Here is a 57,422-nt window from a genome sequence, read left to right as displayed (position 1 = left end):
GATCACGAAAACGCAAGAATAACGTCTTGCTTGCAGGGGCAATGCGCTCGGGAAAGTCATTGTCGGCCATATAGTAGCCCAACTCATGGACGGAGTTACCACGACGATTCACAAAGCGTCACACAAGGGCCATCAGGTTGTCGCAGAAATGATAATCTCGCGGACTAGTCATCGCCCCATATCAAACTGGGGGCTTATATGTTTCGTCTAACTCTTACATCTTCCATCGCCATGGCGCTCTGCACCGGCACGGCCTGGTCTCAGGTTCTGCCGCAGGAGCAAAGTGAGTATTTTACAGCAGGCAGGGACCTGATCGCCGAGCGCGTGGCACTGCAGCCGAACACGAACAAGGCTAGGAATGTCATCCTCTTCGTCGCCGACGGCATGGGCGTGGGCACCAATTATGGCATCCGCCTTTACAAGGGCCAACAGGAAGGCGGGCTGGGTGAGGAATACAACCTGCCCCATGACCTGTTCCCGCATTCATCGCTGATCAAGACCTACAACATTAACGCCCAGACCCCGGACTCTGCACCGACCGCCGGCGCGTTCAACACCGGCGTCAAGCAGGTCTTCAATACCATCAATATGACCGAAGACGTTCTGGTTGATCAATGCGGCACCGGCACGCCCTTGACGACCTTCGCCGAGATGGTGTCCGAAGAGGGTAAGTCGGTCGGCGTCATCTCGACCGCGCGTGTCACTCACGCCACCCCCGCCGCCGCCTATGCCAAGACGCAAAGCCGTAACTGGGAGGCCGAAGCTCCCGAGGGTTGCAGCGACATCGCCACTCAGATGATTGACGCGGTCGAGGCCGGCACCGTCGACTTCGTCATGGGCGGCGGCGCCCGGGCCTTCGCTCCCGAGGGGGCAGATATCGGCAATGGCCTGATCGGAAGTCGATCAGACGACGTGGACCTGATCGCCCGGGCCCGTGATCTGGACGTTTCGGTCGCCACCAGCATGGAAGAGGCAAACGCCATCGATCTGACGATCGATGCGCCGGTAATTGGTCTCTTTGCCGGCAGCCATATGGCCTATGAACATGACCGCCCAGAAAGTGAGTTGTCGCTGGCCGACATGACCGGCAAGGCCATCGAATACCTGGGCAAGAACGAGGATGGCTTCTATCTGGAGGTCGAGGCTGGCCGCGTCGATCACGCCAACCATGACGGCAACGCGCACCGCACCTTCACCGACGGCGTGGCCTTCGTCGAGGCGATCCAGACCGCCATCGACACGACCGACCCGGAAGAAACGCTGATCATCGTTACCGCCGATCACGAACATGCCATCGTCTTCAATGGATATTGCGGCCGCGGCACGCCGATCACCGGGCTTTGCCATGACATCGCTTCGGGTCAGGTCGCGCATTCGGACGAGTTGGTGATGGGCAGCGACAACAAGCCATTCACCGTCGTTACCTTCGGCAACGGCCCCGGCTCGATCCTGATCGAGCAGGAAGACGGCACATTCAGCGGTTCCCGTCCCGATCTTACGCAGGAAGAGGTGCTGGACCCTGACTACCTGCAGCAGGCACTTATCCCTGCCTCGTCGGAAAGCCATTCGGGTGTAGATGTGGCACTGTGGGCGCAGGGCCCCTGGGCGCATTTGTTCGGTGGCACGATGGATCAGGAAGCCATCTTCCACGTGATGAATCACGCAGTCTTCGGCCAGACTGAGTAACGACCAATCACATGAACACGAAAGGTCCGGGGAACCTGGACCTTTCGCATGGCTGCAACACAGGCAAGACCGGCAACTACTATGCGACCTGTATCAGCTGAACGGAGAATGACGATGCAACGACGCAATTTTCTTGCCCTCGCCCTGGCCGCGCCCACCCTGACAACCCGCGCTTTTGCAGATGAGCCGCAGGTCCGGCTGCGCGAGCTCTATAACAAGGACATGAGCTTCACCGAGTTCGCCACCTCGAACGAGGGCAAGCGCGTCGCCATCGAGGGGTTTATGGCACCCCCGCTGAAGGCCGAAAGTAACTTTTATGTGCTAACGAACCGCCCGATGGCCGTCTGCCCTTTCTGCTCGTCCGAAGCCGAATGGCCGAACGATATCCTGGCCGTCTATGCCCAGCGCATCGTCGACGTGATTCCCTTCAACGTCAAGATCGTCACCCGCGGGACACTTGAACTGGGCACCCATACGGACCCCGAACTGGGCTTCGTCAGCCGCGTCCGCATCGTCGATGCCGTGCAAGTGCGCGCCTGACCTCATGACTCTTGGCCTGAGCATCTCTGGATTGCGCGTCTCGGCCCCCTCAGGGCGCATCCTTCTGGACGTGGAGGCGCTGGACTTCGCACCCGGCACCTGCATCGGTCTGCGCGGCCCCTCGGGCGCTGGCAAATCGACCTTTCTCTTAACGATTGCCGGCCTGATCGAAGCCATGTCAGGCCGTGTCACCTGGGGCGATGATGATTTGCTGGCCATGTCAGCCCCTGCCCGTGCCCGATTTCGCCGCCAGAGGATGGGGCTGATTTTCCAGGACTTCCTGCTATTCGAGGAACTGTCGGCCGCCGCTAACGCCGCCCTGCCCGGCGCCTATGCCAGCCGCACCCGCCAGCGCGGCATCCGCGGCCGTGCCGATGTGCTGCTGCAAAAGCTCGGCATCACCCACGGAGCGCGCACCGTGGACAGCTTTTCGGGCGGCGAGCGTCAGCGCGTCGCAGTAGCCCGCGCGCTGGCCGGCGATCCGGCTATCATCCTGGCGGATGAGCCCACCGCCAGTCTTGATCGCACAGCGGCGGACCGGCTGACAGACGATCTTCTAGGGTTGGTGCGCGAGGAAGGAAAGACCCTGATAGCCGTCAGCCACGATCCGGCGCTCCATGCGTGCATGGATCGTGTCATCGACATTGTGGACGGGCGTATCAGTCAGGACAGGGCCGCCGCATGAGCCCGCTTGCCCCCCTGTTCCGCGCCGTCGAATGGATGCCGGTCCTTTGGCAGGATATCGCTGTGCTATTCGCACTTCTGTTGCCCGCGTTAATTGTCGGCGCGTTTGTGCTGGCCGGATTTCGCCCCTACATGCTGGTCCGGGCGATGCTGTGGCGCTTCCGCTGGACGAACCTGATCTTCATGTCGCTAATCGCCGTTTCCATCGGCATCGGGGTTGCACTGATCGCGCAGGAACGCGGGCTGCGTCAAGGCACGGCCCGCGCCGCCGATCCGTTTGATCTGATCGTCGCCGCACCGGGCAGCGAGATCACGATGCTGTTTGCCGCTGTCTATCTGCGCCCTTCGGACGTGCCCCTGCTCTCCGGCGAGGTCTATGACCACGTAGCCAGCGCCGAGAATGTGTCGCTGGCCGCACCGATCGCCTTTGGCGACAGCTACAACTCGCATCCCATCGTTGGCTCAACCGCCGAGTTCGTCACCCATATGTCGCCGCAATTGGCTGAGGGCCGGCTCTTCGACAATTATTGGGGCGCTGTCGTCGGCGCCCGCGTCGATCTGTCAGTCGGTGACGTTTTCGAGCCAGCGCACGGCGTGGGCGATGCCGCCGAACATGATGCCCATGGTGGCGCAGAATACCGGGTTGTGGGCCGGATGCAGCCCACGGGCTCCCCTTGGGACCGGGCCATTGTCGTGCCCGTCGAATCCGTATGGGAGATCCACGTCCTGCCCACCGGCCACGCGCCTGACAACGCGGATCAGCTTGGCCCGCCCTTCGATCCCGGCTATTTTCCCGGCACGCCTGCGATCCTCGTCTCGGCCGAGCAGCTTTACGCCAATTATGCCCTGCGCGCCGAGTTCACGACCGCCGAGACAATGGCTTTCTTCCCCGGCTCGATCCTTGCCAGCCTGCATTCTGTGATGGGCGACGTGCGACAGGTCATGAGTCTCATGGCCATTGTCACGCAGATCCTGGTCACCATCGGCATGATGGTCGGGTTGGTCACGCTGACACGGCTCTTTGCGCGCCGCTTAGCCCTCCTGCGTGCGCTTGGCGCTCCGGCGCGGTTCGTCTTTGCCATCGTCTGGTCCTATACTGCCACGCTGATCTTCCTTGGCGCGGCGGCGGGGATCGCTGTGGGCTTTGTCGCCGCCGCGGTCATCTCACGAATCGTGACCGCTCGCACCGACATACTGGTGAACGCAACCCTCTCTTGGTCCGAATTCCAACTTGTCGCGGCCTTTGTCAGCGTCACCGTCCTTCTGGCGCTGATCCCTGCCGCCATCGCCCTCTCACGACCTGTCGTGGCCGATCTACGTAACTAATCCCAAAAGGTATCCCGATGCTCCGCACCACCCTGCTGACCCTGATCATACTGTCGGCGCCCGCGCTGGCGCATGACGATCATCGCCATGACCAAGACGAACACGAACATGTTGCCGAGGCTGCCGGTATCCGAGCTGTCCATGCTTGGGTGAACGCGACCGCCGCCTCCGAGGCGATGGTCTATCTGGACCTGGAAAACACCTCAGACGAGCCAGTGACCCTGACCAGCGCCAGCACAGATATCGCGTCGTCTGCCCGCATCGTGGGCCTGTCGAACAGTGGTGGCAAACTGCGGTTCGAACCAATCCAGCAGATGCCAATCGCGCCGGGAACCAGGATGACATTCGCCCCGAATGAGTTGGCCATCCAGTTGAAAGGTCTGACGCAGCGACTCGAGGAACATGACACGTTCCCGGTGACACTGAATCTGGCCGGCCCGCAACTGGAAATCGTAGTCGAAGTGCATTCCGCCACGGCGATACAGCACAGCCACATGGGCCATCAACACTAGCCGATGGACGAGATTTGGTGGTTCCGATACCGTGGTGTTGTCCTGATTGAAGCGCATAACGTGTGAGCTTCTCTCGAAACCGAGCACAAGGTGATATGGCAGGCCGAAATGCGAGTGAGACGATGACGGGTATGATGGGCTATGGTCATAATGCGAAGAAGCTGGCGGAACAGTATGAAAGCATCACGTTCTTCGACATACACCGAGATGTCCTTCACTTATTTCCTCAATCTCCCTTTCGTGTCCTTGACGTTGGTGCCGGGTCTGGTCGCGATGCAGCTGCACTTGCCGCTGACGGGAATACAGTTGTAGCCGTCGAACCTACAGCCGAGTTACGACAGGAAGGGATGCGAATTCACGCGGGAAAAGCGATCAACTGGGTTGATGACCAACTTCCGCATCTTACGAACATTCATGCGCATCACGCGCCCTTTGACCTTATTCTCTTGACGGCGGTCTGGATGCACCTGAACGAAGCTGAGCGATACGACAGCATGGCATCGATAGCCGGTTTGCTCAAGCCAGGCGGAAGAGTCAGCATGTCCCTGCGACATGGTCCGGTGCCACATGGCCGAAAAATGTTCGCGGTTTCGGCGGCGGAAACCACGTTGTTGGCAAGCTCTTTCGGTCTCCGTTCCGTCCTCAATGTTGAGCGCGAGGACATGCTCGGTCGAAATGATGTTCGATGGAGCTTCATGGTTCTTGAGAATACCACCTACTTAGGCTCCACCCCTATAAATTTTAGATCCAGAAGATCATGATTGCGGCCAGGATGATGGCGTTCAGGAAGGATATCACCGCATCGCTCGAATCGTGTCGCGACATATGTGAAGCGTCAGAAAACAGTCTGGGGACTGTTTTCTGACGAACGGTTGAATACGCCGCATCTGTTGCGTGCTCAGTCAGAAATATTGCTTGTCTCTTTTGCTCATGACCAGTGTGAATCACTCAACACGCTGTCAACGGCGGCGTAAAAACCGGCCATTGGGCGGCGCAAAATCAGGCCAGTTTGCGCGCGTTGCCGAACAGCGGGAGGGCGTAGCCCGAGCGCTGTTCGGCAACGCGCGTATCGCCTTTTTGTCAGGGGTTTCGGCTGGTCTTTCGGGCGCGGCTTTGCGCCAGCCGATAGCTCTGGCCATTCATTTCGAGAATGCTGACGTGGTGGGTCAGCCTGTCGAGAAGCGCGCCGGTGAGGCGTTCGGAGCCGAATGTCTCGGTCCATTCGTCAAAAGGCAGATTGCTGGTGATCATCCCCGGATCGGTGCGAGCACGATCACCACCTCGCGGCTGATCGCTCTCGATCGCCAGGCAGGCTGGGCCCGCACCTACAGCCGTTGGTATCGGCTTGGTGAGCCTTTCTCCGAATTTGAAGCCAATGTCGCGCGGGACCTCAAGATCTCGGAGGCCCGGAAGGGGTTGGTGAGCTTTGAACTCGCGGGTTTCGTCGCGGTCGACGACGACAATCTGGTCGATCGCCTGATGGCCGCGTTCATCGCCCGTGTGCAAAACCATCCGCGGCGCCGAGAAACTCTCCTCCACGATCCGGATCTTCTCCGCATCCGTCCATCGACGGCGCCGGCCGGTATCCGTGACCGAAAGGACTTCCACTCGGGACATGAAGCTATGGTCTGCCATAGCTTCAGGGTCTTAAACGAAATCCAATCACTTGCTCAGGCGGCGCTCACCGGAGGCATACAATCCAGTGACCTACAGGACGGGAATTTCTGGGGGTGGTGGGGGCGTTATTTCGACATGGGTGAACAAGTTTGGAAAGAGGCGCTCGCGGTAGGCAAGGGGAAAACCGATGCGAAGCATGCCCCTGTGACCGCTGGATTTCAGAAAGCCCGATTTCAGGAGTTCCGAAATATCGTTACGTGCTGCGCGCTCTTTTACGCCAACGATGCCCGGCACGTCGCCCCGGCTGATCTCTCCATAGCGCAACACGTGCTCTACCAAGATTTTTGATCGGACCTGTCCCGGCATCAGATCGTCAAGCAATGCCGAATAGCGCGACCGAAGGTCGCGGAGATCCAGCATGGCATTCGTAAACCGGATCTGGTCCAGCATGATGGAAAGAAACCATGCTGTGAATTGCTGTAAAGTGGCCAATGAAAGATTGCCACGACCATCAAGGTCACCACGACGTGGCTGGTCCGCCCCATCCATCCTCTGCATATATTCACCCGGCTCGTGTAACCCCCGTGCCAACCCCCGACTGATTGACCACAGCCCATGGCCTCCGATCTCGGCTTTCTGGATCATGGCGTGGGTCATCAGGCGGCTGACACGCCCATTCCCATCGAGAAATGGATGGATATAGTTCAACCGGTGATGGGCGGCAGGAATCGAAAGGAGCCGTCCGATTCGTCCCCGCGTCAACCCCCAGTAGCGTGTCTCGAAATGGCGCATAAAATCATCGATTCTGCTGGCCGACGGTGGTAGGTGGCGTCCGACTGCTACTTCTTGTCCCTCCAATCGAAACTGACCAGGCACAACGGGCTCCCTGCGTCCTGCATGTTCGACGAAGCGAAATTCTTCGGGCATCTCCATATAGAACCGTCGATGTATCTCCCTGAGGAAATCAACGGAAAAGGGAACTTGCAGGCGATCTGCGCGTGCTTCCATGTCGATCCATTCCTGAACGCGGACATGGGCTGCAGCTTCTTCGGCCAAGGGGCGGTTCTCGATTTCCTCGATACGACCTGCGAGTGCTGCCTCGATATCTGCGGGCCGTGTGTTGTGGCCTTCAATCAGGTTCGAGTAGTAAGCGTTCATTACCCGCATCATCGCACGAAGTTCTGCTGCGCTATCCGGATGAAGCAACCGACCGATCTCTTGTGCCTCTGACTGGATGGTCAGCATGAGGTCACCCAAGGCGACCGGGATGTTTTCTTCGATGCCGCAAGGTTCAATGCGTGCCGGAGTTTCGACCATTTCGTGCCGGTTCCAAAGTTTAAATTTCTTATTTTATTATAGCTTTTTACCGCCACATAAACAAGAGACGTGCCGGTTCCGCGTGCCGGTTGGCAGGTTGGTGTCTTTTCATCCTTTCGCGAGTTCACCATGGCGATCATGGCAGATGATCTGGATCGGACCGTTCGGCCACCCAGAGAGTCAGCACCGACAAGCCGGATGCCTGTTGATCCGACGTCTGCCTTGCAGCCGCTCGACATCTCGTTCCGATCGCTCCAATTTCGTTGTCCATGTTTTCGATCCGCTCTTTGCAATATGATTCTATAATGAGACCACTTGCTGGACCGTCTACACCCTACGTAGCATGGTCGAGCGCTGCTTCAACAAGCTCAAAAACACTCGCAGGCTCGCCACGCGTTTCGACAAGACCGCCAGCAGTTTCCTGGGCTTTGTCGACATCGCAAGCATCAGGCTATGGCTACGACATTTGTCAACATGACCCAAAATCCTACGAAGATGTGGCTTGAAGCAGCCCGTTCTCTTCAATTAGGTGCCCATCACTCCGCGCCTTCTCGATACCTTCGACAATCCGTCGTCGAAGAACATCACTGGTCGCCTTAAAGCCTAGACCACGTGATATCTCAGTAACGAGTTGCTCGGACGTTGCACCGAAATTTGCTTCCACAAGTGCTAATGCACCTACAACTATTTCCTCGAGCGAAACAGCTTCCGGTTTGCGCACGCCGGCCGATGTGGCACTGGATCGGTTCCTCAGCACTGGTTGTCGCCCCTCGATCGAAACGAAATCTCCCGAGCGTTTGATGGATCCCTTCCGCTCAGCCAAATCGACAGCAGCTGCGATGGCATCGCGAATACGGCCTCCCGCGCGCTTCAACCCCCAAGCTTCTCGTATCCTGGTTACCACCTCGTCGAAACACACGGGCCCTTCGATCTCCACTACTTTCTCGACATACTCTATCAGAATACCGCGCGGAACTTCGTGTAACTCAACAGAAACATGGTCATCACGCTCGAGAACTGCCTCTTGGTAGAGATTCACAGCCCCTTGCTCTGGGGTAAGTTCATGTGCCTCTCCGGCTTCCATTCCCACAAGGGTAATATCCCCCATATCCTCGTAAGTGAATGTAACTACGGGTTTTTGACGCTTCGCCTCCCGTGTCTCATCTTCCGCCTTCGCAGCCTCGATGGCCTCGATTACCCGGGATAGTTCCTGTTGAGGGCGTTGGAACCAATCGGTGCTCCAGATCCTGTGGATCAGCCATCCATGGCTTTCAAGGACAGATTGGCGCAGGCGATCCCGATCCCTGGCCGATAGTGCGTCGTGATAGGACGCCCCGTCGCATTCGATACCCAGGAGATAGCGCCCTGGGCGTTGCGGGTCCGAAACGGCAAGATCAATGAAGAAACCGGCAAGTCCGACCTGCCGGTGAACCTGGTAGCCCTTCTCATGCAACGCGTTGGCAACCTGTTCCTCAAAGACGCTGTCATGATCTCGTCCTGTTGCCTCCGCCATGGTTAAACGCCCGGTTCGAGCAAATTGCAGAAACATCCGGAAGGCGAACACACCCTTGCGAGACTGTGCAAAATCCGGATCGATATCCTCATCGGTCAGCGATGCAAAAACCTCGCATCGCTGCTTCGCGCGGCTGATAAGCACGTTAAGCCGCCGTTCGCCGCCCTCCGAGCCCAACGGACCAAACCGCATGGGCACCCGGCCACCAGGAACCGTTGGGCCATAGCCTACCGAGATGAAAATCACATCCCGTTCATCGCCCTGCACGTTTTCGAGATTCTTGACGAAGAAGGGCTCCGCAGGATGCGCGAGGAAGAAACCTTCGGTTTCCGGTTGGGCGCGCCGAAGGAGTTCGAGTTCGTCGAGGATAGCTCGTCGCTGCGCCACCGAGAACGCGGCTACGCCGAGCGAAAGTTCAGGGAATTCGAGTGCGTGTTGAATGATCGCACGCGCGACGACCCGAGCTTCAATGATGTTGCATCTTTTTCCGCCTGTATCGAAGATACCGTCGGGAATATGGTGGAACCTGAGCCCCATCCCCGCCTCGGCCGTGTAGGGACTTGGGACTACGAAGAGCTTACTTTCGTAAAACTGGCGATTGCTGACGGCAATCAGGGACTGATGGCGACTACGATAGTGCCACCGCAACATTCGCATCGGCAATCCGCGGGCCGTAAAGAGGCCTAGAATACTCTCGATGTCCGCAACACGGCCACCATCATCTTCATCGTCATCCCCTCCCCCCGTCATTCGCGCGAAGAACGAAGTAGGTGGTAGCTGACGCGGATCTCCCACAACCACGACCTGCCGTGCCCGTGCCACTGCGCCAAGCGCATCGACAGGCTGAATTTGACTCGCCTCATCCATCACCAGGAGATCGAACTCCATGACTCCAGGCGCCAGAAATTGTGCCACAGAAAGCGGACTCATCATGAACACAGGCTTCAATGCCTGAAGTGCGGGACCTGCCCTCTCAACCAGCTTCCGTATCGGCATATGTCCGCGACGCTTCTGGAGCTCATTCCGCAAAACACCGAGTGGACCAATCGCGCCCCCGTCACGCGGAGGCATCTGGTTATGATGTGATTTCACGGTTTCATCTGCCGATACGCGGATACGCAAGAGATCAAGTTCTGAGAATTCGGCGACTTTTTTCGAGTGAAGCGTTCCGTCAAACCGAGCGATCTCCGGTTCAATTCGGGCCAATTCCGCATAGAGCGCCTCATAATAAGCCATCTCGAAGGCCGAGATGACTCTATCTGGCGCAAGCCTTCCATCCGACAATCGATCAACAATATCTCTGCAACCGAGTGCTCGCCCCTTTTGTGCACGATCGCGGTAGGCAGTCCATTGAAACAAGCTCTCCCCTGCCTCACTCCAATCGAAAAGACGTTCGGTGACACGAGCCAGTGGAATTTCTTCTGACGCTTTGCCAAAAGCTTTCGTCAAATCCAATTGAAGATCAGCTGCGATGCTGTCGATATCATTCCCGATCTCTTCAGCTTTTTCTTCGATTTCTGCCGCGAGCGCTGCTGTTTCTTTTCTCTCCACAAGGCGACCGGCAAGATTGAGAATGTCGACATTCTCCGACACCCATTGCGTTGCATTCCGCAGTTCTGACCAGTCAGATTTTATGCCTGTCCAGAGTGCGCCAAAGGCATCACCAGCAAACACGGCTAATTCGTCAATCCGGCGCGTCGTAACCTGCCCCTCATCAAGTAGATCGAGAAGTTTAAGACGTTCCCCAAGGCTGGGCGGAGATTGAACAAACATCGCTCTGGTGACGCGATCAGCCTCTGCCAATCTGTCTGCCGTTGCAGCAATATCGGCTGTTGATGTGCTTCCCACTGGCTCTCGCAACAGACGCGACAAAAGGTCGGCACACTCTTTTATACGAGATATTTTCTCGAGTTGGCCAGACAGTCTCGCCACCGCACTCCGATCAGGTTTGCGACCGATAATCTGGCGCACGTCAGAGCCTGCATCACCGAGCTTTGCCATCCACTCCACAACCGTCTCAAGTTGAGAGGTATCCGAACGCTCACCGCGCCATAATCCTCCAAACGCGGCCTGTGCAATGGCCTCATCCTTGCTTGTCTCCATAAGTGCCGCCTTGCCCTGTTGAAGGCGGTCCAGTTGAGCAAGTGTTGCATTGAGGTCTTGATCCGGGCTGGCAAGACAGGACCGGACCAGACGGTTTGCCCGGCGCCACTCACCGCTGAGCGCGCGAAGTAAACCCGTGCCATGAGAAGCGAGTGTGCTGCGTGCTGCGACAAGGTCGGTGGACCAAGCTGCATCTGCGAGTTTTCCACTTAGCTCTTCCCTGGCAGCCTGATAGTTGCGTAGTGCCGCCACCACGTCGGCCGGCACGAGAGAATCTTCTTCCCACACCGGATCAGAGAGCGCAGCCCCCGAGACGGAGGGTGCGACCGCAATACATTCGCCCACTCGGGTCAACCTGACCATGTCATCGATAGTAGCTGGGCTGGCCTCGCTCAGCTGCTCTGCGAGACTGATGGAGACTTCAATTGCGTCTGGCAATATTCGTGCCAGTTCACCGATTACCTCGAAATCTGCTTCTGTGGTCGTTGCGGAGAGCGCATCGAGCGCTCCACGCGCCTCAGCAAAATCATTCTTCCAGGCTTCGTCATGAAAGCGCCCGAAGAGTGTTTGCCTGATATTGGTGAGCGCCTCACCCGCCTCGACAACTCCAATCAGCTTTGTGCGATCACCGTTCCACTGTGGCGCTGCCAATACCTCAGGAGGAAGCGGCGCTGAATTAAGACGATGCGCGAGTTTCACCAGCGGTGGCACATCCCTCCAGCTCACGGGCACGGAGGTTTCAAGAGCTTCAGCGAGCTTCATCACCTTTGTTTCGAGCTCGGCACTTGTGCTTGAAACCCTCTTCAGGCGTGCCGTAAGTCGTTCCACCTCCATGGGCGTCACGGTTGAAAGTTCGACTCCATGCCAAAGGTGGGTCGACGGATTGCCAATCTCAAGCACGCGCTCGACGAGTTCGCGCAGGACGCTATGACGTTCGTCAAAGCCTTCCTTGTTCCAATTTTCTGGCGTATCGAGCTTGATATCGTTGGGCTGCTCTCCTGCCGCGCGCAACCGCACCAATTGTCCAATGACTTGATAGGGGCTGAGGTCCGAAACGGGATGGCGTTCATGCATTCGAGTTGCATGAGAGTTCAGTTCGTCCCGTAAATCCCGGAGACGTGCATTGAGCGATCCGATGTCACCGGTTCGCGGCGGCCCATTTTCCCACGTCCGACGGATCTCTTCGAGGACAGCTTTCTTGTTGGCCTTGTGACTATGCAATTCGAGGCAGGCGGCTCCGACGCCAGTAACGTCCAGTCTCCGTTTCACCACCTCAAGCGCCGCCATTTTCTCGGCAACAAACAATACGGTTTTCCCATCAGCTACAGCGGCCGCGATCAAATTGGCGATCGTCTGGCTTTTGCCGGTTCCCGGAGGCCCCTGAATTACCAGATTGCGGCCCTTGCGAACTTCATGGACAGCCAAGGTCTGGGAGCTATCGCTATCGAGAATATGGAGCATGTCCGAGGGCGGGATGATGTGATCTATCGAGACATCGTCTGGGATCAACTCCTCGGTGCCCTCGAAGCCATCCGCAAGCAGCCCTTTCAATAGCGGCTTTGAAACAATAGGTGCGCTGGTAGGCCAATTAGATGGATCGAGATCGCGATACATCATGAATTTGGCAAACGAGAAGAATCCGAGCACGATGACGTCACGCTCGACACCCCAACCTTCCTTACTATCAACTGCCTTTTCAACTGCATCCAGATAAAAAGGAAGATCAAAGGCGTCGCTGATCTCAACTTCGGGCAGACGAATACCGTGGAGTCGATCAAGAAAATTTTCGAGAGACAGGTTTGTTGCAAAATCCTCTGGCCGAGCTCGCAAGCGGAAGCGTTCTCCGGCGGTTCCGCGCTCCAGAGTGACCGGGATTAACAGCAAAGGGGCGTATCGGATGTTCTTTTTATCATTGGGATCGACCCACCGAAGAGCTCCAAGGGTCAGATATAAAACGTTGACGCCCTGCTCATCCTCAAGGGTGCGTGCATCGTAATAAAGATCCAAAAGACGTTTCTGCAGACCTTCAGGGGTAAATCGTGTCTGCAGTCGCGTATCTGAATGTCGGCCAGCAACGCCTCTAGAATCAACCTCGTCATCCTCCGGGAGGGCAAGATCCTTGATCACATCGGTGTCTTCGTCGTCCGACAGGGCTTTGTTTCCGTCGTCATTGCCGATAACATCGTCGGTCGTGGATGACGCCTTCCGGGACGGCATGCCGGGAACAAAGGTGAAAGCCTTGTTCTCGCCAACCAACAGTCGGAAAACCTCACCGCTTAGTTCATCGACGAGTTCGATGATCTTCGATCTCTTCCCTGATCTCGGCATATTTAGAAGGCGATTTCTGGCGGAAAGGTCTAGAAGTTCTGTCCTTGCGCGGTCTAATTTATCCGCAACCGATCCATTGCCGGAATATGAAGATTCACCAACACCGACTTTCAATTTATCCAAAACAGCCTCCGCCGATGTCGCCTTCAAAATACTTGTTCTGCACGAGTCGAAACTCACAACTTAATTTATTGCGCGATATTGCAAGCATTTCCAGACATTGTCGCCAACATTTCCACGTCGCTCTTTTAAGCCAAAGATGTCACACAGCGCTATTCACACTGGCTGAACAACGCCGGTTGAGGTTGGCACCGCCCCACCCCACCCTCCATCTGGATTTTTCTCGAATGACCATTGACGCCCTCAAGAAACCTGCGATATGGTTCCATAAGAACTTTATCCGCATGGAGTGGGCAGATGACAACGTCGGGAGAAATGGTCGCCGCTACGGCCGAACTGTTCGGCGTGAGCGCTGCGACGGTCGAAAGCATCGACCGCGCCCTGTCTGACGCCGGCTTGCGAAGAAAAGGCGGACGCGGCCGGTCGGCAGCAAAGATGTCCGGGCTGGACGTCGTGAATCTGAGCTTTGCGCTGATGCATGGAGTCGGAATGAAGGACGCTCCCGGAGTGGTGCGAAAAGTATCGCAGATGCCGCGTCAGGAAACCGATGTGCAGCGCTATGCGGATGCTTTGGGAAATCTGCCGCCCCTGTTGGAACAGGTGGAGCAATATGATCGGCATCCGGCCGAGCCTTCCGACCTGGGCAGCTTCAAAGCTGGCGCGGATCTGATTGAAGCGGAGAACTTCGGGACGGGAATCGCCGCCCTGGTAGATGCTATGGCAACTGGACAGTTCGATAATGCGGAAGATTTCGCCATCAATGTCCAGATGAATAGTGTCGGACCGACCGCGAAACTGGTCTACCGGGTTCCCGGCGAGGTTTTGCGGGTCGAATACCAGACGGTTGGCGATGATGCCGAACGTCCCGTGTTCGAGCGTAGCGTAAAACTGGACGAGGCGCTGATACGTCGGCTGGCGGAAATCATCCGTCCCGGTTGACCGGTCGTTGCCACAAGAAGAAATGGTAAGAGATCATGACCGAAGTTAGGCAAATGAAACTTCACTGCCCTCTCACCCAGTCCGGGTTCATACGCTGATCCATCCGGATCGGGCGCGAAGTTCGTCAAACTTTTCGCTCCTCAGGCTGTCGCGACAATCAACGAATCATCCGATAGAAACCGCGGCTGTTCGAGTCGTGCGGCGTGAGAATACCGGCATCTTCCATCGGTTCGTGCAAAAATTTGTGAATCCGGCATGCCGTTTTCGCATAAATACGAGACCGGCCCTGACCGGCACCTGATAACTGTCTGTCGTGGCATTGAAGGCATGGTCCACAAGACCTTCCCTCCTTTGCCTGATGGTCCGCACAAGAGTAGAAAGTAAATTCCAATTCTCACGTAAGACAATGATATTGCTATACTTCTTTCGCGAGCGCGAGCATTACGATACAGTGCAACTCGCTTAAGGACCTAAAATGAAAGGGGCGCAACGATGAAGACCTGACCCTGCAGATACGAAAACACCGGAATGTTGGTGCATCCCGGCGTGATCGTTTCGAGGCAGACCGAAGCCCGCCTATCAATGCTCTTTTTCCATAGCAGATCCCGCGACCTAACGCAAGGGATCCGCATGGGCAGCGGTTTTCCTCACCCATAGGCCCTTTTCCAGGACTGGCTGACAGGCTCACCCAACCTCGACCGTGAATCCGGCGAGGCGGGGACCGGCCCTTCATGCCCGTTTTCCGAGAAAGCGGTTCATCCGGATCAGCCCGAGGCTGTTCTGGTGCAAGCCTGCCACCGTCCGATTTCGGGCGGGGTCTAAACCTCTGTGAGAAAAAAGAAATGCTTCATATTTCTGGTGAAAACCCGGCTGGCTTTGCCATGCCGCTCCCCAGCACTGCGCACCGTTCCGTCGCGGTCACCTCCAAGGCCCATTTTTGCGGCCATGTCGTGATCGGTGACGGTTCAGGTCGCGGCGCTGTCTCCGGCTCCCCCGCCCGGATTGTGCAGGTGGAAAGCCATCTGGAACTCTGCTGGTGCCTCTGTCTCTCAATCCGCCCCGACATTGCCGATCTGCGCGAGCAAGTGGGTTTCGAATGGTTCGACGAGGACGGCGTGCGCCGCACCCACTACTTCGATCTGTTCGTGACCAGGACGGATGGAAGCCGGATCGCTTGTGCGGTCCGTCCCGCCGCCCGGGTTGGTGGCCGGTTCGGTCGGCAAATGCCACAGATCGCCTCCCAGCTGCGTGAAAGCCGCTTTGCCGATGATCTGCGTCTGCTGACCGATGCGGATCTCGATCCGGTCGAACTGCACAACGCATGGCTTCTGCACGCTATCCGCGCTGGTGATCCGGAAGCCGATACCATGGCCGCTCAGGTCCTGTCGGAAATGTCCGGCACCCCCACCCTGGCCGAACTCACTGATCGGACCGGCTTCGGAGCCGCCGGTTTCCGTGCACTGCTGCGGCTGGTTCGCAGCGGTCACCTTCACCTCCTCCGGGCTGAACGGATCACCCGGACCACCGCCGTCTACAAAGGGAACAACCTCTGATGCATATGTTCAATCTCGACTTCGACACCGACCGCCATCACTATGCTTTCGGCAAGCATGACCGCGTGACCATCGAGGGCACGGCCTACAGAACCGCGCCTTGCGGTCGAAACGAAGAAGGCTGGCTGCTGGAAATGGATGACGGTTCCGGCCGTTGCTGCAACTTCAGACATGAGGAGTTGAGCCGCCTGGGATCGATGAAGCGCATCCGGGTCGAGCATAACTTCTATGCCCCGGAGAGCGCGAAACACCGTCTTCTCACCGGAGGTGTGCTTGTCTCCGAGCTGGAGCCGAAATCTGGCGCTCGGGTGTCGAAAAAGAGCGCCTATATCGAGGCGTTCCTGGCGATGGAAAGCGAGAAGCGCATCAAGCGCACGGACGTTGTTATCAAAGCCAACGAGTTTGAGTTGCGCGGTCGAGCCATGGACTACGCGGCGCGGTTCAATGGTGGCGAAAATGTCCAGCACTCTCTGGATTTCAGCAAATGCCCTGCGCCGCGCACGCTGCGTCGCTGGCTGGCGGAATATCGGGCGATGGGCATGAGCGGCCTGATTGATGCGATGAACCGGCGCGGGAATCGCAGCCGATTCATGGGTCCCGAACAGCTGGCCATGATGATGTGCGAGGTCAATCGCTATGCCAGCGAAGACCGGCCGACCATGAAGAAGATCCATGAGAATGTCGTCGGGGCCTTCGAGGCGCGCAACGAGGAGCGCGTGGCAGAAGGCCTCCCTCCCTTCCCCATTCCGAGCTACGAGACCGTGCGCCGGGCAATCCACATGCTCGAGCCTTATGCGGTCGCGGTTGCACGTGAAGGCGTCGATGCTGCCCGCAAGAAGTTCATGCCGGTCGGCCAGGGCTTGCACCTGACCCGGCCGCTCGAACGGGTGGAAATCGACGAGAACACCATCGACATCATCTCGCTTACGGAGTCCTGGGGGCTGCTGCAGCTCCTGACTGATGAAGAGCGCAAGATTCTCGGCCTCGATGGGAGCAAGGCACGCTGGTTTGTGACCGTCGCCATCTGCGCCACGACGCGCTGCATCCTCGGCATGGCCTTCTCGCGCACTGCCAAGGAGAAAGCCTCGCTGCAGGTGCTGCAGATGATCTTGCGCGACAAGGGGAAATGGGCCGATGCCGCGGGTTCTCTCGGTTCCTGGGACATGCATGGCACCCCTGCGCTTATCGTCACCGACAATGGCCCGGCTTTCAAGTCGGAGCGCTTCCGGGTGGCTTGTGCGGATCTGGGTATCACCACGATGCGGGCTCCTGCGGGTCTGGCAGAGGTGCGTGCCCGCAATGAACGGTTCTTCTTTACCCTCAACACAGGCCTGCTGCCCCGTCTGCCAGGTCAAACCTTCGGCAGCATTCGCGAGAAGGGCGATGCCGATCCGGAAGCGCGCGCCGCGCTGACTTTCGACGACCTCGCCTTCTGCCTGGTGCGCTGGATCGTCGACATCTACCACAATACCCCTCATGCGGGGCTGGGCGGTGAGACCCCGCTTCATTGCTGGCGCCGCCTGACTCGCGAATGGGGTGTGCAGCCGCCGCCCGACAAGGATACGCATCGAGTGGTCTTCGGTGAGCGCTTGCCGCGCAAGCTGTCCAGGGAGGGGGTGACCGTGCTGGGTATGCGCTATCACTCCGAGGCACTGGCGCGCCTGATGGCCAGCAAGGAAGAGCGCAACGTCGAGGTCCGTTGGCATCCGGACGACATCGGCACGGTGACCGTCTATGCGGATAGGCAGAAATTCGAGGTCGGAACGGTCCTGCCGGACTTCGAAGGTGTCTCCGCCCGTCAGTGGGTGGCGGGCGTCCGCGAGCTGAAGGCAGCGAATGCCGAGCACAAGACTGCTGACCGTAAGGTGGTCATGGCGGCGATCAAGGCGATCGACGCGCGCAGCACGGCGGCGACCCGGCTGGCCGGCTTGCTGGTTGATGACTGGACGCCAGAGCGGATCAAGCAGGAAGAGGACCGTCTCTTCATCGGCTTCAACTGTGCCGACGACAAGCCGGCGCGGGCCGTTGCCACCGACGGTATCGGGCGCTCCATTCCCGGCCTGAAAACTCACCAGCCGGCCCCCGTTCAGTCGCTCGCTCCACCTGTCCCCGCCGGGCCGGTCCCGCCGCGCACCGAAGACCCCCATGCCGCCAACACCCCCAGTCAGACCGGTTCCGCGCATGCGGCGGATCCCTGGAAAATCACGGAGTAGCCTCATGTCCAATCTCGCTGAAAACGCCCGCATCCTCCATCAGTTGCGCAAGCTTCGTATCGACACGCCCAGGGACACCGCGTTCATCTCCCGCCTCGACCGGCTGTTGTGCCGGGACGAGGAAGGCAATCTCCAGCACGAGCCCCAGCGATTTTCCCTGGGGCGGGAGACCCGCGGTGTGATGGTCATCGATGGCGCCGGCGGCGGCAAGACCACGCTGATCGCGCGTGCCCTGGAACGGCACCCGGTCCTGACCGGGCCTGACGGGCGGCACTATCTGGAGGCCAGTGTGCCCAGCCCCGCCACCTTCAAGAGCATGGGCGGCACCTTGCTCGAACGCAGCGGCTATCCGGTGATCACCGCCAACCGCGAGGGCTGGAGCCTGTGGGAAACGCTGAGGGGTCGGCTCAAGAATCTCGGCATCACCGTTCTCTGGATCGACGAGGCCCATGACCTGTTCTGCGCCGACAAGAACCTCATTCTGCGGGCCCTCAAGGCCCTCATGCAGGGCGATGAGGCGGTCATTCCCATCCTCTCCGGAACCGAGAGACTGCATGAGATCGTCCGCTCCGACCCACAGGTCCAGCGCCGGTTCAACACGCTGATCCTGCCGCCGGTCGCGGAAGCCGCCGACGGCGCGAGCTTCCAGGGCGTGATCGGGGAATATTGCCGGATCGCCGGGCTGGAGCCGCCACTGGAGGGCGACCTGATCCCGCGCCTGTTCCATGGGGCACGCTATCGCTTCGGTCGTTGCGTCGAGACGATCATCGGCGCGATCGAGTTTGCGCTGGAAGGTGGAGCGCACCGGCTCGACATCGACCATTTCGCGGAGTTCTGGGCCATGCAAGAGGGATGCCCGCTTGGCGGCAACGTTTTTCTCGCCCGGGACTGGCCGCAAATTAATCCGGACCGTGACGAAGAAGACGATTTCGCCCTGCCCGCGCGTGCCCGTCGTCGTCGTCGGAAGTGACCATGGCCCGTCTCTTTCCCTTGCTGCCGTTTAAGGTGGATGAGACCCACTGGTCCTGGGCCGCGCGCATGGCCGCCTTCCACATCCGCGGGTCGGTCAACACCTTTCTGCGCGATCTCGGTCTCGACCCCTTTCTCGTTTCCCTTGGTCAACCCGATGAGGTGACACGCCTATGCAATCTGGCAGGGCAGGAACCGGAGACAGTGCTGCGCAATACCCCGATCCAGCATATCCGGCGGGTTTATCGGCTCGGCGATCAAACCCTGATCGACAGCCTGTGCCCGCCGCGAGACCTCCGTTTCTGCCCGGCCTGCCTGGCAGAGGATGATGCGGCTGCATGCGCGGTCGGGCAGGATACATCCATCCATCGGCGTGAACGGCTGATCTGGCGAATGAAACCGATCCGGATTTGTCCGGTCCACGCACTGTCCTTGATCCGTCGGGATCGGCCCGAGGGATCAGAAGAAACGGGCGTATTCGGCGGAAGCGTTCCTGAAACCACACCCATGCTGAAAGATATCGCGGTAAACACTGAGCCATGCCCAAAATCACCGCTGCAGAGCTATATTGCCGGTAGGATCGGAGGGCGCTCCGGCCCGGCATGGCTCGACGACCAGCCACTCGAACAGGCCATCCGCGCCACGAAGTTGCTGGGCACCGCTCTTGCCTTCGAACCGTATACGTTCATCGACGATCTTTCCAACAAGGAACGAGACGCCGCATCGGCCCTTGGTTGGCGCTTCACCTCCAGGGGAGAACACGGCATCCGCCGTGCGTTCCGTCTGTTGCAGGCTCGAGGCGCCCCCAAGGGCTTGATGACGAGGCGATCGATCCAGAACAGCTTCGGCAACCTGCTGGACGATGCGCATTATCCCGGCGGGCATGCTCCTATCCGACGCCTGCTCAAAGAGCATATCGCAAGGCTTTTCACGGCAAAATAGACCGGCGGGATCGTTCCCACCTCACCTTCCAAAAACTCAGATTTTCCATCCAGCCGCCTTCGGGCGGCTTTTTGTTTGCCGTTTTATTGGTCGCGTCGCAATATTTCTATGGCCACGAAATGCATGTAAAGTGGACAAAACTCAAAACAAGGCTTTCCTGATCATAATAAAATCAATTAGTTATATGCAACCCAGATACCCATAGTGGCCAGTATTTCGGTTGTCGGACACCGCCCTTGCGGGTCATCCGGGCTTCCCCTACATCTGTAGACAACGGCAGAAGGAAACCCATATGGCAATGGAAGCCCATGACATCGAAGCGCTCATTCGTGCGGAATTTCCCGACGCGCAAGTCACGATCACTGATCTTGCCGGAGATGGAAATCATTACGCGGCCGAGGTGATCGACGAAAGCTTCCGTGGCAAGAACCGGGTTCAGCAGCAGCGGGCGGTCTATGCCGCGTTGCAAGGCAAGATGGATGGCCCGGCCGGCGAATTGCATGCATTGGCCCTGACCACGAAGGCGCCGGAATAGGAAATGCGGTCCCTACCCCGCATATCGGACGATATTTGACATAGCCCGCCAAAGGCGGGCACGTGACCGGAAGGACAACGCAATGAGCGATGTGAACACGCAGATCCAGGATACGATCTCCTCCAATGACGTCGTATTGTTCATGAAAGGCACCAAGGAAATGCCGCAATGTGGCTTTTCCAGCCGAGTTGCAGGTGTTCTGAATTACATGGGGGTCAGCTTTCGCGATGTGAATGTGCTGGCCGATGACGGCATCCGTCAAGGCATCAAGGAATTTTCGGACTGGCCGACGATTCCGCAGCTTTACGTCAAGGGTGAGTTCGTGGGTGGCTGCGATATCATCACCGAGATGACCCTGTCGGGCGAGTTGGATCAGCTATTTGACCAAAAAGCAGTTGGTTATGACAAGGATGCTGCCGAAAAAATCCGCGAAGCCAACGCCTGATCGTCAAAATTCAACGCCAAAACAAGGGTGTCTGCGAATTTCCTTCGCGGCACCCTTTTTAGATCGTGATTATCAACAAGTTTATACGCCCAGATGATTTTGGTTTTTGACGGGGTAGCTTCGCCGGTTTAATCTTCAACGATCCAAACAAGTTCCAAGGGAGGACTTCATGACCATTCGCACAAGGGTCGCAGCACTCGCTACGGCCATGGTTTTCGGTGCGGCACCCATGACGGCGGGCGCCCAGGAATTCATTAATATACTGACTGGCGGCACCTCTGGTGTCTATTATCCGGTCGGTGGCGCGCTGTCGAAGATCTACACCGATGGCATTCCCGATGCGAAGGTTCAGGTGCAATCCACCAAGGCCAGTGTCGAGAACCTGAACCTGCTGCAACAAGGCAAGGGGGAAATCGGAATTGCGCTTGGGGATTCGGTGAAGTTCGCGGCAGAGGGCAATGCCGATGTCGGCTTCCCCGAGCCGCTGGACAAGCTGCGCGGCATCTCGGCCATGTATCCGAACTTCATACAGATCGTTGCCAGTGAGGAATCGGGCATCAAGACGCTCGAGGATCTGAAGGGAAAGGCGCTGTCGGTCGGCGCTCCGAAATCGGGGACCGAGCTGAATGCGCGGGCAATCCTGGAAGCGGCAGGCATGAGCTATGACGATCTCGGTAAGGTCGAGTACCTGCCCTTCGCGGAATCGGTCGAACTGATGAAGAACCGCCAGCTTGACGCGACACTGCAATCTGCAGGGCTGGGTGTGGCATCGCTCAAGGACCTCTCGACCTCAATCCCGATCACGGTCGTGTCGGTTCCCGAAGAGGTGGCGTCGAATCTTGGTGCGCCCTATGTCGCGGAAACGATCCCGGCCGAGACTTATGATGGGCAGGCTGAAGATGTGCCGACCGTTGCGGTGATCAACTTCCTGGTCAGCTCCGAGGCGGTCAGCGACGATCTCGCCTACCAGATGACCAAGCTGATGTATGACAATCTGGACGCTCTCAAGGCGACGCATGCGGCAACCTCCAGCATGGATGTTCAGAACGCCCTGAAAGGCATGCCGATTCCGGTGCATCCGGGCGCGCAGCGCTACTATGATGAAATTGGCGTCAAAGCTGAATAAACATCTCGATTGATTGGGCCGGAATTGTCTCCGGCCCAACTTTCGCCAGGAACAAAAACATGGCCGAATCTCAGCATCCTGCCCGCGCGGAACATGTCGACGCGGGTCTTCATGACCCACTGACCGAAAGCTTTCCTGCTGGTTTTCAGGGCAGGATACTCTATTGGATCGCGGTCGCCTTCTCGCTCTACCAGATTGCCATTGCCGCGCATATCGTGAACCTTTCCAGCCAGATACAGCGGGCGCTGCATCTCGGTTTCCTGATGCTCTTGTGTTTTCCACTGTTGGCCGCCCTCCGCAAACAAGGCCCGGTCGGGCAGATCGTCGCCTGGATCATGGCGGCATTGGGCGTGGTTGTCGCGGGATATCAATGGGTGGAATATGTGCCACTGATGATGCGTTCGGGATCGCTGAACCAAATCGATGTGGTGATCGGCATCATCGCCTTGGTTGGGACATTCGCCGCCGCATGGGTGGTGATGGGCCCTGCCCTGCCCATCGTCGCCGGGTTCTTTCTGATTTACGCACTTTTCGGCGAATACTTCCCCGGCCCCATGGTCACGCGCGGCTATGAGCTGGCCCAGGTGGTCGAACAGATGAGCTTCGGCACCGAGGGCATCTATGGCACGCCGCTCTATGTCTCGGCGACTTATATCTTCCTGTTCATCCTGTTCGGCGCTTTCCTGGAAAAGGCCGGGATGATCAAGCTGTTCACCGACGTTTCCCTGGGGATGGTCGGTCATCGGATGGGCGGCGCGGCCAAGGTGTCGGTTGTCAGCTCGGGGCTCATGGGCACGATCTCGGGATCCGGGGTGGCCAATGTCGTCACCACCGGCCAGTTCACCATTCCGCTGATGAAAAGCTTCGGTTATCGAGCCGCCTTTGCCGGAGGGGTCGAGTCCACCGCCTCGATGGGCGGACAGATCATGCCGCCGGTGATGGGTGCGGTGGCTTTCATCATGGCCGAAACCCTTGGGGTCGCCTATATCGAAGTCGTCCGCGCCGCGATCATCCCTGCCATCCTCTATTTCGCCTCGGCCTTCTGGATGGTCCATCTGGAGGCCGGCCGCCGCAATTTGCGCGGCATGGCCGAGGATGAATTGCCCTCGACCATCAAGGCATTGCGCGAGGGCTGGTACCTGATCCTGCCGCTGGCGGTTCTGGTCTACCTGCTGTTCACGGGCTATACGCCGCTTTTCGCGGGGACCGTCGGGCTTGCACTGACGATGATGCTGATCCTCGGTGCTTCGGCCGCGCTCGGCTTGCCCTCGCCATTGCTCAAGACGATCTTCTGGATCGGGCTGGGGCTGGTCGCTGCCAGCTTCCTGAAATTCGGCAACAACGCCCTATGGGCCGGGATCGCCGTGCTGCTGATCTGGAACGCGATCAGCCAAGGCGGGCGGGCGACGATCCGGCAGGTCGTGGACAGCCTTGCCGAGGGGGCCAAGACCGCCCTGCCCGTCGGCGTGGCCTGCGCTTTGGTCGGCGTGATCATCGGCACCATGACCCTGACGGGCGCCGCCAATACATTCGGCCTCTATATCGTCTCGGTCGGTCAGAACAGCCTGTTCCTGTCGCTGGTCCTGACCATGCTGACCTGCCTTGTCCTTGGCATGGGAATCCCGACCATACCGAATTACATCATCACCTCGACCATCGCCGCCCCCGCCCTGCTGGAACTGGGCGTGCCGCTGATCGTCAGCCACATGTTCGTCTTCTATTTCGGCATCATGGCCGATCTGACTCCGCCCGTGGCGCTGGCCTGCTTTGCCGCGGCTCCGATTGCGAAGGAAGGCGGCCTCAAGATCAGCTTCGAGGCACTCAAGGTCGCCGCGGCGGGTTTCGTGATTCCCTATATGGCGATCTATACCCCGGCCCTGATGCTTCAGGATGGCGGGCCTTTGGCCGGATCCATCGGCTATGCCTCTGCCGTCGCCTATATCGTGTTGAAATGCGTAATCGCGATAGGCTTGTGGGGGATTGCGGTCATCGGCTGGTTGCAGCACAATCTGGCTGTATGGGAGCGTGTTCTGGCTGCCATTGCTGCATTTACCCTGATCGCCGCGATGCCAATGACCGATGAGATCGGCTTGGCCCTCGCAGCCCTGTTCGCGCTCTTGTGGTGGAGGAAATCTCGCGCATGAACGGATGCCTTCTGGCCGGGATGATGACTATCGCCCTGAATGGCGCGGATTTCCGGTTGGAATGGACCCATTCGGTCGAGAAGGTCACCTGGCGCGAATATTGGCGGATCAAAGAGGGTGGGCTTGGCTTGACCAAGGCTGCGGTCAAGGGCTCTGGCGCCGGGATGGAGCCCGGAGAGGGAGCCGAGCTGCAAGATGATTGGTGGGTCTGGACGCCGGATCTGCCGGTTCAACCGCAACTGGTGCTTGCGGCAAGCGGCGCGACTGGTGGAGCATGGCGTATCTGCGACGGGGAGGCCTGCCGCGAAATCGGTGCGGCACCCGGCGCGCCTATCATCCTGCGCCCCTGCCCCTGAACCCGAGCCTGATCACGTCAGATCGTCGTCGTAATCACCTTCGTCATCGCGATCTCGACCGCTGCCCCGCAGCTTGGACGCAACTGCAGCGCCAATGCCAAAAGCCACCAGCAGCTTGACCATGCTGCCGGTATTGCTGTTCGCCGCGGCAGAAACCTTGCGCCGGGTACGGGCCGCCTTGCGCGCCGATTTTCTGGCACCGCCAAAGAGCGAGAACAGCTTGCTCTCGGCCATGCTCACCATACGTGCAGCTTCGCCACGCGCACGTTCGGTTGCCATATCCGTCGCAAGACCGACACGCATATCGACTTCGCGCTTCAACTCATCGCTGGTGGGCATCTGATGGCGAGGGGTTTTCGCCAGTAACAGGACAAGCAGCCCAATTACCAGAAACCCGCCACCTATGGCCAGTGAGGCAAACATGCTGCCCCATTCCAGGCCATAGGCAAGCCAGGTCCACAATGCAGCGATCAGGAACCCTGCCCCTATGGCAATTACCACGCCGGCCACGATTTTCATGGCCGAACGTCGCAGCGTGTCTCCTAGGGCGAGTTGAAGACGCCGGGTGTAATCGAACATATGCCCGGTCTCAGCGGCGCGCGAGGATCAGACCGACGAGGAAGCCGACACCGGCCGCAACCCCCAGTGATCTTGCCGGGTGACGGCGGACCAGTTCGGACAATTCGTCATAGCGTTCTTCGGCCTTGCGTTGGCCCTCTTGGTAAATCCGCCCGGCCTCCGCGCGTGCGCGGTCGGCATATTCGCGGCCTGTTTCACGGGCCGTTTCGGCAAATTCCGCACCGCGCTCGCGCAGACGCTCGGCCGCCCGGTTATTAGACAGTTCCTCCAGGGTTTCGCGTCCGTCCTCCTTGATCTTGCGGGCACCCTCTTCCAAGTCCTCCCGCGCTTCGCGGGCGGCGGCCTTGGTGTCACGCTTGATGTCTTCGGCGGTCGTGGTCCGGTTAGCCATGTGATTTCCTTTCGGTGTGTTTGTTCACCTTCGTGATCTAAACACATCAGTCAGTTCTTTGTTCCAAACCGCTGTCGGATTCGTATTGGATATCATGGAATAGAAGATGGTACCGCCTCCCCGGCTTGAACGGGGGACCTCTGGATCCACAATCACGGCGTATTGCCAATGGTTTCAATGACGTTTGAGAGGCGACCGGGCAGGATACCGCCCGGTCAAGCTACTTCGGATGTACCGTTCACTTGGGTTTATCAATCAATTCTGGCCATCCCTTTAATCGCTGATCCGAGATTCCGCGACTACCTCTAGTGGCCGCTGAACCTCGAAGGCAGTTGCGCCGCTCATCCAGACTTCCCGTTCGTCTGATTCCGTAAGGATCGAATGCCGTATCCTTGGCGACGGCAAGGTCGGCTCTGAGCCCAATGTGATCACCCGATTGAGGCGCAGCGAATGTTCGATTCGGTTTTTTTACGGGCAGTCCGCAAAAAACCGAAAACGTCGTCTATTCGACTTTTTCAGTCTTCGTAGGGCCAGCCGGTGAGTGTTAAAGACTTTCGAAATTTGTTGAGGAGCGGTCCGGTAGTCATATCTATAGCATCATTGGGTGACCAATTGCTGAATGCATTTTCGGGTAGTTCAGTACCTTTGTCAGGTCTCTTACTGCGTCGGTTTACAACCATTTTGCGTTGTTCATCTAACTCCCAACACAATATTGTGTCGCGGGTACCAAACGTGACTGGGTCTTCACCGAGATAATCGACTGATGGAATGTTTGAAGCGATCAGTGAGAGCCCCCTAAGGTCGCCCATATTGATGCTTGGTGTCATTCGCCCTGCAGCTGGTGTCGGCTTATCTATGCGGCTGGCCCGCCCCATCTGATTGGTCCGGTTTGATTGTTAGTGCATGAGCAGGCTCGGGTCTATCGATACGATGGTTTCCGGTGCCGGCGGGCGATAGCCCAGAGCACTATGCGGTCGTTTCGTGTTGTAGTGTTTTCTCCATTGTTCGATCAGGATTTGTGCTTCTCGCAAGCTGTAAAAGATCTCGCCGTCGAGCAGTTCATCCCTGAACCGGGCATTGAAGCTCTCGCAATAGCCGTTCTCCCAAGGTGAACCTGGCTCGATATAGGCCGTTCTGGCACCGACAGCCTTGATCCAGTCCTGAACAGCCTGGGCCACGAACTCGGGGCCGTTGTCGGAGCGAATGAACCCCGGCACGCCCCGCATGATGAACAGGTCGCTCAAGGCATCGATCACGTCATTCGAACTCAGCTTGCGCTTGACCCTGATCGCCAGGCATTCCCGGCTGTGTTCATCCAGGATGTTCAATGTCCGGAACACCTTGCCATCATCGGTGCGGCCATGAACGAAATCATAGGACCAGACATGATCACGATATTCCGGCCGGAGCCGGATGCATGATCCGTCGTTCAGCCAGAGCCGGCCTTTCTTCGGTTGTTTCATTGGCACTTTAAGCTTCGTCGGGCAAACAGTCCCCCGGACTGTTTCCTGATCCTCCTCAGTCTCGCCGCCACAGCCTTTCGACGCGTTTATCGTTCACCTGCCATCCAGCTTCTCTCAGCAGAGCTGCGATCCGACGATAGCCTGAGCTGCCATATTGACGGGCCAGTTCGATCATGTCTGCGACCAGCCGCTCTTCGTCGGCACGTCCTTGCGGTGGATATCTTTGGGTGGAGCGATGTTGGCCCAGCACACGACACACACGACGCTCGGAAACCTTCATCTGGCTGCGCACATGATCGATGCAGGCGCGACGGCGAGCGGGGCTCAGAAGTTTCCCTTGGCATTCGGCATGTCATTCGAACCAGTGGCATTCCATGCCTCATTCCCCCAAGATCAGCTTGTCCAACGTCAGCTCCGACACAGCCCTTCTCAGCCGTTCATTGTTCGCCTGCTCTCTCGAACCGGTGGCGTTCACAGGCTCAATTCTGAAGTCGCTTGAGTTCTTTCAGTTGGTCGCTTCCCATACCGCCATATTGCTTGCGCCAACGGTAATAGGTCTGTTCGGTAACGCGAACTTCACGGATCGCATCGACACGCGACATTCCTTGGCCGACCAAGACCTCAACTTGCCGCAACTTCGTGACAATTTCTTCGGGTTTGTGACGCTTGTTCGCCATTTCTGATCCTCCGTTTTCCTAAACATAACGGTGGACCAATCCAATGGGGGAGCATCACCGGCATCGCCTTTGGATGGATATTTGCCGACCCACCGCATCCGCACCAACAAAGCTGAAAAGGCGATCTGGACATGGAATGCCGTCACCTTCGCAAAATTTATTGATGACCAGAAACCACCTCGCCGGAAACTTGCCGTCCGTCACCGCATTACTTACCGCGGTAACCTTTACGCCAAGCGAACGAGCGATGGTCGATCGACCAATCGCGTCGCATACTTGGGCCGTGGTGATGTCGGATGCCTGAGTCATGTCCGATAGATCATCCAGTTTTTCTGGAATGTCAATATTCCAGAACAGATTCATTCCAGAATTTCTGAAAACGGACTACAAGGCCGACATGAACAGCGAACAAAAACATTCACTTGCGCACACTGGCGACATGGGCATTGTTGCATGTGCAATTCGGCTGAAAGCCGCCAGATATGCGGCAAATTTGATGCAGACCGAACTGGCGAGAAGCTTAGGGCTAAAAAGAACCACGAACATTAGCAACATGGAAAAGGCTCACACATTCCCGAACAGGGAAATTATGAGCTACTTCTTCAAAGAGCACAGAATAGACTTCAACTTCCTGATGAGCGGTCACTATTCTCAGCTACCTGGCGACGTTCAGGATCGTCTCTTCCCCGCACTCGAAGTCGCAAACAGTGAATGGGAGCAAACAGCAGATTGAGGTCATTCCCAAGCGATACGCCACTGCGCCTATTGCGAACATGACTCTGCTCATCGATTTTCTCCCCCTCACTCCACCGCAAGAACAATAAGCGAACATTTGCCGATACTGCAAGACGCGCAATCTAGTATTCCATTTTTTTTGTAATGTATATATTGATGTTCCATTTTATCTGGAATGCATCTTGGCCCATCGCAACCCGATGGAGACCATCGCCATGTCAATTCTTCCCGACGACGCCCTTGCCCGGCATCCGATCCATGATCAGGTCCGGAAGGTTCTGACCGACCCCGAGGCAGCCGCAGCCGCTGGCCCGGTCGCACGCAGGCTCGCCTGGTACATCCGATCGAATGCAGAGGGCCGCACCCTTCGGCAGTGCCATCGCCCGCCGATCGGTCACGAGGGGGCAAGGTAATGGAGGAGCGTATCGTCACCCGCCACGCTGGCCGCAGCACGCGGCAGGGACCGGAAAGCGAAGCGCCAGGCAATCCACTGCCGATCGACCTGCCGGCCGTCGAGGACCACGAGGTGCCGTCGCCGCTGCAATCCATCAAGGCCTGCGATCTGATCTACATCGCCGTGGGCATGTTCGGGACCTTCGCGGGCGGCGCGCTGGCCGCATGGTGGCTGAAATGAGTATCCCTACCCTTTCCACCTTCACCGACGATCAGCTCCGCGAGGCTTACGCCTTCCAGGTCCGCCAAGACTATTGCGGCGACATGGGGCGCACCGCAGCTGCGATGGCGTTGCTAGAACAGGATGGCACCGTCGCCGATGACGACATGATCGAACGGCTGGCGGCCGAGATCGGGCGGGCGGTTGACGAGGAGGGCCACAATGCGACGGTCTGACGTCGCCGTCCTCTGCAACAATTGCGGCGGGCCAAAGCCCGACGATCATTACCGGGCCTGCCCCGACTGTCGCGCCGAATGGCGGGCCAGGGCACGGAAGCCGGGTGGGACGGCTGAGCGGATCGATGCACTGGAAAATGCGGTCCGCCTTGCCTTGCCGTGCCTGCGTGACGACCTGCACACCATCATAGAATCCGCGAGTTTACCGGACGGCCTGGATGGCGAGGACCGCATGATACCTCGCGAGGGATCTATGCATGCTCACGAAAAACGTTTTGCCAATCCGATCATCAAGGCAATTCGGGCCGGCGAAGCCCTGATTGGCCGTCAGCGTGACAACAAGCCCGTATGGCTTGACCGCATCATCGACGGGACAAGGAGAATGTAATGACCGACACAACCGCCCTTCCCGACATCATCGCCGATCTTCGCGCACGCATCTCGCAGCTGCCAACAATCGACTCTCGCCGCGGCGACATCATGGATCAGCACCGCCGACACCGGAAAGCCGCGGTCGAACTCGGCGAGTACCTGACCGCCACCTACGGCGCCCAGGTCGCGGAGAGAGCCGAGAACAACCGTATCACCATGCGCCGGATAAGCTCGACCAGCACGAGCGGATTGCAGGGTGCCTTCAGCAATTGGATTGCCGCCGCCGAAAAGCGGTTGGCGCAGCAGCAGAGAGCGTGAACCATGAGAAACAAGCTTGGTGATTTGAACAACCACCTTTTTGCGCAGCTCGAGCGGCTGTCCGACGAGGGCATCTCGGCCGAACAGATCGATCAGGAGGTCAAACGGACTGAGGCCATCGTCTCTGTCGCGGATCAGATCGTAGGAAATGCCGACCTCCAGCTGAAAGCCGCAAAACTGTTTGCCGAGCAAGGCATATATCGGGCGTATCAATCCGCTCGGCGATGGCCGCGCCACATGGGAGCTGGATCGCACCGACGAACGGGGCACCGCGAGATCGGTTCAGGCGGCGCAGATCGCGCTGGCCGAGGCGTTCGGACGTTGGGTTGTATCGGCGGGACTTAGCGCCCCGGTCGGCGATCAAATAATTGCCGCGAAATGGAAATGGACCGATGGCAAATATAAGGGCTCTACATTTTGGGCTTGCCACGATCCGGTAGCCGATGGTCGGCCCGATGCGTGGATAAAGATCGGCGCGAGGCCACTTGGTGCTGCGTATGTGTACGTCTAGGTTGGCGAGGGGCTTGACCTTCTGAAAGACCTGAACGCGTTTCGGAGTATGCATACGTGAGCCCGCTCCACACATTCCACGCCCTGCGCCCCTTCGGCGGCTTCGACCTGATCATGGCCGACCCGCCCTGATCGTTCGACAACTACTCATCCGCGGGCGAAGCGAAGAACGCCAAGGCGCAATACGCCTGCATGTCACTCGATGACATCGCCGCCCTACCCGTCTCTGCCCTGGCGTCCGACAATTGCGTCCTGTGGCTCTGGGCCACCAACCCGCTCCTGCGCGAGGCCTTCGACATTATGGATGCCTGGGGCTTCAATCGAAAGACGGCCGGCCATTGGGTGAAAACCACAAAGCACGGCAAGCTGGCCTTCGGGACCGGATACATCCTGCGCTGTGCGGGTGAGCCGTTCCTGATCGGAACCCGCGGATCGCCGAAGACCAGCCGGTCGGTTCGCCCGGTCATCATGGGCCCGGTTCGCGAGCATAGCCGCAAGCCCGACGAGGCATTCACCGAGGCCGAGCGGCTGATGTCGGACGCCAGGCGCATCGAACTATTTAGCCGCCAGCGCCGTGAAGGCTGGGCGAACTGGGGCAATGAAGTCGAGAAGTTTCAGGAGGTGGGATGATGGCATGCCCAACCAACGACAAAACCTTTGATCCTGTTGCAGCCTATGGTTCGGAGCACTGGATCGCTGCGCGGTTCGGGCGATCCCATGACTGGCTGAAGCGGGAACGAAAGCGCCTGGAGAGTGAAGGATTCCCACCCCGCGACCCGCTCACCGGCTTCACCTTGAAGGCCGATGTCGACGCCTGGCTTGCCAAGAGACGGCGCGTTGCTGATCCTGTTCAGGTTCGGGCCCATGAAAAGCCCGACGACAAAGGGCAGAGGATCAACCTCCGCGCCTTCTGAACAGGAGTGCATATGCATGAACCGCAGAGAATAGATTATGGGACGGGAGCGATCCGCTCTTTGCCCCTCACACGGCCAGAACAAGGAACTGGCTTTACTGGAAGGCCCCCGCGAAATACCGAGAGGCCGGATATGCCGTGAAGAATGTCCGGCTGCCCGGTGAGATCGGTGACGGGCAAGATGCCGAGCGGGCTCGGCTCGCACGCGAACTGACCAGGGAAATGATTTGCTGGTTCGATGACGACTCGCCGAAGGTAGAGCCGGGAACATGGAAATGGCTGATCGGTCGGTACCTGGCCGACGAGATTTCTCCATTCCACGAGGTGAAGTCGGTTACCCAGGACAGCTACCGGTCCCGCCTTGCCAGCTGGGAAGAAGCGATCGGCCAGGGCTTCATCGCAGACGTAGACTTTGCCGAACTGAAGCGATGGCAAAAGGCAATGAAGGACAACGGTCGAAGCCAGCACTACATCAAGGCGCAGTTCACCATGCTTCGGATACTGGTCGGATATGGAAAGGCGCTGAACGTTTCTGGCTGCGCTGCAATCAAGGATGTCCTGTCCGAAATGCGGATCAAGGGGCCAAAACCCCGGACCGTTGCGCCGACATCGCAACAGGTCGAGGCGGTCATCCAGAAAGCTGACGATGCCGGTGACGCCATGTTCGCCTTGGGCGTGTCACTGCAATGGTGGCTGAGTCTTCGCGGTGTTGATGTGATTGGTCAGTGGTTGCGCCTCGGCAAGGATGATCCCCGCGACAGCGGCATCATTCGCGGAAACTTCCGGTGGGCCGACGGCCTGACCTGGGCGATGATTGATCGCGATGTGTCGGAGGTACGCAAGACGCCATCGAAAACGGAAGATGACCTTCCCGATGAGCTGGTCTTCAATCTGACACCGCTTCCTCAACTCCGCAGCCGCTTGCTGTCGATACCGAGGGAAAGTCGCGTCGGCCCCGTGATTGTGAACCCGAACACTGGACTGCCGTTCGATCGCTACAGGTGGCGAGACAAGTGGTGCGAATACCGTGATGCCGCTGGCGTGCCATCGCATATCTGGGTCCGCGACACGCGCGCCGCGGCGATCACACATGCCAGGAACGCGGGCGCAACTCCCATGTAGCTCCGCGACGCTGCGAACCATGCATCCGTGACCACGACAGACCGTTATTCCAGGTCCAGATCGGAAAGCATCAATCAGGTCATCCAGATGCGGATTGGAACGCAAAAGGAACGTTGAGAATCGATACTCTCAACTGGCCTCTCAACCACCTCTCAACCTGAATTGAGCACATTCACTTAAGTCATTGAAATTATTGGTACCGCCTCCCCGGCTTGAACGGGGGACCTCTGGATCCACAATCCAGCGCTCTAACCAACTGAGCTAAGGCGGCACGGAAGCGTTCTCTAAACCCGGTAAGCAAAGGTTGCAAGCCCGACTTGCCGGGAAATTTGCAACAGGCTACAGAAAGCTTTCTAAAGACAGGGGTCAGGACCGTGAGCATCAACAGCCAAAGCGAAATAGCCGCCAATCTGCAGGTCGGGCCGACGGATCAGGGCATGGTAAGAATCTATGTCGAAGGCGAGGGCCTCGATCTGCCGCTGGATTTCGACCCAGAGGAAGCGACCGAAATTGCCGAAGAATTGCTTGCAGCGGCCGAAGCCGCGCGGAAGATGGCAGCGAAGGGCGGCAAATCCAAGCCCCGCGGAAAACGCTGATTATTCGATGACTTGAGGCCTGGCTTCGGTCAGGCGCCCCAAAGAATGCGAGGTCGTGGTTCCGACCTGCCGCATCGGTGCAAAGGCAGTTACTTGTCCGAATGTCCAAGCGAGAGTCCGGGGTCGATCCGATCCCGGACCCGCTGCTTCAGGGCCTTGATATCGGGAAAGCCGCCATCGCGCTTGCGCTCCCATATCGTCGCGCCATCAAGCGAGATCTCGAAAATACCGCCGGAATCGTCTGGAATCAGGGTGACGCTGATAGCCGTGCCGAAGGTCGACAGGCATTCCTGCGCATACCAACCTGCCCTCAGCAACCAGTTGCAGCCGGTGCAATAGGTGATGACCAGATTTGGCATATACGTGCTCCTTTCCGTCACAGTGCCATGTCGTCGCGATGAACCAGCGCCGCGCGTCCGGGATAGCCGAGGATCGTCTCGATTTCGGCCGAGTGGTGGCCGATGATACGGCGTGCCTCGTCGGCGGTATAACGCGACAAGCCGGTCGCGAGGGCCTCTCCCGAGGGGCCGGAGATCGTCACCGGATCACCCCGCCCGAAGGTGCCGGTGATCGCGCGGACCCCGGCGGGCAGAAGGGATTTCCCGCGGCGCAGCGCATCGGCGGCACCTTGATCGATGCTCAGAACGCCCTTGGGCTTCATCGCCGCGATCCAGCGTTTGCGCGCCGTTTGCGGATCGCCATCGGGCAGGAACCAACTGGCACGAGCCCCTTCTGCCACCGCGGTCAGCGGGCGCGTGACCGAGCCTTCCGCGATCACCATGGCGCAACCACCGGCGATGGCGGTTCGGGCGGCCATCAGCTTGGTTTTCATGCCTCCCCTGGAGAGTCCCGAAACAGGATCTCCGCCCATCGCCTCGATCTCGGGGGTCAGTTGCCTGATGACCGGCAAATGCCGGGCGGTGGGATCGGTTTTCGGATTGGCAGTATACAGCCCATCCACATCCGATAGCAGCAACAACTGATCGGCCCCGCAGGTCACCGCGATCTGGGCAGCGAGCCGGTCATTGTCGCCATAGCGGATCTCGTCGGTGGCGATCGTGTCGTTCTCGTTCACGATGGGCACGACGCCAAACGACAAGAGCATCTGCATCGTCGCCCGGCTGTTCAGGTACCGCCGCCGCTCGGCACTGTCCTCCAGCGTCAGCAGGACTTGCGCGGTCGTCACCCCATGCGGGGCCAGCGCCTCTTCATAGGCCCGGGCAAGACGGATCTGGCCGACTGCCGCGGCCGCCTGCGCCTGTTCGAGCGCCAGGGCGCCCGGTGGAAGACCCAGAACCCGGCGGCCAAGCGCGATGGAGCCGGAGGAAACCAGCACCACGTCGGAGCCGCCCCGCCGCCATTCCGCCACGTCGTCGCAAAGCCCCTGCAACCAGTCGCCACGCAGTCCCTGGGGACCGACCAGCAGCGCCGAGCCGATCTTGATGACCAGCCGGCGGGCAGAGGTCAGAGAAGGGGTTAGGGTTGCCATGGTGCGTCGGACTCATCATCCGTGCTGTGTCGGGTCGGCGCGATCTCGGACCGGAGCGCGCGCAGTACCTCGGTCACGCCCTGACGCGCCACGCTGGACATCATATGCACCGGAGTCCCGAGTTCCGTCTCCAATGCGGCATGGCGTTCGGCGATGGTCTGATCGTCCAGCGCATCGATCTTGTTCAGCGCGGTGACGCGCGGCTTGGACATCAGCACCGGGGAATAGGCATCAAGCTCGGTCAGGATGGTGCGGGCATCACTCGCCACATCCTCGGATGTGCCGTCGACCAGATGCAGTAGCACCGAGCAGCGTTCGACATGGCCAAGGAAGCGGTCGCCGATCCCCCTGCCCTCGCTGGCACCCTCGATCAGTCCCGGAATATCGGCCATGACGAATTCCCGGCCATCCACCCCGACCACTCCCAGGTTGGGATGCAGCGTGGTAAAGGGATAATCGGCGATCTTGGGGCGGGCATTCGATACGGTCGCCAGGAAGGTCGATTTGCCCGCATTCGGCAACCCGACCAGCCCCGCATCCGCAATCAGCTTGAGCCGTAGCCAGATGGTCCGCTCGACCCCGGGTTGGCCGGGATTGGCCTTGCGTGGCGCCCGATTGGTCGAAGTCTTGAAATGCAGGTTACCCCAACCCCCATTGCCGCCCTTGGCGAGCAGGACGCGCTGGCCCGGCTCGGTCAGATCGGCGATGGGCGTTTCTTCGTCCTCTTCGAGGATCTCGGTGCCGACCGGAACGCGCAGCACTTTATCGTCGCCCGATCTGCCGGTCATCTGGCTGCCCATGCCGTGCTGTCCGGATTTGGCGAAGAAGTGCTGCTGATACCGGAAATCGATCAGCGTGTTCAGCCCCTCGACTGCCTCGGCCCAGACATCGCCGCCGCGCCCGCCATCACCGCCATCGGGGCCGCCATATTCGACATATTTCTCGCGCCGGAACGAGACGCAACCGGCGCCGCCGCCGCCCGAGCGGATATGAACGCGTGCCAGATCGAGAAATTTCATCGGCTTTGCTCCTTTGATGACCGCTCAGGCGGCTATGCGCTGGCCTGGAAGCGCAGCAGGTATCCATCCAGATCCTGAACCAGAAATTCGCGAGTTACAGACCAACTGTCACCCACACGATATCTTTTCTCTTCGACCGGACGGAACAGCGCCCATCCGGCCTTTTCCAGAGTGCCCGCAATCGGCTCGACCGCGTCGACGCTCATCTGGAAATTCACACCCCGACCAAGGGGAGGTTCCAGAGGACCTGTGGCCCAATCCCCGTTGAACCGGCATAGCATGATCTGCAGCGGGCCTCGTTGAAGATAGGCAAATCCCGCGTCCGGTCGGGAATAGGCAACCGAAAAGCCCAGCAAATCGCACCAGAACCGCAGGCTTTCACCGAGGTCGGTCACATCAAGTTCGGGCACCATCGCCGCAAAACCGCCCTCGGGTCTCCCGCCGTTCGAGGCGGCATTGTTGCGCTCTGCCTGATCCATGATCCACTGATGCTCCTTTTCCTGCAGGCGATACGCGGATGCGGCGTCTCACGCAAGGGATGGCAAATCGCGCTGTTCTGCTTATCTAGAGAGAAAGGAGACCTTCATGATCCATTTCGACAACAGCTATGCGCGCCTGCCAAAGGGGTTCTTCGCCCGTATCGATCCGACCCCGGTATCCGACGCGCGCCTGATTGCCCTGAATGCAGAACTGGCCGAGCGGTTGGGAGTGGATGTGGATTGGCTGCGTGGCCCCGATGGCGTGGCGATGCTGGCCGGCAATGCACTGCCTGCAGGTGCCGAGCCGATCGCACAGGCCTATGCCGGACACCAGTTCGGAGGGTTCGTACCGCAGCTTGGCGACGGCCGGGCCGTCTTGCTGGGCGAGGTGGTGGCGCCGGACGGTGTGCGCTTCGATATCCAACTCAAGGGCAGCGGCAAGACTCCGTTCTCGCGGATGGGCGATGGCCGGGCATGGTTGGGGCCCGTACTGCGTGAATATGTCGTCAGCGAATTCATGGCTGCGATGGGCGTGCCGACAACGCGGGCACTCGCAGCGGTGATGACCGGCGAAACGGTCTGGCGCGAAACCGCCCTGCCGGGAGCGTTGCTGACCCGAACTGCCTCCAGCCATATCAGGGTCGGCACGTTCCAGTATTTCGCCGTTCGGGGACGCGAGGATGCACTGGCCGCGCTGACCGATCATGTCATCGCGCGGCATTATCCCGAGGCATCGGGACCTCTGGACATGCTGGACAAGGTGGTGGAGCGGCAGGCCGAAACCATCGCGCAATGGATGGCGCTCGGCTTTATTCACGGGGTCATGAATACCGACAACATGGCAGTATCGGGCGAAACCATCGATTATGGCCCTTGTGCATTCATGGATGCATATCATCCCGATACGGTCTTTTCCTCGATAGATCAGATGGGGCGATACGCTTGGGCGCAGCAGCCGCAGGTGGCGGTCTGGAATCTTGCGCAACTGGCAACCTGCCTGATCCCGTTGATGGGCGAACGGGACGCTGCCATCGAGGCGGCAACCCGGTCGGTGCATCGTTTCGCACCCCTCTACCAAACGGCATGGCTAAGGCGGTTCGGCGAGAAATTGGGACTGAGCGACGCGGGCGAGAACATCCAGCCGCTGATCGAGCGCCTGCTAACCATCATGGCCCGGCAGCGCGCCGATTTCACACGGGTTTTCCGTGGCTTGGCAGACGGCTCGGCACGGGACGAGTTCCCGGACCCGGCACAATTTGACGAATGGGTCGAGGATTGGCGATCTTTTTGCCCGGATGACAATGTGATGGCCAAAGCCAACCCGTTGCGCATTCCGCGCAATCACCGCGTGGAAGAGGCCATCGAGTCGGCAGTCGCGAATGATCTGACCCCGTTCGAACGACTGCTAGATGCGGTGATCCACCCGCATGAGGACCGCCCGGAATGGAGCGATCTTGCCTCCCCTCCCCGTCCCGAGGAGATCGTCCGGCAGACCTTTTGCGGAACGTGAAGTTGATGTGACCCAGCCTTTGCAACGACCCGATCCCGGCATAATCTGCGGGAAGGTAAAAGGGGAACGGGGTCGTGTTGAGACTGGCCAGTTACAATCTGCACAAGTGCCGTGGCCTTGCCGGTCCACATGCGCCAGAACGCAACCTTGCCGTCATTCGCGAACTCAGGCCGGACATCATCGCCTTGCAGGAGGTTGATTTCCGTCTTGGTACGCGGCCCGAAGCCCTGCCCCGATCGTTGATCGAGCGCGAGACCGGGCTGGTCCCCGCCGATATCAACGGAACGGGCGAGAACTCCCTGGGTTGGCATGGCCAGACGATCCTGATGCGTCCCGATCTGGCCGAGGCAGCCGTTTTGCGGCGTCTTCCACTGCCGGGCCTGGAACCGCGTGGGGCCGTTGCCTTGCGTTTACCTGAATTGACGGTGATCGGCCTGCATCTGGGGCTGACGCGATCCTCTCGCCGAGCGCAGCTTGCCCGTGTCTCGGCACAGGCCGGCCGGATCGGCGGGGATCATATCGTGATGATGGGCGATTTCAACGAATGGCGCGATGATCGGGGGCTGGAAATGCTCTCGGGATTCAGGGTCGTAGCGCCGGGGCCGTCATATCCCGCACCTTTGCCGCGCCTGAAACTTGACCGTTTCGCCATCTCGCCCGGACTGGAAATCATCGCGTCAGGAGTCGGCAATGGGGCGCAGGCGCGCGACGCTTCGGACCACCTGCCAATCTGGGCAGATATCGGATTTGCATGACGATTGCTGCTTTCGGCTTGAAGCCGTGGCGGTTATGTATGCGTCAACGCTGATCAACGGAGGCACCAAATGACCGCCATCTTCGACATTTTCGCCCGCGAGATTCTCGACAGCCGCGGCAATCCGACCGTCGAGGTCGACGTGACACTGGAAGACGGCACCCTCGGCCGTGCGGCGGTGCCCTCGGGCGCTTCCACCGGAGCACATGAGGCGGTCGAACGGCGCGACGGCGACACGTCGCGCTATATGGGCAAGGGCGTGCTGGAAGCCGTCGCTGCCGTGAATGGCGAGATCGCCGAATTGCTGGTCGGCGAGGATGCCACCGAACAGCAGGCCATCGACGCGTTGATGATCGACGTGGACGGCACGCCGAACAAGGGCCGTTTGGGCGCGAATGCGATCCTGGGCGTTTCGCTGGCCGTCGCAAAGGCCGCCGCCGAAAGCTGCGCACAGCCGCTGTATCGTTATGTCGGCGGCACGGGCGCGCATATCCTGCCGGTGCCGATGATGAATATCATCAATGGCGGCGAACATGCCGACAACCCCATCGACATCCAGGAATTCATGATCATGCCTGTCAGCGCGGAGAGTATCCGCGATGCCGTGCGCATGGGATCCGAGGTGTTCCACACGCTGAAAAAAGAGCTGGCGGCGGCGGGATTGGCCACTGGTGTCGGCGACGAGGGTGGTTTCGCCCCGAACCTTTCGGGCACGCGGGACGCGCTGGATTTCATCCTCAAGGCCATCGAGAAAGCCGGCTACAAGCCCGGCGACGATATCATGCTGGCACTTGATTGCGCCTCGACCGAATATTTCAAGAACGGCAAATACGAGTTTTCCGGCGAAGGGAAATCCCTGACCCCGGCAGAGAATGTCGATTATCTCGCGGCGCTTTGCGGCGATTATCCGATCCTGTCCATCGAGGATGGCTGCGCTGAGGATGACTGGGACGGCTGGAAGCTCTTGACCGACAAGCTGGGTGACACGGTGCAATTGGTCGGCGACGACCTGTTCGTGACCAACCCCACCCGTCTGGCCGACGGTATTGCCAAGGGATGCGGCAACAGCCTGCTGGTCAAGGTCAACCAGATCGGCACCCTGTCCGAAACACTGGACGCAGTGCGCATGGCCGACCGCGCCCGCTATACCAGCGTGATGAGCCATCGTTCGGGCGAAACCGAGGATGCCACGATCGCGGATCTCGCCGTCGCCACCAATTGCGGCCAGATCAAGACCGGCAGCCTCGCGCGTTCGGACCGGCTGGCCAAATACAACCAACTGATCCGGATCGAAGAAATGCTTGGCGCGACTGCTGTCTATGCGGGGCGTTCGATCCTGCGCTGAGAAATTTTGGCCCTTGCCTCTCTGGCGAGGGCCTCGCGCCTCTCCAAATAAGGTGCGATAATTACTTGTCTTATTAATATGTTAAGGTAAAATTCTAGAAAGTGGATGGGGTGCCGATGTTTTTTCACTCCACATGTTCTCATGCCCCCTCGACAGCCGCCGATCTCCGGCTAAACTGCGGCCCGTGACTGGCGGCAGAACGACGGGATCCAATCCCTACCGCCCAACTCGGAGGAGAATATATGAAAGATTCCAATAAACTGGACCGCCGGTCCTTCCTGACGCGTGCCTCGGTCGGTGGCGCGGCTGCCGCTGCAGGATCAACACTGGCCGCCCCGGCGATTGCACAGGAATCCCCCACGATCAACTGGCGTCTGGCATCGTCCTTTCCGAAATCGCTCGACACCATTTATGGTGGCGGTGAAGAGCTTTCGACACGATTGAAGGAAGCCAGTGACGGCAAGTTCAACATCCAGGTCTTTGCCGCGGGCGAGATCGTACCCGGGCTGGACGCAATCAACGCGGCGACGGATGGCACCGTGGAATCGGCCCATTCCGTTGGTTATTACAACTGGGGCAAGGACCCGGCCTTTGCCTGTGGCGCCGATCTTCCCTTCATGTTCAGCGCGCGGGCCAAGGCCGCCTATAACTATCATGGCGGCGGGAACGAGAATTATAACGAGTTTCTGGATCAGTACAGCCTCGTCGCTTACCCTGGCGGTAATACTGGCGTGCAAATGGGTGGCTGGTATCGCAAGGAAATCAACAGCCTCGAAGATCTCAAAGGCCTCAAGATGCGGATTGCCGGGCTTGCTGGCCGGGTGGTCGAGAAACTGGGTGTGGTCCCGCAGCAGGTTGCTGGCGGCGACGTCTATCCGTCGCTCGAAAAGGGTACCATCGATGCTGCCGAATGGGTCGGCCCCTATGACGACAGCAAGCTGGGCTTCCAGAAGGTCGCGCCCTATTACTATTATCCGGGTTTCTGGGAAGGCGGACCGACGGTCAGTTTCTTCTTCAACAAGGCCAAGTTCGAGGAACTGCCCGAAAGCTACAAGTCGCTTCTGCGCACCTCCTGTCAGTCGGTGGACCAGAACATGCTGGCGAAATACGACATGAAGAACCCGGCCGCACTGAAAGAGCTGGTCGGCTCGGGTGCCGAGCTTCGATCCTTCAGCGAAGACGTGATGGTTGCAGCCTTCGAGGCCTCCAACGAGGTCTATGCCGAGCTTTCGGCGGAGAACGAGTGGTTCAAGAAACAGTATGAAGCGATGCTGCAATATCGCGATGATTGGTATCTGTATGCTCAGACGGCCGAATATACCTTCGACACGTTCATGATGATCCAACAGCGCAACGGCAAGCTGGCCGTCGGTGGCGGAGAGTAATAGCAGACAACGCCGGTGCCGAGAATTTCATATCCCGGCATCGGCTGGTTTTCGAACATCAAGAAGGGTTACGGTGCTCACCGACCCTTGAGGCAGCGCGGTTGCTATTCGATCACAAGCCGCCCTGCCCCCTCATGTGCCTGTCCGATCACAGTCGCATCCGCAAAGCCGTGATCGTTGAAGATCGCGAGAACTGCCTCGGCGCTTTCTTCGGTGCAGGACACCAGTAATCCACCACTGGTCTGCGGATCGGAAAGCAACGCCCGATCCACCTCGGCAAATCCTTCAGGCAGACTCACATCATCGCCATAGCTGCTCCAGTTGCGCCCCGACGCCCCTGTTACGAAACCGTTCAAGGCAAGTTCACGCGCGCCTGGCAGCAGCGGCACCCTGTCCCAATCCAGCCGCAATTCGCAATTCGATCCCCGCGCCATCTCCAGCATATGTCCGGCAAGACCGAAACCAGTCACATCGGTCATCGCCTGAACCCCCTGCAACCGGGCAAGATCCGGGCCGGGGGTGTTTAGTCGCGTCGTCGCAGCGATCATCTGCTTGTAACCCTGGCTCCCCAAGGCCTCTTTCTTCAGGGCAGCCGACATGACACCGACACCAAGCGGTTTGCCAAGGATCAGGACATCGCCGACCCTCGCTCCGGTATTGCGTTTGACATCGGCCGGGTCGACCAGCCCCATGGCAACCAGCCCATAGATGGCCTCGACCGAGTCGATCGTATGGCCGCCTCCGATAGGAATGCCCGCATCCCGGCAGGCCATCGCGCCGCCTTCGAGAATTCGGGCAATGGTTTCAGAAGACAGCGTGTTGATCGGCATCCCCACCAGCGACAGCGCCATGATTGGCGTGGCTCCCATCGCATAGACATCGCTGATCGCATTGGTTGCCGCGATCCGGCCGAAATCCAGCGGATCGTCAACGATGGGCATGAAGAAGTCGGTCGTCGCCACCAACGCCTGATGATCGTTCAACCGGTAGACGGCTGCGTCGTCCGAGGTTTCGATGCCGACCAGAAGCGCCTCGGGAACAGGTAGCATCGCGGTGCCGCGCAGCAGCCCCGTCAATACGCCGGGCGCGATCTTGCAGCCGCAGCCGCCTCCGTGGGAAAGCGAAGTCAGCCGGGGTTCGGATGCGGTTGGGGCGTTCATTGGCGATCCTTGGAAGAAGATGGTTTATGCCGGGGCAGCATATGGAGTGGCGGTCTGACCGGCAAGCATCACCGGTCAGATCGCGGCGCGCCAGCTTGCCAGCTTGGCGCCGAATCCGATGAAGACGATCCCGGTCACGCCTTTCAACCAGCGCTGAACCCGGTTGCTGCGTGCCAGCCCTGTCAGACGCGAAAACAGCATGACCATCGCGCCGAACCAGATCACGTTGATCGCCGAATGCACGAAGACCAGCAGGAATGCCGAGGCTGTCGGGTGAGCGCTGGCCGGGATGAACTGTGGAAACACCGCGAGATAGAACATCGAAACCTTGGGATTCAGCCCATTGGTCAGCAATCCCTCGACATAGGCGCGCCACAAGCTTCGTTTCCGCTGCGCGGGTCGCACGCTGCCGGGAGTCGCAATCTCACCCCGGATGGCCTGAAGCAAAGACTTGATCCCGATCCAGAACAGATAGGCCGCGCCCAGGTACTTGACGATCATGAAAGCTGTGGCCGATTGCAGCAGGATGATCGCAATGCCGAGGATCGACAGGGCACCATGGATATAGAAGGCGGTGAAGAAGCCGGCGATGTTGGCAAGGCCGGCCGCAGGTCCCGATGTCGGGACGGTGCGGGCGATCAGCACGCCATTCGGTCCGGGTGATGCAACCAGCAATGCGGTTGCCAGTGCGAATGCCGCGATTTCGGCCCAACCCATCACCTTGCCTCCTGTCACGATCCCGAGGGGCAAAATGAGCCGGTCGAGCGGCAGAAGCAATCCGAAAAGACAAAAGACAAAGAAAACCCGCCCCCTATCCGGGGACGGGCCAATCACATTTCCAAGGCTGATGCCTTGATTACTCGTCGCGCTTCAGCGCTGCGCCGAGGATGTCGCCAAGCGAGGCACCCGAATCCGAGCTGCCATACTGGTCGATCGCCTCTTTCTCTTCGGCGATCTCGCGCGCCTTGATCGACAGGCCGAGACGACGGGTCTTGGTGTCGACATTGGTGACGCGGGCATCGACCTTGTCGCCGACCTGGAAGCGCTCGGGGCGCTGGTCCTGACGGTCGCGGGCCAGGTCGCTGCGGCGGATGAACGACTTGACGCCGTTATATTCCACCTCGACGCCGCCATCCTCGATCGCGGTCACTTCGACGGTGACGATCGAGCCACGCTTCACGCCGTCAACGGCTTCAGCCATATGCTCGTTCTCAAGCGCCTTGATGGACAGCGAGATGCGCTCTTTCTCGACATCCACGTCCTGCACGACGGCCTTGACGACATCGCCCTTGCGGAAGTCCTGGATGGCGTCCTCGCCACGGGCATCCCAGCTGATATCCGACAGGTGAACCATGCCGTCGATATCGCCTTCGAGGCCGACGAACAGACCGAATTCGGTGATGTTCTTGACTTCGCCTTCGATGACGGTGCCCGACGGATGGGTCTCGGCAAAGACTTCCCACGGGTTGCGCATGGTCTGCTTCAGACCGAGGCTGACGCGGCGCTTGGCTTCGTCGATTTCCAGAACCATGACGTCCACCTCTTGCGAGGTCGAGACGATCTTGCCCGGATGGACGTTCTTCTTGGTCCAGCTCATTTCCGAGACATGGACCAGGCCTTCGACACCGGCTTCCAGCTCCACGAAGGCGCCGTAATCGGTGATGTTGGTCACGCGGCCATGGTGAACCGAACCGAGCGGGAACTTGTCGGCCACGGTATCCCAGGGATCGTCCTGCAACTGCTTCATGCCGAGGCTGATGCGGTGGCTTTCCTTGTTGATCTTGATGACCTGAACCTTGACGGTCTCTCCGATCGACAGGATTTCCGAGGGGTGGTTCACGCGGCGCCATGCCATGTCGGTGACATGCAGCAGACCGTCAACACCGCCCAGATCGACGAAGGCGCCGTATTCGGTGATGTTCTTGACAACACCGTCCACGCTCTGGCCTTCGGTCAGGTTGGCGATAACCTCGGCACGCTGTTCGGCGCGGCTTTCTTCCAGGATGGCGCGACGCGAGACAACGATGTTGCCACGGCGGCGATCCATTTTCAGGATCTGGAAGGGCTGCTTCAGACCCATCAGCGGGCCAGCGTCGCGCACGGGGCGGACATCGACCTGGCTGCCGGGCAGGAAGGCCACGGCACCGCCCAGATCGACCGTGAAGCCACCCTTGACGCGACCGAAGATGGCGCCTTCGACGCGCTCTTCATCGGCATAGGCTTTCTCCAGGCGATCCCAGGCTTCTTCGCGGCGGGCCTTTTCACGGCTGATCGAGGCTTCGCCACGGGCGTTCTCGACACGGTCCAGATAGACCTCGACTTCGTCGCCGACCGAGATATTGGCGTCCTCGCCGGGATTTGCGAATTCTTTCAGATCGACGCGGCCTTCCATCTTGTAGCCGACATCGATGATGGCTTGTCCCGCCTCGATGGCGATGACGCGGCCTTTGACGACACTGCCCTCATCGGGCGTGTCCATGTCGAAGCTTTCGTTGAGGAGGGCTTCGAATTCCTCCATGGTCGCTTTAGCGCACATGCGTTTTCAGTTTCCTTTACGTCTGTTTATCTGGCCTGACGGTTGGCTCCGCCGGTCTGTTAGATGCCTTTCAGTAACGACAAAGGGTCGTGGCTATGCGCCCGACCCGTATTCTTGTGGCCTGTTGTGACCATGTCGCCCGATTGACTGGGGCCCAAATAATCCTTGACGCGGCAAAGATCAACCGTAAAGCGCGCATTCGCGGGTTATGTCCGTCTGGAAATATCGCTTGCATGCCGGGATCGGGCAGGCGATATATCCACCTAAACATATCGAAGCCATGGATATGCCGATGCAAGTTCTCCGCACCTTCCTTATGCCCGCGATCCTGCTGATTGCCGCCGCATCCGCGAATGCCGAGGAAGTGGTGGTTTTCGCGGCCGCCTCGCTGAAGAACGCGCTGGACGAGGTGGCCGAAGGTTTCGCCGCGGATACAGGGCATGAGGTTACGATCTCCTATGCGGGTTCCGGGCAACTGGCCAAGCAAATCCTTGCCGGGGCTCCGGCGGATCTGTTCGTTTCGGCCAATGTCGAATGGATGGACGAGGTCGAGAAAGCCGGGCTTCTGGCCAAGGACGGACGCAAGGATATTCTGGGCAACAGGCTGGTCCTGATCGCCTCTGATCCGGAGGCATCCAAACTGGAAGAGATCGGACCAGAGACGGATCTGCCCGCATTGCTGGACGGCGGCAAGCTGGCCATGGCATTGGTGGACTCGGTTCCGGCAGGGCAATATGGCAAGGCCGCGCTGGTCCAGTTGGGGCTGTGGGGCAGGGTCGTCGAGGATGTTGCGCAAACGGATAACGTCCGGACGGCACTGGCGCTGGTTTCGACCGGCGAGGCTCCATATGGGATCGTCTATGCCAGCGACGCGCTGGCCGACGAGAATGTGACCGTGATCGGCGAGTTTCCCGCCGCCAGCCACCCCCCGATCATTTATCCCGCCGGGCTGCTTTCCGACGCCCGGGATAAGGCCGATCGTCAGTTCCATGACGCCCTTTCGGACGAGGCCGCAGCACAGGTTTTCGTCCGGCATGGCTTTACCGTGCCGGACTGATCCATGAGCGGCTGGCTATCCCCCGAGGAATGGCAGGCGGTTGCCCTGTCGTTGCGTGTCTCGACCGTGGCGGTGATGGCCAGCCTGCCTTTCGGGCTGCTGGTGGCCTATGCCCTGGCACGCTGGCGCTTTCCGGGACGTGGCCTGCTGAATGTACTCGTGCATCTGCCGCTGGTACTGCCCCCGGTGGTGACCGGCTATCTGCTGCTGCTGACCTTCGGACGGCGCGGCATGATCGGGCAATTCCTCGACCAGATCGGCATCGTGCTTGCCTTCCGCTGGACGGGTGCCGCGCTGGCAGCCGCGATCATGGGATTTCCCCTGATGGTTCGCGCCATCCGCCTCGCCATCGAGGCGGTGGACCCGAAGCTGGAACAGGCCGCCTCAACGCTCGGCGCGCCGCGCATCTGGGTCTTTGCCACGATTACCCTGCCGTTGATCCTGCCGGGGATCATGGCCGGGATGGTGCTGGGCTTCGCCAAGGCGGTGGGGGAATTCGGCGCGACGATCACCTTCGTCTCGAATATCCCCGGCCAGACCCAGACCCTGCCCTCTGCCGTCTACGCCTTCCTGCAGGTGCCGGGGGGAGAGGACTCGGCGCTGCGCCTTGTGCTGGTCGCGGTGGTGATCGCGATGGGGGCGCTGTTCCTGTCCGAATGGCTGGCGCGGGCGGTCGCCCGGCGGATCGGGGCGCGCTGATGCTATCCGTTTCGATCCGCCACCGCTTTCCCGATTTCACGCTGGACGCCGCATTCGAGGCGCCGCCCGGCGTGACCGCGCTGTTCGGACGCTCGGGCTCGGGCAAGACCAGTATCGTCAACGCCGTCGCCGGGCTGATGCGCCCCGATGGGGGCCGGATCGAGATGGACGGGCGGTTACTTTCGGACAGTGAAACCGGGCGCTTTCTGCCGCCACACCGGCGCGGTATGGGCTATGTCTTTCAAGAAGCACGGCTTTTCCCCCATCTGACGGTACGGCAGAACCTGCTTTACGGGCGCTGGTTCTCGGGCCGTCACGACCGCGCCGGTTTCGCGCGGATCGTCGAAATGCTCGGGATCGGTCACTTGCTAAGCCGACGCCCCGTGGCCCTGTCCGGGGGCGAAAGGCAGCGGGTGGCCTTGGGACGCGCGATCCTGTCCGATCCGCGCCTGCTCTTGATGGACGAGCCGCTGGCCGCGCTGGACGAGGCGCGCAAGGCCGAGATCCTGCCCTATCTGGAGCGGCTGCGGGACGAAACCGGGCTGCCGATCCTCTATGTCAGCCATGCGCCGGCCGAGATTGCCCGGCTGGCCACCAGTATTGTCCTGATCGAATCCGGTCATGTCATACGCGCGGGAACTGCCGCCGAAATCCTGTCCGATCCGGCCATCGCTCCGGTACTGGGCCTGCGCGAAACCGGCGCGATCATCACCGCCCGGATCGAGGCTCATGAAGCGGATGGGCTGACCCGGCTTGGCACCGCCACCGGGACGATCTTTTTGCCATATGTCGGGGCCGCACCGCGAGCTGTCATGCGCCTGCGAATCCTTGCGCAGGACGTCATGATTGCGCTGGACCGGCCCAAGGGGATCTCTGCGCTGAATGTGCTGCCGGCGGTTGTTCGCGATCTGACCGAAACGGATATCGGCATGCTCGTCCGGCTCGATGCAGGCGGCGAAGCCATCCTCGCGCGGATCACCCGGCGTTCGGCGAAGGCGTTGGCACTGGAGCCCGGCAAACCGGTTCACGCGGTACTCAAGGCGGTCTCGGTCGCTCCGGGGAGCATCGGAGGCGCGGAGCGTTTAGTCGGTTCACAGCCTTGACAGAAAGGATTTATCTCTGCCCGTCACTTGATCGAAATCATTTCTTCGTCCGCATCCGGCGCGCACCCATTCGGCGCGCCTCCGTCAAAAGCGCCTCGAGCACCGGGGTATGCGGCTCGCGCCAGGGTGCCACCAGGCCAACGGCATGGGTGCTGTCCTCGCCTTGCATCGGAACCACCCGCAATGCCTTTCCCTGCGCGAGGAAAATCGCGATATCCTCGGGCAGGATGGTCAGCCACCCCCCCGCCACGACATGCGAAACCAGCACCACGGTTGAAGTCGATTCGACCATTGCCAGCGGCGTCACCCCGGCGGTGGCGAGATTGCGGTTGATGATCCGTCGGTTTTGCATGTCCGAAGTCAGAAGGCAGAGCCTTTGCCCGTCGAGATCAGCCCATGCCATGCTGGTACGTTTCGCAAACTCGGTCTCCTCTCCGCAAACCAGCATGTAACGCTCGTCATACAAGGGAACCGTGCTCACCTTGCCCAAGGGTTCATTGTCGAGATAGGAGATCCCGGCATCGATATCGAGATCGTCGATCATTTGCAGGATATCGATGGAGGTGCGCGACAGGATCGTGAAACTGACATTCGGATGCATGGCCCCGAAACGGGCACTGAGCTTGGCGGCCCAGGTCAGCGCCGTGGGAATGGCCGCGATCCTCAAGCGTCCGGACAGCCCGTGCCGAGTCGCCCGCATTTCCTCACGCAACTGCCTGGTATCACCGACGATCCGGCGCGCCCATATCAGCGCGCTCTGCCCTTCGGGGGTCAAGCCGCCATAGCGCGAGCCGCGAAAGATCAGCAAAACCCCAAGCTGCTCCTCGAGTTGCTTGATCCCGGCCGAGAGCGTCGGCTGAGTGATCCCCAGACTGGCGGCGGCACGTCCGAAATGACCCTCCTTGGTCACCGCCAGAAACATCTCGAGCTTGTCGATCACCTTGGCCCCCTTTCACGCGTTTCATCAAGCGTGATCGGCGGAGCCGGGTCAAGCGATGGACCGGTCACTGCGCGGTTTCAGTGCTTGCCGACGTGTCTTCCCATGTGTCCTTGCGGCCCAACATCCTGCGCATCAGCACGAAGAAGAGCGGAGCAAAGAGGATACCCATCGCCGTTGCCGCCAGTGTTCCACCCATCACAGTCGCACCGATCGCGTTGCGGCCATTCGCACCCGCACCGGTGGATAGCACCAGCGGCAGAACCCCGAGCGAGAAGGCTATCGAAGTCATGATAATCGGGCGGAAACGTTGGCGAGCGGCTTCGACCACGGCGTTGTAAAGCGGCACCCCGGCCTGCGACTGCTCTCGCGCGAATTCCACGATCAGGATGGCGTTCTTGCCGGTCAGGCCGATCACCGTCAGCAAGCCGACCTGGAAGAATACCCCATTGTCGAACTTGCCCAGATAGGCCCCGACCAGCGCGCCGAGAACACCGATGGGCATGACCAGGATCACCGCCAGCGGGATCGCCCAGCTTTCGTAAAGCGCGGCAAGGCACAGGAACACCGCCGCCAGAGACAGCGCGTAAAGCAATGTCGTCTGGTCGCCGGATTCGCGTTCCTCGAGCGACAAACCTGTCCAGGAAATATTGAAGCCCGCCGGAAGCTGGCCCGTCAGCCGTTCCATTTCGGCCATCGCATCGCCCGAGCTGACACCTGGTACCGGGCTGCCCTGGATTTGCATCGATGGCATCCCGTTATAACGGCTCAGCCCCTGCGGACCGAAGGTCCATTCTCCTTCTGCAAAATTCGAGAATGGCACCAGCCCGCCGGTCGCATTGCGCACCCGCCATTTGTCGAAATCGCTTGGCACGGAACGGGCATCTGCCTCGCCCTGGACATAGACCTTCTTGATCCGTCCACGGTCGATGAAGTCATTCACGTAATTCCCGGTCCAGGCGATCTGCATCAGGTTGGCGACATCGGTGGCCGTCACCCCCATCGCACCTGCCTTGCGCCAATCGACATTCAGCCGATACTGGGCCGCATCCTCCAGCCCCGAAGGGCGGACCTGCGCGATCATCGGGCTTTCGGTCGCCATGCCGATCAACTGGTTGCGCGCTTCAAGCAACTGTTCATGCGATTGCCCGCCCCGCGCCTGCAGGTAGAAATCGAAGCCCGAGACATTACCCAGTTCGATCACTGCGGGCGGCACGACCGGGAAAACCATCGCGTCGCGGATCTGGCTCAGTGCCCCAAAGGCGCGGCCCGCGATGGCCTGCACCGATTGCTCTGGCGATGGTCGTTCGTCCCAATCCTTCAGCCGCACGAATGCCATGCCGACATTCTGCCCGGATCCGGCAAAGCTGAAACCCGCCACACCGAACATCGAATCGACGGATTCGGCCTCTTCGTTGAGGAAGTAATTCTCGACCTGATCGATAACCGCCTCGGTCCGTTCGACGGTGGCACCGGTCGGGCCCTGGATCAGCACGAACATGATGCCCTGATCCTCATCGGGCAGGAAACCTTCCGGCGTGCGAATAAACAGGAGCGCCATGACCGTTCCGAGCCCGATATAGACCAGCAAAGTCCGCAGCGGACGGCGCACGATCCAGCCCACCGCACCGGTATAACCGCGCGATGTGCGGTCGAAACCGCGATTGAACAAGCCGAAGAAGCCGCGCTTCTCGCCATGCTGGGCCGGTCGCAGCAACGACGCGCAGAGCGCCGGCGTCAAGGTCAACGCGACGACAACCGATAGTGCCATGGCGGACACGATGGTGATCGCGAATTGCTGATAGATCACCCCGGTCGAACCGCCGAAAAAGGCCATCGGCACAAACACCGCCGACAACACCAGCGCAATCCCGATCAGGGCGCCGGTGATCTGGCCCATGGATTTGCGGGTCGCCTCGCGCGGAGGCAGCCCGTCTTCCTCCATGATCCGCTCGACATTCTCCACCACGACGATGGCGTCATCGACCAGAAGGCCGATGGCCAGCACCATGGCCAGCATGGTCAGCGTGTTGATGGTGAAGCCGAAGGCCGCCATGATCCCGAACGTCCCCAGCAGAACGATAGGCACCGCCAGTGTCGGAATCAGCGTCGCCCGCCAATTCTGCAGAAAGAGATACATGACCAGGAAGACCAGCACGATGGCCTCGATCAGCGTATGCACCACCTCCTCGATCGAGATCTCGACGAATGGCGCGGTATCGAAGGGGATCACGTAATCGACGCCCTCGGGGAAGAACTCCGCGAATTCCTCCATGCGCTCCTTCACGCGTTCGGCGGTGTCCAGCGCGTTAGCCCCCGGCGCAAGGCTGAGCGCCATGCCGGAAGCGGGTCGACCGTTATAGGTCGGATCGCCGCCATAGGTTTCGGCCCCGATTTCGACCCGGGCGACATCCTGTAGCAGGACCAGCCCGCCATTCTCTTCGGCGCGAAGAACGATCTGGCGGAAATCCTCGGGCGTGGACAGCAGGGATTGCGCCGTGACGGTGGCGTTCAGCATCTGGCCGTCAACCGCGGGCAAACCCCCGAATGCCCCCGCGGAAATCTGGGTGTTCTGCGCCGAAACCGCCCCGACAACATCGGATGGCGCGAGTTCGTAGGCGGCGAGCTTGGCAGGATCCAGCCAGATGCGCATGGCATATTGCGCGCCGAAAACCTGCACGCTGCCGATCCCTTCGACCCGGCTGAGATCATCGACAAGGTTGGTGACCATGTAGTCGCTCAGATCGGTCGCGTTGAAATTCTCGTCCCCGATCAGGCCGACCACCATCAGAAAACCCGACGCGGCTTTCTCGACCCTGACACCCTGCCTCTGCACTGGTTCTGGCAGTAGCGGCGTGGCCTGCGACAGCTTGTTCTGGACCTGCACCTGAGCGATATCGACATCGGTGCCGGTCTCGAAGGTCAGCGTGGTCGAGGAGGTCCCGTCCGAGGTCGAGTTGGACGACATGTAGCGCATCCCGTCAAGCCCGGTCATCTGCTGTTCGATGACCTGCGTGACCGTATTCGCCACGGTATCTGCCGAAGCTCCGGGATAGGTCGCGCGGATCGTCACCGAGGGCGGTGCGATCTGCGGATATTGTGCGACCGGCAACGTCGTGATCGACAATATGCCGATCCCCATGATGATGATCGAGATCACCCAGGCAAATACCGGTCGGTCGATGAAGAAACGGGCCATGATATCTCTCGCGCTGATCCGGCCGTCAGTTGCCGGTGTCGTCGTCCTGGGCTGCCTCTTTGGCGGCCTGTTCGGTTGAGGCGGCCTCGCCCTGCCCGGCCGCGGCGGCTTCCTCGTCTTCGCCGGTGGGTTCCGCAGGCGGTGCCTCACCTTCGGCGGATTGCTCCCCGTCGGTTGCACCTTCCGAAGCCTCCGGAGCGGCCCCTTCCTCCTGCGGTGCAGCAGCCTCATCTGCCGGAGGCTCCTCGCCGCGCTCCTCAGGGGTCACGGGCATACCCTCGCCGATGCGCTGGAAGCCGGCCACGATCAGCCGGTCGCCATCTTCCAGACCTTCACGCACCACCCACGAATTGCCGCGGTCCTGAACGATCTCCAATTGCCGCATCTCGACGATGTTCTCGTCATTCACGACCATGGCGACGGGACGGCCCCGGCGATCCCGTGTCACCCCTTCCTGCGGAGCAAGGATTACGTCCTGCAATTGCGCCTGCGGAATTTCGGCCAGGACATACATTCCGGGCAAGAGCAGGTTATCGGAATTGGCAAACTCCATCCGTAGCGTGACGACGCCGGTGGTCTCGTCGACATGCGGCTCTGCCGCTGTCAGCGAGCCGGTATTCTCGAATTCGGTGCCGTCGGCGAGATGCAAGGTCACGGTGCGATCCGCCCCCTCGGGCAGCGCCGCCTGAGCGCCCTGGCGCTGCCAGCGGATAATCTCGGCCGCCGATTGGGTCACGTCCACATGGACCGGATCGATCCGCCGGATGACCGCCAGCGGTGTCGCTTGCGATGCTGTCACCAGTGCCCCTTGCGACGCCTGCGCCAAGCCGATCACCCCATCGATCGGAGCCGTGATCGTCGTGCGGTCCAGATCGATCTGCGCCGCCTGCAATTGCGCCTCTGCTGCCTTCACCGCCGCTTCAGCAGCGTCGCGCGCAGCTATGGCGCTGTCCTGGTTCTGTTCGCTGGCCACACGCCGATCACGCAGCGCCGCCACCCGCTCTGCATCGCGCCGGGCGGATTCTGCCTGTGCCTTTGCCTGCGCCAGCGATGCCTCTGCCTGTGCCACGGCAGCCTGGTAACTGCGTGGATCGATCCGGTAGAGCGGATCGCCTTCTTTGACGACGCTACCCTCGTCAAACAGACGCTCGGTGATGAGACCGTTGACCTGCGGGCGCAAATCTGCCTCTGCCGAAGCCACGACACGTCCCGGCAAGGTTACCGTCAGGGTGACGTCCTCGGCTTCCAGCGTGACGACCGTGACGGCCGGCGGAGGCATTTCGCCTTCCTGCTGAGCCAGTCCGGTCCCAGCCCACAGCATCGCGCCAACTGCAGATGCAGCAACGAGAATTCGAGTATGTGTGATCATGCCCGCGGCCTGTATTCAATGAAAATTCATTTTATTGGCACAATGGAAATGAAATCTGTACAGCCAATGTACCAAGGCACAACCTATGGCGATCACGCGCCGGGCACAACCTCTTGAATTGACAACCTCAACCCCCAGTTAACACTGTTGACCGTTTCAGAACAGCGAGCCTTGGGCCGGTCCGCCCCGCTTCTTGCGTCCTGTGTCCGGGCGTGCTTTTCCCGGCGCCGCCGCGATCCGCCCATCGGCGAATTCGATCTCGAAATGCGTGAGTTTGCCTGCCTCTGCGGCCGATGTCACCACGCTACCGCCGCCATGCACGACGGCAAAGCCGCGCTTCAATGTCTGCTCATAGCCCAATGTATGCCGCATCCGGTCAAGCCGCATCAGTACCTCGCGCCGTTGGCGGATAACCCGTCGCCCGCCATTCTCCAGCCGCGCGCCCAACCCGGAGAGGCGTTCGGATTGCGTGTCGATTGCCCGCCGCGTAACTGCCGCAACCCGGCGCAGCGAACTGTCCAGCCGTTCCTGCAATTGTGCCAGACGATCCTTGCGGCGCTCCATCTGCCGCTCACGGCTACCTTCAAGCCGCGTCACGACACGATCCATCATATGCCGCTTGCTAGAGGTGAACTGCCGCAGGGTCGCCGCTGGCATCGGGCGTGACGCCAATTGTTGCCGCCTCGCCCGCACCAACCCGTGAAGCGCGGGCTCCAGCCGAGCAGCCCACAGATCCAGACGCTGCCGTGCCCCCTCGGTCAAGGCGGCAGGCCTCCCCATCGCCCGTGACAGATCCCGTAGCCGTTGCCGGGGACGCTCGATCCTCTGGCCGCTGGCGCGGGACATGCGCGCGCCCGCCTCTGCCAGGCGCGCCGCGAGATCGGCGCGAACCGGAACGGCAAGCTCGGCCGCCGCCGTCGGCGTCGGGGCGCGCCTGTCCGATGCGAAATCGATCAGCGTGGTATCCGTTTCGTGCCCCACCGCCGAGATCAACGGAATGGCGCTGCCGGCGGCGGCGCGCACAACCTCTTCCTCGTTGAACCCCCAGAGATCCTCTAGACTGCCCCCGCCCCGCGCAACGATGATCAGGTCGGGCCGCGGGATCGTTCCCCCCTCCGGCAAGTCATTGAAGCCGTGAATGGCGGCCGCGACCTGTGGCGCGCAACCCTCTCCCTGCACGGCGACGGGCCAGATCAGAACGCGGGTCGGAAACCGGTCGCGGAGCCGGTGCAGGATATCGCGGATTACCGCGCCCGAAGGCGATGTAACCACACCGATGACCCGTGGAAGGAACGGCAGCGCACGCTTGCGCTCCTGGTCGAACAACCCTTCGGCAGCCAGCGCCTTGCGGCGTTTTTCCAGCATCGCCATCAAGGCACCCATCCCGGCGGGCTCGATCTGGTCGACGATCAACTGGTATTTGGACTGGCCGGGAAAGGTGGTCATCCGCCCGGTGGCCACGACCTCCATCCCCTCCTCCGGACGCTGCGCTAGCTTCGCCGCCTGTCCTTTCCAGCTGACCGCCGCCAGGATCGAACGGTCGTCCTTGAGATCGAAATAGAGATGTCCCGAGGACGGCCGCGACACCCGGCCGATCTCGCCGCGCACCCGGACCCGGCCGAACTGATCCTCGATATTGCGCTTTACCGCTCCCGACAGTTCCGAGACGGTGAATTCATGGGCATTGTTGCCCGGAGTGTCGTCGATCAGATCCATGCGGCTTGTTCCCCTTCGCCAGCCAGATTAGAACGCCGCGACAGCAAGCGAAAGGGCGGCAGATGAATATCCTCATCCTCGGCGGCGGCGGGCGCGAACATGCCCTGGCCTGGGCGATCCGGCAGAACCCGAAATGTGACCGATTGATCGTCGCACCCGGAAATGCGGGTATCTCCGGGGTAGCGGATTGCGCCAAGCTTGACATTAATTCCCGGGCCGATGTCCTTGAATTCGCACAGGACAACGCCATCGATTTCGTGGTGATCGGCCCCGAGGCCCCGCTGGCCGCAGGTGTCTCGGATGCGCTGCGTGGCGCGGGCTTCCTGGTCTTCGGCCCCAGTCAGGCGGCCGCTCAGCTCGAAGCGTCGAAGACCTTCACCAAGGAGGTCTGCGACGCCTGCGGCGCCCCCACCGCCGCATGGGAGCGTTTCACCGAAGCCGCCGCCGCACGCGCTCATGTCATCGCCCTTGGCGCACCAATCGTCATCAAGGCCGATGGGCTGGCCGCGGGCAAGGGCGTGACCGTCGCCGAAACCGTCGCACAAGCTTGTGACGCCATCGACTTGATTTTCGACGGGGAATTCGGCGATACCTCGATCGTCATCGAGGAATACATGACCGGCGAGGAAGCCAGTTTCTTTGTTCTTTGCGATGGCAAGGATTGCCTCCCGATCGGAACCGCCCAGGATCACAAGCGTGTCGGTGAAGGCGATACCGGCCCCAATACCGGCGGGATGGGGGCCTACAGTCCCGCGCCCGTACTGAGCGAGACCTTGCAGGCACAGGTGATGGAACAGATCATCCGCCCCACGGTCACGGAAATGGCACGTAGAAACAGCCCGTTCCAGGGCATTCTTTATGCAGGTTTGATGATCGATGGAGGTCATGCCCGGTTGGTCGAGTATAATGTCCGCTTCGGCGACCCGGAATGCCAGGCGCTGATGATCCGGCTCGGGGCGCAGGCACTGGACCTGCTGCTGGCCTGCGCGACAGGACGCCTGGCCGAAACTTCGGTCAATTGGGCCGATGATCACGCGCTGACCGTCGTCATGGCGGCGAAGGGCTATCCCGGATCATATGAAAAAGGCAGCGCAATCAACGGCCTTTCCCAGGTAACCGAATCCAGTTTCGAGATGGTTTTCCACGCCGGAACCACCGAGGCGGATGGACGAGTCACCGCATCGGGCGGCCGGGTACTCGCCTGTACCGGTCGCGGGGCAACCCTGGCAGAGGCTCATGCGCGCGCATATCGTCTTGTCGATGCCATCGATTGGCCCGAGGGCTTTTACCGCCGTGATATCGGTTGGCGCGCCCTTTCGAATGCCGAGTAATTTTTAGAAGTTACCGGATCTTCTTCATGCAAATATCCCCGCCGGAGGCATCCGGCAGGGCAATCCGGCAAGAGGTCAATCGGTCGAATACAGGCCTTCGTAAATCGGCAGCAGGGTGTCGGTCTCGAAAAGCGAGCTGACCGAGGTGCCGTTCCAGATATTCAGGATCGCCTGCGTGAACATTGGTGCAGTCGGCACGATACGGATATTCGGAGCCGCCTTCACCGCTTCGGTCGGCTGGATCGAGTCGGTGATCACCAGCGATTTCATCACCGATTTCGACACCCGCTCGACCGCCGGGCCGGACAGCACGCCATGGGTGATATAGGCATGCACCTCGGTCGCGCCCTGATCGGTCAGTACCTGCGCAGCCTTGACCAGCGTGCCTGCCGTGTCGCAGATATCGTCCACGATGATGCAGGCCTTGCCCTTGACGTCGCCGATGACCGTCATCTCGGCCACTTCGCCCGCCTTCTCGCGCCGCTTGTCCACGATCGACAGCGGTGCGCCGATACGCTGCGCCAGTTCCCGCGCCCGGGCCACGCCGCCGACATCGGGCGAGACGACCATCAGATCGTCCATACGCCCCCTGAAATGATGCTGCATATCCAGCGCAAAGATCGGCGCGGCATAAAGGTTGTCCACCGGAATATCGAAGAACCCCTGGATCTGCGTGGCATGCAGATCCATGGTCAGCACCCGGTCCACTCCGGCCTCTGTCAACAGGTTGGCCACCAGCTTGGCCGAGATCGGCGTGCGGGCCTTGGCACGGCGATCCTGCCGCGCGTAACCGAAATAGGGGATCACCGCCGTGATCCGATCCGCCGAGGACCGGCGCAGC

Annotated in this window: 51 protein-coding genes, 1 tRNA gene and 5 pseudogenes (1 of these 57 only partly in view); 35 read left to right on the top strand and 22 right to left on the bottom strand. The window is 59.9% G+C overall.

Annotation, left to right across the window (positions count from 1 at the left end; all coding sequences use genetic code 11):
- Window positions 1–198 precede the first annotated feature (198 nt).
- The 6 genes from JHX88_RS08950 to JHX88_RS08925 all read left to right on the top strand — a co-directional run bounded on the left by JHX88_RS08950 (window position 199) and on the right by JHX88_RS08925 (window position 5,509).
- Entirely contained in the window at window positions 199–1,686 is a 1,488-nt protein-coding gene (locus tag JHX88_RS08950; RefSeq protein WP_076528392.1) for an alkaline phosphatase, read from the top strand.
- A gap of 114 nt (window positions 1,687–1,800) precedes the next feature.
- Complete coding sequence (locus tag JHX88_RS08945; RefSeq protein ID WP_076528391.1) at window positions 1,801–2,226, top strand: hypothetical protein; 426 nt, start codon at window positions 1,801–1,803, stop codon at window positions 2,224–2,226.
- Between the two features lie 4 nt (window positions 2,227–2,230).
- The gene (locus JHX88_RS08940) at window positions 2,231–2,911 is read left to right on the top strand and encodes an ABC transporter ATP-binding protein (RefSeq protein ID WP_076528389.1); all 681 of its coding nucleotides are present in this window, start codon (window positions 2,231–2,233) and stop codon (window positions 2,909–2,911) included.
- Complete coding sequence (locus JHX88_RS08935; RefSeq protein ID WP_076528387.1) at window positions 2,908–4,236, top strand: FtsX-like permease family protein; 1,329 nt, start codon at window positions 2,908–2,910, stop codon at window positions 4,234–4,236. Before JHX88_RS08940 ends, JHX88_RS08935 begins: the two co-directional genes overlap by 4 nt.
- Window positions 4,237–4,253: 17 nt before the next feature.
- Complete coding sequence (locus JHX88_RS08930; RefSeq protein WP_076528385.1) at window positions 4,254–4,748, top strand: copper chaperone PCu(A)C; 495 nt, start codon at window positions 4,254–4,256, stop codon at window positions 4,746–4,748.
- A gap of 122 nt (window positions 4,749–4,870) precedes the next feature.
- Window positions 4,871–5,509 (top strand): class I SAM-dependent methyltransferase, encoded by a 639-nt coding sequence (locus JHX88_RS08925; protein WP_076528382.1) that lies wholly within the window; start codon window positions 4,871–4,873, stop codon window positions 5,507–5,509.
- A 319-nt stretch (window positions 5,510–5,828) separates the two neighbouring features.
- Here the strand turns inward: JHX88_RS08925 and JHX88_RS08920 are convergent.
- Window positions 5,829–5,999: pseudogene (locus JHX88_RS08920) on the bottom strand (ATP-binding protein); the annotation flags it as partial.
- On the opposite strand from JHX88_RS08920, the pseudogene JHX88_RS22310 reads away from it, so the two are divergent.
- Window positions 5,985–6,197 (top strand): annotated as a pseudogene (locus JHX88_RS22310) (DUF6634 family protein); the annotation flags it as partial. The pseudogenes JHX88_RS08920 and JHX88_RS22310 overlap by 15 nt on opposite strands.
- A 78-nt stretch (window positions 6,198–6,275) precedes the next feature.
- Here the strand turns inward: JHX88_RS22310 and JHX88_RS22450 are convergent.
- Window positions 6,276–6,383, bottom strand: a pseudogene (locus JHX88_RS22450) (IS66-like element accessory protein TnpA); the annotation flags it as partial.
- Window positions 6,384–6,455: 72 nt separating this feature from the next.
- Entirely contained in the window at window positions 6,456–7,682 is a 1,227-nt protein-coding gene (locus JHX88_RS08915; protein WP_076528379.1) for a Fic family protein, read from the bottom strand.
- A gap of 322 nt (window positions 7,683–8,004) precedes the next feature.
- Here JHX88_RS08915 and JHX88_RS08910 point away from each other — a divergent pair.
- Window positions 8,005–8,160, top strand: a pseudogene (locus tag JHX88_RS08910) (IS5/IS1182 family transposase); the annotation flags it as partial.
- 9 nt (window positions 8,161–8,169) lie between these two features.
- Here the strand turns inward: JHX88_RS08910 and JHX88_RS08905 are convergent.
- On the bottom strand, window positions 8,170–13,749 hold the full coding sequence (locus tag JHX88_RS08905; RefSeq protein WP_076528377.1) for a DUF3320 domain-containing protein: 5,580 nt from the start codon (window positions 13,747–13,749) through the stop codon (window positions 8,170–8,172).
- Between the two features lie 294 nt (window positions 13,750–14,043).
- Here JHX88_RS08905 and JHX88_RS08900 point away from each other — a divergent pair, with 294 nt between their 5' ends.
- From JHX88_RS08900 to JHX88_RS08855, 10 genes are all read left to right on the top strand, one after another.
- Window positions 14,044–14,685, top strand: coding sequence for a hypothetical protein (locus tag JHX88_RS08900; protein ID WP_141225930.1), 642 nt, complete (start codon window positions 14,044–14,046; stop codon window positions 14,683–14,685).
- A gap of 842 nt (window positions 14,686–15,527) precedes the next feature.
- On the top strand, window positions 15,528–16,238 hold the full coding sequence (locus JHX88_RS08895) for a hypothetical protein (protein ID WP_076528373.1): 711 nt from the start codon (window positions 15,528–15,530) through the stop codon (window positions 16,236–16,238).
- Entirely contained in the window at window positions 16,238–18,451 is a 2,214-nt protein-coding gene (locus JHX88_RS08890; protein WP_076528371.1) for a Mu transposase C-terminal domain-containing protein, read from the top strand. The genes JHX88_RS08895 and JHX88_RS08890 overlap by 1 nt, the downstream gene beginning before the upstream one ends.
- Before the next feature lie 4 nt (window positions 18,452–18,455).
- Window positions 18,456–19,421, top strand: a complete 966-nt coding sequence (locus JHX88_RS08885; RefSeq protein WP_076528368.1) for a TniB family NTP-binding protein — start codon at window positions 18,456–18,458, stop codon at window positions 19,419–19,421.
- Window positions 19,422–19,423: 2 nt separating this feature from the next.
- Window positions 19,424–20,362, top strand: a complete 939-nt coding sequence (locus JHX88_RS08880) for a TniQ family protein (RefSeq protein ID WP_076528366.1) — start codon at window positions 19,424–19,426, stop codon at window positions 20,360–20,362.
- Window positions 20,363–20,654: 292 nt separating this feature from the next.
- Window positions 20,655–20,897 (top strand): BolA/IbaG family iron-sulfur metabolism protein, encoded by a 243-nt coding sequence (locus JHX88_RS08875; protein WP_076528363.1) that lies wholly within the window; start codon window positions 20,655–20,657, stop codon window positions 20,895–20,897.
- An 82-nt stretch (window positions 20,898–20,979) separates the two neighbouring features.
- Window positions 20,980–21,342 carry a Grx4 family monothiol glutaredoxin gene (gene grxD, locus JHX88_RS08870; protein ID WP_076528361.1) on the top strand — a complete coding sequence of 121 codons (363 nt, stop codon included), beginning with the start codon at window positions 20,980–20,982 and terminating at the stop codon, window positions 21,340–21,342.
- 169 nt (window positions 21,343–21,511) lie between these two features.
- Window positions 21,512–22,468 (top strand): TAXI family TRAP transporter solute-binding subunit, encoded by a 957-nt coding sequence (locus tag JHX88_RS08865; protein WP_076528359.1) that lies wholly within the window; start codon window positions 21,512–21,514, stop codon window positions 22,466–22,468.
- A gap of 59 nt (window positions 22,469–22,527) precedes the next feature.
- Window positions 22,528–24,612, top strand: coding sequence for a TRAP transporter permease (locus JHX88_RS08860; RefSeq protein ID WP_076528358.1), 2,085 nt, complete (start codon window positions 22,528–22,530; stop codon window positions 24,610–24,612).
- Window positions 24,609–24,968 (top strand): DUF1850 domain-containing protein, encoded by a 360-nt coding sequence (locus JHX88_RS08855; protein WP_076528356.1) that lies wholly within the window; start codon window positions 24,609–24,611, stop codon window positions 24,966–24,968. Before JHX88_RS08860 ends, JHX88_RS08855 begins: the two co-directional genes overlap by 4 nt.
- 12 nt (window positions 24,969–24,980) lie before the next feature.
- On the opposite strand, the gene JHX88_RS08850 is transcribed toward JHX88_RS08855, so the two are convergent.
- The 4 genes and pseudogenes from JHX88_RS08850 to JHX88_RS08835 form a co-directional block, all read right to left on the bottom strand.
- Window positions 24,981–25,547 (bottom strand): hypothetical protein, encoded by a 567-nt coding sequence (locus JHX88_RS08850; protein WP_076528354.1) that lies wholly within the window; start codon window positions 25,545–25,547, stop codon window positions 24,981–24,983.
- Window positions 25,548–25,557: 10 nt separating this feature from the next.
- Complete coding sequence (locus tag JHX88_RS08845; protein ID WP_076528352.1) at window positions 25,558–25,938, bottom strand: ElaB/YgaM/YqjD family protein; 381 nt, start codon at window positions 25,936–25,938, stop codon at window positions 25,558–25,560.
- A gap of 896 nt (window positions 25,939–26,834) precedes the next feature.
- Window positions 26,835–28,078: pseudogene (locus tag JHX88_RS08840) on the bottom strand (IS3 family transposase).
- Window positions 28,079–28,132: 54 nt separating this feature from the next.
- On the bottom strand, window positions 28,133–28,441 hold the full coding sequence (locus JHX88_RS08835) for a hypothetical protein (protein ID WP_141225922.1): 309 nt from the start codon (window positions 28,439–28,441) through the stop codon (window positions 28,133–28,135).
- 34 nt (window positions 28,442–28,475) lie between these two features.
- Here JHX88_RS08835 and JHX88_RS08830 point away from each other — a divergent pair, with 34 nt between their 5' ends.
- The 4 genes from JHX88_RS08830 to JHX88_RS08815 all read left to right on the top strand — a co-directional run bounded on the left by JHX88_RS08830 (window position 28,476) and on the right by JHX88_RS08815 (window position 29,662).
- Complete coding sequence (locus tag JHX88_RS08830) at window positions 28,476–28,811, top strand: helix-turn-helix domain-containing protein (protein WP_272848224.1); 336 nt, start codon at window positions 28,476–28,478, stop codon at window positions 28,809–28,811.
- Window positions 28,812–29,028: 217 nt separating this feature from the next.
- Window positions 29,029–29,226 carry a hypothetical protein gene (locus tag JHX88_RS08825; protein WP_141225921.1) on the top strand — a complete coding sequence of 66 codons (198 nt, stop codon included), beginning with the start codon at window positions 29,029–29,031 and terminating at the stop codon, window positions 29,224–29,226.
- Complete coding sequence (locus JHX88_RS08820) at window positions 29,226–29,447, top strand: hypothetical protein (RefSeq protein ID WP_076528154.1); 222 nt, start codon at window positions 29,226–29,228, stop codon at window positions 29,445–29,447. The genes JHX88_RS08825 and JHX88_RS08820 overlap by 1 nt, the downstream gene beginning before the upstream one ends.
- The gene (locus tag JHX88_RS08815; protein WP_076528152.1) at window positions 29,444–29,662 is read left to right on the top strand and encodes a hypothetical protein; all 219 of its coding nucleotides are present in this window, start codon (window positions 29,444–29,446) and stop codon (window positions 29,660–29,662) included. Before JHX88_RS08820 ends, JHX88_RS08815 begins: the two co-directional genes overlap by 4 nt.
- A gap of 327 nt (window positions 29,663–29,989) precedes the next feature.
- Here the strand turns inward: JHX88_RS08815 and JHX88_RS08810 are convergent, their stop codons facing one another.
- On the bottom strand, window positions 29,990–30,544 hold the full coding sequence (locus JHX88_RS08810) for a hypothetical protein (protein ID WP_176011496.1): 555 nt from the start codon (window positions 30,542–30,544) through the stop codon (window positions 29,990–29,992).
- Between JHX88_RS08810 and JHX88_RS08805 the strand changes: the two genes are divergently transcribed.
- From JHX88_RS08805 to JHX88_RS08790, 4 genes are all read left to right on the top strand, one after another.
- Window positions 30,534–30,863, top strand: a complete 330-nt coding sequence (locus tag JHX88_RS08805) for a hypothetical protein (RefSeq protein WP_176011495.1) — start codon at window positions 30,534–30,536, stop codon at window positions 30,861–30,863. The genes JHX88_RS08810 and JHX88_RS08805 overlap by 11 nt on opposite strands.
- A 191-nt stretch (window positions 30,864–31,054) precedes the next feature.
- Window positions 31,055–31,492: an MT-A70 family methyltransferase gene (locus JHX88_RS08800; protein WP_272848223.1), complete on the top strand. Its 438-nt coding sequence runs from the start codon at window positions 31,055–31,057 to the stop codon at window positions 31,490–31,492.
- Window positions 31,492–31,776 carry a hypothetical protein gene (locus tag JHX88_RS08795; protein ID WP_076528167.1) on the top strand — a complete coding sequence of 95 codons (285 nt, stop codon included), beginning with the start codon at window positions 31,492–31,494 and terminating at the stop codon, window positions 31,774–31,776. Before JHX88_RS08800 ends, JHX88_RS08795 begins: the two co-directional genes overlap by 1 nt.
- Before the next feature lie 137 nt (window positions 31,777–31,913).
- The gene (locus JHX88_RS08790) at window positions 31,914–32,897 is read left to right on the top strand and encodes a hypothetical protein (protein WP_084203288.1); all 984 of its coding nucleotides are present in this window, start codon (window positions 31,914–31,916) and stop codon (window positions 32,895–32,897) included.
- A gap of 194 nt (window positions 32,898–33,091) precedes the next feature.
- Here the strand turns inward: JHX88_RS08790 and JHX88_RS08785 are convergent.
- Window positions 33,092–33,168: transfer RNA gene (locus tag JHX88_RS08785), tRNA-His, on the bottom strand.
- Between the two features lie 103 nt (window positions 33,169–33,271).
- Here JHX88_RS08785 and JHX88_RS08780 point away from each other — a divergent pair.
- The gene (locus JHX88_RS08780) at window positions 33,272–33,493 is read left to right on the top strand and encodes a DUF6324 family protein (protein WP_076528146.1); all 222 of its coding nucleotides are present in this window, start codon (window positions 33,272–33,274) and stop codon (window positions 33,491–33,493) included.
- A gap of 89 nt (window positions 33,494–33,582) precedes the next feature.
- On the opposite strand, the gene JHX88_RS08775 is transcribed toward JHX88_RS08780, so the two are convergent.
- Genes JHX88_RS08775 through JHX88_RS08760 form a run of 4 tightly spaced genes read right to left on the bottom strand, consistent with a single transcriptional unit; the run spans window position 33,583 to window position 36,480 of the window.
- On the bottom strand, window positions 33,583–33,852 hold the full coding sequence (locus JHX88_RS08775) for an Rdx family protein (RefSeq protein WP_076528144.1): 270 nt from the start codon (window positions 33,850–33,852) through the stop codon (window positions 33,583–33,585).
- Window positions 33,853–33,869: 17 nt separating this feature from the next.
- Entirely contained in the window at window positions 33,870–34,982 is a 1,113-nt protein-coding gene (proB, locus tag JHX88_RS08770; RefSeq protein ID WP_076528142.1) for a glutamate 5-kinase, read from the bottom strand.
- Window positions 34,970–36,001: a GTPase ObgE gene (obgE, locus tag JHX88_RS08765; RefSeq protein ID WP_076528141.1), complete on the bottom strand. Its 1,032-nt coding sequence runs from the start codon at window positions 35,999–36,001 to the stop codon at window positions 34,970–34,972. The genes proB and obgE overlap by 13 nt, the downstream gene beginning before the upstream one ends.
- 32 nt (window positions 36,002–36,033) lie before the next feature.
- A complete protein-coding gene (locus JHX88_RS08760) occupies window positions 36,034–36,480 on the bottom strand; it encodes a bleomycin resistance protein (protein ID WP_076528139.1) in 447 nt (148 codons plus the stop codon).
- A gap of 106 nt (window positions 36,481–36,586) precedes the next feature.
- Between JHX88_RS08760 and JHX88_RS08755 the strand changes: the two genes are divergently transcribed.
- The 4 genes from JHX88_RS08755 (at window position 36,587) to JHX88_RS08740 (ending at window position 41,474) form a co-directional block, all read left to right on the top strand.
- Window positions 36,587–37,990: a protein adenylyltransferase SelO gene (locus tag JHX88_RS08755; RefSeq protein ID WP_076528137.1), complete on the top strand. Its 1,404-nt coding sequence runs from the start codon at window positions 36,587–36,589 to the stop codon at window positions 37,988–37,990.
- A gap of 77 nt (window positions 37,991–38,067) precedes the next feature.
- A complete protein-coding gene (locus JHX88_RS08750) occupies window positions 38,068–38,745 on the top strand; it encodes an endonuclease/exonuclease/phosphatase family protein (RefSeq protein WP_076528135.1) in 678 nt (225 codons plus the stop codon).
- A gap of 69 nt (window positions 38,746–38,814) precedes the next feature.
- Window positions 38,815–40,089, top strand: a complete 1,275-nt coding sequence (gene eno / locus JHX88_RS08745; RefSeq protein ID WP_076528133.1) for a phosphopyruvate hydratase — start codon at window positions 38,815–38,817, stop codon at window positions 40,087–40,089.
- 260 nt (window positions 40,090–40,349) lie between these two features.
- Complete coding sequence (locus tag JHX88_RS08740) at window positions 40,350–41,474, top strand: TRAP transporter substrate-binding protein (protein ID WP_141225923.1); 1,125 nt, start codon at window positions 40,350–40,352, stop codon at window positions 41,472–41,474.
- A 104-nt stretch (window positions 41,475–41,578) separates the two neighbouring features.
- On the opposite strand, the gene selD is transcribed toward JHX88_RS08740, so the two are convergent.
- The 3 genes from selD to rpsA all read right to left on the bottom strand — a co-directional run bounded on the left by selD (window position 41,579) and on the right by rpsA (window position 45,170).
- Entirely contained in the window at window positions 41,579–42,634 is a 1,056-nt protein-coding gene (gene selD / locus JHX88_RS08735) for a selenide, water dikinase SelD (protein ID WP_076528129.1), read from the bottom strand.
- A 75-nt stretch (window positions 42,635–42,709) separates the two neighbouring features.
- A complete protein-coding gene (locus JHX88_RS08730) occupies window positions 42,710–43,351 on the bottom strand; it encodes a LysE family translocator (protein WP_076528127.1) in 642 nt (213 codons plus the stop codon).
- Window positions 43,352–43,490: 139 nt separating this feature from the next.
- Entirely contained in the window at window positions 43,491–45,170 is a 1,680-nt protein-coding gene (gene rpsA / locus JHX88_RS08725) for a 30S ribosomal protein S1 (RefSeq protein WP_076528126.1), read from the bottom strand.
- Between the two features lie 286 nt (window positions 45,171–45,456).
- Here rpsA and modA point away from each other — a divergent pair, with 286 nt between their 5' ends.
- Genes modA through modC form a run of 3 tightly spaced genes read left to right on the top strand, consistent with a single transcriptional unit; the run spans window position 45,457 to window position 48,029 of the window.
- A complete protein-coding gene (gene modA, locus JHX88_RS08720) occupies window positions 45,457–46,227 on the top strand; it encodes a molybdate ABC transporter substrate-binding protein (protein WP_076528165.1) in 771 nt (256 codons plus the stop codon).
- 3 nt (window positions 46,228–46,230) lie between these two features.
- Window positions 46,231–46,926, top strand: coding sequence for a molybdate ABC transporter permease subunit (modB, locus tag JHX88_RS08715; RefSeq protein ID WP_076528124.1), 696 nt, complete (start codon window positions 46,231–46,233; stop codon window positions 46,924–46,926).
- Window positions 46,923–48,029 carry a molybdenum ABC transporter ATP-binding protein gene (modC, locus tag JHX88_RS08710; RefSeq protein ID WP_076528163.1) on the top strand — a complete coding sequence of 369 codons (1,107 nt, stop codon included), beginning with the start codon at window positions 46,923–46,925 and terminating at the stop codon, window positions 48,027–48,029. The genes modB and modC overlap by 4 nt, the downstream gene beginning before the upstream one ends.
- Before the next feature lie 37 nt (window positions 48,030–48,066).
- Here modC and JHX88_RS08705 read toward each other — a convergent pair whose 3' ends face one another.
- The 4 genes from JHX88_RS08705 to xseA form a co-directional block, all read right to left on the bottom strand.
- Window positions 48,067–48,969: a LysR family transcriptional regulator gene (locus JHX88_RS08705; RefSeq protein WP_076528122.1), complete on the bottom strand. Its 903-nt coding sequence runs from the start codon at window positions 48,967–48,969 to the stop codon at window positions 48,067–48,069.
- A 64-nt stretch (window positions 48,970–49,033) separates the two neighbouring features.
- Window positions 49,034–52,165 (bottom strand): efflux RND transporter permease subunit, encoded by a 3,132-nt coding sequence (locus JHX88_RS08700; RefSeq protein WP_076528121.1) that lies wholly within the window; start codon window positions 52,163–52,165, stop codon window positions 49,034–49,036.
- A 25-nt stretch (window positions 52,166–52,190) separates the two neighbouring features.
- Window positions 52,191–53,486: an efflux RND transporter periplasmic adaptor subunit gene (locus JHX88_RS08695; RefSeq protein ID WP_272848262.1), complete on the bottom strand. Its 1,296-nt coding sequence runs from the start codon at window positions 53,484–53,486 to the stop codon at window positions 52,191–52,193.
- Between the two features lie 204 nt (window positions 53,487–53,690).
- Window positions 53,691–55,250, bottom strand: coding sequence for an exodeoxyribonuclease VII large subunit (gene xseA / locus JHX88_RS08690; protein WP_076528117.1), 1,560 nt, complete (start codon window positions 55,248–55,250; stop codon window positions 53,691–53,693).
- 62 nt (window positions 55,251–55,312) lie between these two features.
- Between xseA and purD the strand changes: the two genes are divergently transcribed.
- Entirely contained in the window at window positions 55,313–56,581 is a 1,269-nt protein-coding gene (purD, locus tag JHX88_RS08685; protein WP_076528115.1) for a phosphoribosylamine--glycine ligase, read from the top strand.
- A gap of 75 nt (window positions 56,582–56,656) precedes the next feature.
- On the opposite strand, the gene JHX88_RS08680 is transcribed toward purD, so the two are convergent.
- Window positions 56,657–57,422, bottom strand: the 3' portion of a protein-coding gene (locus tag JHX88_RS08680; RefSeq protein WP_076528113.1) for a ribose-phosphate pyrophosphokinase. The gene runs 254 nt beyond the window's last position; the window shows 766 of its 1,020 coding nt (coding positions 255–1,020); the start codon falls outside the window, past its right edge; its stop codon occupies window positions 56,657–56,659.

Origin of the sequence: Paracoccus saliphilus (genome assembly GCF_028553805.1) — a bacterium.
Taxonomy (GTDB): Bacteria; Pseudomonadota; Alphaproteobacteria; order Rhodobacterales; family Rhodobacteraceae; genus Paracoccus; species Paracoccus saliphilus.
This window is presented reverse-complemented; position numbering and strand designations above follow the sequence as displayed.

What these genes read in the sequence shown, in the direction of transcription:
- JHX88_RS08950 (WP_076528392.1), top strand. Translation starts at nt 199, where the DNA reads ATGTTTCGTCTAACTCTTACATCTTCCATCGCCATGGCGCTCTGCACC.
- JHX88_RS08945 (WP_076528391.1), top strand. Translation starts at nt 1,801, where the DNA reads ATGCAACGACGCAATTTTCTTGCCCTCGCCCTGGCCGCGCCCACCCTG.
- JHX88_RS08940 (WP_076528389.1), top strand. Translation starts at nt 2,231, where the DNA reads ATGACTCTTGGCCTGAGCATCTCTGGATTGCGCGTCTCGGCCCCCTCA.
- JHX88_RS08935 (WP_076528387.1), top strand. Translation starts at nt 2,908, where the DNA reads ATGAGCCCGCTTGCCCCCCTGTTCCGCGCCGTCGAATGGATGCCGGTC.
- JHX88_RS08930 (WP_076528385.1), top strand. Translation starts at nt 4,254, where the DNA reads ATGCTCCGCACCACCCTGCTGACCCTGATCATACTGTCGGCGCCCGCG.
- JHX88_RS08925 (WP_076528382.1), top strand. Translation starts at nt 4,871, where the DNA reads ATGACGGGTATGATGGGCTATGGTCATAATGCGAAGAAGCTGGCGGAA.
- JHX88_RS08915 (WP_076528379.1), bottom strand. Translation starts at nt 7,682, where the DNA reads ATGGTCGAAACTCCGGCACGCATTGAACCTTGCGGCATCGAAGAAAAC.
- JHX88_RS08900 (WP_141225930.1), top strand. Translation starts at nt 14,044, where the DNA reads ATGACAACGTCGGGAGAAATGGTCGCCGCTACGGCCGAACTGTTCGGC.
- JHX88_RS08895 (WP_076528373.1), top strand. Translation starts at nt 15,528, where the DNA reads ATGCTTCATATTTCTGGTGAAAACCCGGCTGGCTTTGCCATGCCGCTC.
- JHX88_RS08890 (WP_076528371.1), top strand. Translation starts at nt 16,238, where the DNA reads ATGCATATGTTCAATCTCGACTTCGACACCGACCGCCATCACTATGCT.
- JHX88_RS08885 (WP_076528368.1), top strand. Translation starts at nt 18,456, where the DNA reads ATGTCCAATCTCGCTGAAAACGCCCGCATCCTCCATCAGTTGCGCAAG.
- JHX88_RS08880 (WP_076528366.1), top strand. Translation starts at nt 19,424, where the DNA reads ATGGCCCGTCTCTTTCCCTTGCTGCCGTTTAAGGTGGATGAGACCCAC.
- JHX88_RS08875 (WP_076528363.1), top strand. Translation starts at nt 20,655, where the DNA reads ATGGCAATGGAAGCCCATGACATCGAAGCGCTCATTCGTGCGGAATTT.
- grxD (WP_076528361.1), top strand. Translation starts at nt 20,980, where the DNA reads ATGAGCGATGTGAACACGCAGATCCAGGATACGATCTCCTCCAATGAC.
- JHX88_RS08865 (WP_076528359.1), top strand. Translation starts at nt 21,512, where the DNA reads ATGACCATTCGCACAAGGGTCGCAGCACTCGCTACGGCCATGGTTTTC.
- JHX88_RS08860 (WP_076528358.1), top strand. Translation starts at nt 22,528, where the DNA reads ATGGCCGAATCTCAGCATCCTGCCCGCGCGGAACATGTCGACGCGGGT.
- JHX88_RS08855 (WP_076528356.1), top strand. Translation starts at nt 24,609, where the DNA reads ATGAACGGATGCCTTCTGGCCGGGATGATGACTATCGCCCTGAATGGC.
- JHX88_RS08850 (WP_076528354.1), bottom strand. Translation starts at nt 25,547, where the DNA reads ATGTTCGATTACACCCGGCGTCTTCAACTCGCCCTAGGAGACACGCTG.
- JHX88_RS08845 (WP_076528352.1), bottom strand. Translation starts at nt 25,938, where the DNA reads ATGGCTAACCGGACCACGACCGCCGAAGACATCAAGCGTGACACCAAG.
- JHX88_RS08835 (WP_141225922.1), bottom strand. Translation starts at nt 28,441, where the DNA reads ATGAATCTGTTCTGGAATATTGACATTCCAGAAAAACTGGATGATCTA.
- JHX88_RS08830 (WP_272848224.1), top strand. Translation starts at nt 28,476, where the DNA reads ATGAACAGCGAACAAAAACATTCACTTGCGCACACTGGCGACATGGGC.
- JHX88_RS08825 (WP_141225921.1), top strand. Translation starts at nt 29,029, where the DNA reads ATGTCAATTCTTCCCGACGACGCCCTTGCCCGGCATCCGATCCATGAT.
- JHX88_RS08820 (WP_076528154.1), top strand. Translation starts at nt 29,226, where the DNA reads ATGGAGGAGCGTATCGTCACCCGCCACGCTGGCCGCAGCACGCGGCAG.
- JHX88_RS08815 (WP_076528152.1), top strand. Translation starts at nt 29,444, where the DNA reads ATGAGTATCCCTACCCTTTCCACCTTCACCGACGATCAGCTCCGCGAG.
- JHX88_RS08800 (WP_272848223.1), top strand. Translation starts at nt 31,055, where the DNA reads ATGTCACTCGATGACATCGCCGCCCTACCCGTCTCTGCCCTGGCGTCC.
- JHX88_RS08795 (WP_076528167.1), top strand. Translation starts at nt 31,492, where the DNA reads ATGGCATGCCCAACCAACGACAAAACCTTTGATCCTGTTGCAGCCTAT.
- JHX88_RS08775 (WP_076528144.1), bottom strand. Translation starts at nt 33,852, where the DNA reads ATGCCAAATCTGGTCATCACCTATTGCACCGGCTGCAACTGGTTGCTG.
- proB (WP_076528142.1), bottom strand. Translation starts at nt 34,982, where the DNA reads ATGGCAACCCTAACCCCTTCTCTGACCTCTGCCCGCCGGCTGGTCATC.
- obgE (WP_076528141.1), bottom strand. Translation starts at nt 36,001, where the DNA reads ATGAAATTTCTCGATCTGGCACGCGTTCATATCCGCTCGGGCGGCGGC.
- JHX88_RS08760 (WP_076528139.1), bottom strand. Translation starts at nt 36,480, where the DNA reads ATGGATCAGGCAGAGCGCAACAATGCCGCCTCGAACGGCGGGAGACCC.
- JHX88_RS08755 (WP_076528137.1), top strand. Translation starts at nt 36,587, where the DNA reads ATGATCCATTTCGACAACAGCTATGCGCGCCTGCCAAAGGGGTTCTTC.
- eno (WP_076528133.1), top strand. Translation starts at nt 38,815, where the DNA reads ATGACCGCCATCTTCGACATTTTCGCCCGCGAGATTCTCGACAGCCGC.
- selD (WP_076528129.1), bottom strand. Translation starts at nt 42,634, where the DNA reads ATGAACGCCCCAACCGCATCCGAACCCCGGCTGACTTCGCTTTCCCAC.
- JHX88_RS08730 (WP_076528127.1), bottom strand. Translation starts at nt 43,351, where the DNA reads ATGGGTTGGGCCGAAATCGCGGCATTCGCACTGGCAACCGCATTGCTG.
- rpsA (WP_076528126.1), bottom strand. Translation starts at nt 45,170, where the DNA reads ATGTGCGCTAAAGCGACCATGGAGGAATTCGAAGCCCTCCTCAACGAA.
- modA (WP_076528165.1), top strand. Translation starts at nt 45,457, where the DNA reads ATGCCGATGCAAGTTCTCCGCACCTTCCTTATGCCCGCGATCCTGCTG.
- modB (WP_076528124.1), top strand. Translation starts at nt 46,231, where the DNA reads ATGAGCGGCTGGCTATCCCCCGAGGAATGGCAGGCGGTTGCCCTGTCG.
- JHX88_RS08700 (WP_076528121.1), bottom strand. Translation starts at nt 52,165, where the DNA reads ATGGCCCGTTTCTTCATCGACCGACCGGTATTTGCCTGGGTGATCTCG.
- JHX88_RS08695 (WP_272848262.1), bottom strand. Translation starts at nt 53,486, where the DNA reads ATGCTGTGGGCTGGGACCGGACTGGCTCAGCAGGAAGGCGAAATGCCT.
- xseA (WP_076528117.1), bottom strand. Translation starts at nt 55,250, where the DNA reads ATGGATCTGATCGACGACACTCCGGGCAACAATGCCCATGAATTCACC.
- purD (WP_076528115.1), top strand. Translation starts at nt 55,313, where the DNA reads ATGAATATCCTCATCCTCGGCGGCGGCGGGCGCGAACATGCCCTGGCC.